Source organism: Streptomyces sp. NPDC048521 (genome assembly GCF_043199855.1).
Classification (GTDB): Bacteria; Actinomycetota; Actinomycetes; order Streptomycetales; family Streptomycetaceae; genus Streptomyces.
In genome coordinates, this window is the sequence record NZ_JBICWR010000004.1 from 53,234 (window position 1) to 107,040 (window position 53,807).

Sequence of the window (53,807 nt, forward strand, 5' to 3'; positions counted from 1 at the left end):
TCCCGGGACATCAACCTCGCCTTCCCGGTCTCGGTCGACGCCGGGAGCGACGACGACGCCGTCCACCAGCGCTGGCTGGCCATGCGCAACGCCCAGGGCCAGGTGCTCCAGTACAACCTCCAGGCGCTGCGCGGCACCCACGACATCGACGTCCACGTCACCTTCCGGGCCCTGCCGTTCACCCCGCCGGCCAAGTTGTACCTGCTCAACGGCAGGGAGGCGCTGTACGCGTACTACATGATCGCGCGCCGGGAGGAGCCCACCGAGAGCGGGACGCTGGAGATGTACGACACCCTCGGCTCCGAGTCGCTCCTCTTCTCCTTCGAGAAGCGGGCCGGGCAACGGGACGCGGCATTCGTGGAGCAATCGCAGAAGTGGTTCGACGCCCTCTGGGAAACCATCACCACGGACCTGACACTCTCCTAGTGACTTCTGATGCGACTTCTGATGCGACGCCTGGTGCGAATGAGATCGAGAAGCTTCGGGAACTGATCACACACGCTCGGGTCGTGCTGTGGGACTTCGACGGGCCGATCTGTCGCCTCTTCGCCGGGCACAAGGCGGAACGGGTGGCAGCGGAGCTGGTGGAGTGGCTGGAGCTGCAGGGGCTGCGAGGGCTGCTCACCGACCCGGAACGGGAGACGCTGGACCCGCAGGTCGTCCTGCGCGCCGTGGGCCGCCGCCATCCGGGCAGCGACCTCGTCGCCGAACTGGAGGAACGGCTCACCCAGGAGGAACTGCGGGCGGCCGCGTCCGCGCTGCCGACCGCCTACGCCGACCCGCTGATCCGCACCTGGACCGCCGTCGGCGCCCGGCTCGCCGTCACCACCAACAACTCGCCGCGGGTGGCCCGCACGTACCTCGAGACCCGCGGCCTCACCGGCTGCTTCGCTCCCCACCTGTACGGCCGTACGCAGCAGCTGCACCACCTCAAGCCGGATCCGCACTGCCTCAACCGCGCCCTGAGCGCGATGGGCGCGGCCCCGGCCGCCGCCCTGATGATCGGCGACTCGGCCTCCGACCTGGACGCAGCCCGCGAGGCCGGTGTCCCGTTCCTGGGCTACGCGCGTAACGCCTTCAAGGAGAAACGCCTGCGTGCGGCGGGCGCGCAGGACGTCGTACGGTCGCTGGAGCCGCTGTTGCGGCTGCTCCGGAGCGGGCGTTTCGTGCGCTAGCATCGCCAGTCCGAGTCACCGCTCGGATTCGTGCGTGAGGAATGGCAACGAGCCGGTCCTCGGCCGTCGGCCTGGCACAGATGAGTGGCAGACCACCCGTTGGGCTACTCGGCTGGGCCTGAAGGTCGTGTCGGTCACCCCCTGGGCATAGCGTTCTCCCCGAGGTGTCTTGACCTGTCTTCCGACGCTGTCCCGATGTCCCGACCCTTCCTTTTCGCGCGATCTACCCGGAGCGGCCAGTGGGCGCACCGTCTGTTCCCCGTGCCGCGGCTGGGGGACACGCCGGCAGAGTTCGGACGGATGCCGTCGTCCGGGAGTTCGTGGCCCGTGCCGTCGCGTCGGGACCCGAGCGTGGGGGTTTCCACCACCGCAATCACGTCGTACCGCTGACCGAACCCGTGGCCGGGCTGCTGGGCAGGGAGCCCGGCACCCCGGTGACCGTGCGGGTGCCGCGCGCGGACGCGGTGCCGGTGGTCGTCCGGACCTGGCGGAGCGAGCCGGAGATCCTGCGCGCCCTGCACGGTCTGCTGCCCGTGCCGGAGTGCCTGGCGGAGGGCGAGGGGTACGCCGTCCACAGCTTTGTGGACGGAGCCGTGCTGGCGGACGTCTGCGGCCCCGGCAAGCCGGTCGACGGACCGCTGCTGAAGGACCTCGCGGCGCTGCTCGCCTCGATCGTCCAGGTGCGCGGCCCCGCGCTGCCGCCCCTGCCGGCCGAGTGGCCCCGCAACCACACGGACTCCCAGGGCTTCCTGCGCACCCTGGCCCACCTCGCCGACCGCCAGATCCGCCGGCCCAACTGGTCCCGGTACGGCGGTCTGTTCGTCGCTCTCGGCGTGCCCGAGGACGCGCTGCTGCGGTTCGCCGACCGGGTCCCGGCGATGACCCGGCGGCCGTACGGTCTGCTCCACGGCGACCTGCACCGCGGCAACCTGGTCCTGCCGTCCGCCGGTGACGCGCCGCTGCACTGCCTGGACTGGGAACTGGCCGGCTACGGCGACCCGTTGCACGACCTCGCCGTCCATCTGGTGCGGATGCGCTACCCGGACCACCAGTGGCACACGGCGGTCGATGCCTGGGCCGAGGCCGTGCGCCGGGTGCGGCCCGCCGCCGTGGCCGGCCTGACCAAGGACCTGCCCCACTACGTGGCGTTCGAGCGTGCCCAGTCCCTCTACGCCGACGTCGTCCGGGCCGCGCGGGCGCTGGAGGACTCCTTCGACCGGCGGAGCCTGGAGCGGGCGACGGGCGTCGTGCGGGCCGCCCTGCGGTCCGCCGCCGAGCCGCTGCGGCTGGGCAGGGTGCCGGAGGAGGACGAGATCGAGCGGGTCCTGTTCCGTCGCGGGGCGTCCGCCTGGTCCGCCGGCGTTGCGGGGCGGCGGGGCCCGGCCGTTCGTGGCATCGGCTGGACACCGGACCGGCGGGTCCCCGAGCACCCCTCTTTCCCGCACTCCGCGGTCGCCGACGCGCTGTTCCTGGAGGGCGCCGCCCCGGCCGACCGGGTGTTCAAGGGCGCCGCGCACCTCAACACGGTGCTCCGGGTCCCCGGCACCCCCTTCCCCGTCGTCGTGCGCCGCGAGGCGACCGTCGTCCTGCGGCGCGAGCGCAGTTTCCTCAGCGAGCACGCCGTGCTCGGTGCGATCGAACGGTCCGGGGTGCCGGTGGCCGCACCCCGGGTCCTGGCGCTGGGGACGAGCCACGCCACGGACCCGGCCCACTGCTACGGCGGGGACCGCTTCGCCGTCCACACCTACGAGGGCGCCCGCGACCTCGGCCGAAGACCCGAGCACCCGGTGCACGGACTGCGGCCGCACGAGGCGGACTGCCTGGTCGACCAGCTGGCCGCGCTGACCGCGGTCGACTACGTCCCGATCGACCCGGTCGCGGGCCGGCCCGGCTTCTACGACTGGCTCAGCGACCAGCTGGTGGCGCTGGTCGCCGACCTGCCGAAGGCGTCCCAGCAGCTGGCCCGCCTCCTCGGGCTGCCCGACGCGCCCCGGCTGCGCGAGATCCTCGCCCGGCACCGCGTCACCGACCGCGACTGCGCCCTGCTGCACGGCGACCTCAACCCCTGGAACCTGGTGCGCCGCGAGGACGACCCCGCCCTCACCCTGATCGACTGGGAGATGGCCCTGGTCGGGGACCCGCTGTACGAACTGGTCCGGCACATGCACCTCACCCCGACCCGGCCGGAGATCCGCGACCGGATGTTCCGGCGCTGGGAGGACCGGCTGGCCGCGCGGTTCACCAAGGGCTGGCAGGAGGACTGGCGGGTGTACCGGTGGATCGAGATCGTCCGCTCGGCCTACGTCGACCTCGACCGCCTGGTCACCGGGACGAGCCTGGACGCCCCGAACGTCCGCCGCGCCCTGGACTCCTACGCCATGACCCTCGCCGCGGCCACCGCATCCCTGGGCCTGTCGTCCCGGCCGCGCACAAGCTCGCACGTGGTCCGTGGTCTGGCCTGGCCGACCGGTCCGGGCGGCGCTGCGTAGGCTCCCCCTCATGGAAGAGATGGGCCTGCGGGAGCGCAAGAGGCAACGGATGTACCAGGACGTGTCGGACATCGCCGTACGGCTTTTCCTGGAGCGGGGCTTCGACGCGGTGTCGGTCGCGGAGGTCGCCGCCGCGGCCGGGATCTCCAAGCCGACCCTCTTCCGGTACTTCCCGGCCAAGGAGGACCTCGTCCTGCACCGGATCGCCGACCACGAGACGGAGGCGGCACGGGTGGTCGCCGGGGCGGCCGATCCGGTGGACGCGCTGCGCCGGAACTTCCTCGCCGGTCTCGAGCGGCGCGATCCGGTCACCGGCCTGAACGACCATCCCGAGGTGCTCGCCTTCCACTCCCTGCTGTACGGCACCCCGGCGCTGGTGGCTCGGGCGTACGGCCATATGGAGCGGTCGGAGGCGGCGCTCGCCGAGGCCCTGGGCGGCGGTCTGGACGCCCGACTGGCGGCGGGGCAGATCGTCGCCGTCCAGCGGATCCTCGCGCAGGAGAACTGGCGGCGGATCGCGGCGGGGGAGAGTGTCGCGCGGGTCGCGCCGGACGCGGTGCGCGCGGCCGAACGGGCGTTCGAGCGGCTGGCGGCGGGGCTCCTCGTGGGGAAGGGCGACGAGTGAAACTCGGTTAAAAACTTAACTCGGTAACGCATGTCCCGTACGCTGGCGCCATGACGTCACTCCCCCCCGCCCTCGAGGACACCCTGCACGCCGAGCGCGCCTACCACGACACCTGCCGCGCCGCCCTCGCCGCCATGGTCGAGGGCGCCGCCGAACAGGTCGTCGTCGGCGAGGACGTCTCCGCCTCCGGCGCCGACGCCGAGGTCCTCGGCTACCGGCTGCGCAGCCAGGCCAAGGCCATGCGCGAACTGCCGCCCGGACCGCTGTTCTTCGGCCGCCTCGACTTCGGCGCACAGGATCCGGAACACGGCGGGCAGAGCTACCACGTCGGCCGGATCCGGATCACCGAGAACCCGGCCGACGCACCCCTCGTCGTCGACTGGCGGGCCCCCGTCTCCCGCGCCTTCTACCAGGCCAGCGCCCGCGAACCGCAAGGCGTCGACACCCGGCGCCGGTTCGGCTGGGCCCCCGGCAGCCGGGGCGACTCGGCCGACCTCACCGGCCTCGAGGACGAGCGCCTGGGCCGGGGCGAGTCGCGGGCCAGTGACATCGTCGCCCGCGAGATCGAACGGCCCCGCATCGGACCCATGCGGGACATCGCCGCCACCATCCAGCCCGAGCAGGACGACCTCGTGCGGGCGGATCTCGCCGACTCCCTGTGCGTGCAGGGCGCCCCCGGTACCGGCAAGACCGCCGTCGGCCTGCACCGCGCCGCCTACCTGCTCTACACCCACCCCAAGCGGCTCCAGCGCTCCGGCCTGCTCATCCTCGGACCCAACCGCACCTTCCTCGGCTACATCGCCGAGGTACTGCCCAACCTCGGCGAGTCCGCCCGTCGCGGAGCGACCGAGGGGGGCTACCGCCAGTCCACCCTCCTCGACGAGATCGCCCGCCACCCGGTCACCGGCACCGACCCCGTCCGCACGGCGACCGTCAAGCACGACGCCCGCATGGCGGAGGTGCTGCGCCGGGCGCTGTACGCGCGCGTGACCGTCGAGGGCGTGGCCGACCTCGCCGTACCGGAGGGCTCCTACCGCTGGCGGGTGCCCGCCGGCGAACTGGCCGCGATCGTCGAGCAGGTGCGGGCCGAGCAGCCGCCGTACGCCGTCGGCCGCGAGCGGGTGCGCACCCGGGTGGTACGGCGGCTGCGGGAGCAGGCCGAGCGGCGCTCCGGGGTCCGGCCCGCCTCCTGGGTCCGCCGCGTCGAGCACTCCCGCCCGCTCACCGCCCGTCTCGACGCCGTCTGGCCCAAGGTCCGCCCCGAGGAGGTCCTCGCCGAACTCCTCGCCGACCACGCGGTGCTGGCCGGCGCGGCCGACGGACTGCTCGACCCGGACGAGCAGTCCGCGCTGCTGTGGCCGCGCCCGCCGCGCTCGTACAAGTCGGCCCGCTGGTCGGCCGCCGACCTCGTCCTCCTCGACGAACTGTCCGGGCTGATCGAGCACCCCCAGGGCTACGGCCACCTGGTCGTGGACGAGGCGCAGGACCTCTCGCCCATGGAGTGCCGGGCCATCGCCCGCCGGGCCGCCTTCGGCTCGCTGACCGTCCTCGGCGACCTCGCCCAGGGCACCACCCCGTGGGCCGCCCGCGACTGGTCCGTGCAGCTGCGCCACCTCGGCAAGCCGGACGCGGCCGTGGTGCCGCTGACCACCGGGTTCCGGGTGCCCGCCGCGGTCGTCGAGCTGGCCAACCGGCTGCTCGACCGTCTCGACGTGGCCGTACCCGCCGCCCGGTCGCTGCGCACGGACGGCGAGTTGACCGTCCGCCCCACCGACGACGTGCTCGGCACGACCGTGACCGCCGTACGGGCCGCCCTCACCAGGGAGGGGTCGGTCGGGGTGGTCGCGGCGGACGCGGACGTGGACGGCGTGCGGGAGGCGCTCACCACGGCCGGTATCGCCACGGCGGGCCCGGACGCACTCGGCGCCCGCGTCACCGTCGTACCCGCGAGCCTGGTCAAAGGCCTGGAGTACGACCATGTGGTCGCCGTCGAACCGGCCGCCGTCGTCGAGGCGGAGGAGCGGGGCGCCCACCGGCTGTACGTGGTGCTGACGCGGGCGGTGTCCCGGCTGGACGTGGTGCACGCCAGACCCTTGCCGTTCTGAGCTCCTGCCGGCTCGCGACAACATGCCTGCCTCTCCGGGCGGGCGAGGCCCCCAGGGCTCATCCTGGACCGTGATGCTGCTCTTCCTCGACGTCGACGGCCCGCTCATCCCGTTCGGGGCGGCGGACCGCGCCTACCCGGTGTTCGCGGGCCCGCCGGGTGCCGCCGCCACGCACTCGCTGCTGGACCGCGTCGACCCCGCGCTCGGCCCACGGCTCACCGCGCTGGGCTGCGCCCTGGTGTGGGCCACGACCTGGATGGACGACGCCAACTCCTGCCTCGGGCCCTGGCTGGGCCTGCCCCCGCTGCCGGTCGTGCAGTGGCCGGACGAGGACGAGCCTTTCGGCCCGCTGCACTGGAAGACACGGCCGTTGGCCGCCTGGGCGGCGGGCCGCCCCTTCATCTGGGTGGACGACGAGATCACCGAGGCAGACCGCGCCTGGACCGCCGTCCACCACCCCGGTCCGGCCCTGCTGCACCGGGTCGACCACCGGTACGGGCTCACGGAGGCCGACTTCCAGGTGCTGGAGGAGTGGCGCGGAGCGGCCGGCTGCTGAGCCTCAGCTCCTCGCCACCGTCCGGCCGGACCACCACCCCGTGCCCCCGCACACACCGCCGCCGTCAGGAACGCCCACGGTGTCGTTCCTGACGGGGTGAAGCCGGGGCTCGGGTGGGAGAAGGAATCCGGAGGATCGACCGCGGCGGGCCCGTACCCGTCGCCGGCGGGGGAGGCTCCGGGCGTCGCCGTGTCGGATCAGGCGCCGACGTACTCCGCGAGGTGTTCGCCGGTGAGGGTGGAGCGGGCGGCGACGAGGTCGGCGGGGGTGCCCTCGAAGACGACGCGGCCGCCGTCGTGGCCGGCGCCCGGACCGAGGTCGATGATCCAGTCGGCGTGGGCCATGACCGCCTGGTGGTGCTCGATGACGATCACCGACTTGCCGGAGTCCACGAGCCGGTCGAGCAGGCCGAGCAACTGCTCGACGTCGGCGAGGTGGAGGCCGGTCGTCGGCTCGTCCAGGACGTAGACACCGCCCTTCTCGGACATGTGGGTGGCCAGCTTCAGCCGCTGCCGCTCACCGCCGGACAGCGTGGTGAGCGGCTGGCCGAGCGTGAGGTAGCCGAGGCCCACGTCGGCCATGTTCCGCAGGATCCTGTGGGCGGCGGGGGTGCGCGCCTCGCCGGTGCCGAAGAACTCCTCGGCCTCGGCCACCGGCATCGCCAGCACCTCGCTGATGTCCCGGCCGCCGAGGTGGTACTCCAGCACCGAGGCCTCGAACCGCTTGCCCTCGCACTCCTCGCAGGTGGTGACGACACCGGCCATCATCGCCAGGTCGGTGTAGACGACGCCGGCGCCGTTGCAGGTGGGGCAGGCGCCCTCGGAGTTGGCGCTGAACAGCGCCGGCTTCACGCCGTTGGCCTTGGCGAAGGCCTTGCGGATCGGCTCGAGCAGTCCGGTGTACGTCGCCGGGTTGCTCCGGCGCGAGCCGCGGATCGGCGTCTGGTCGATCGACACCACGCCCTCGCCGGCCGGGATCGACCCGTGCACGAGGGAACTCTTGCCGGAGCCGGCGACGCCGGTGACGACGACGAGCACGCCGAGCGGGATGTCGACGTCGACGCCCCGCAGGTTGTGCCTCGTCGCACCGCGGATCTCCAGCGCGCCGGCCGGCTTGCGCACCGTCTCCTTGAGGGCGGCCCGGTCGTCCAGGTGGCGGCCGGTGAGGGTGCCGCCGGCCCGCAGCCCCTCGACGCTGCCCTCGAAGCAGACGGTGCCGCCCGCCGTGCCGGCGCGGGGGCCGAGGTCGACGACGTGGTCGGCGATCGCGATGACCTCCGGCTTGTGCTCCACGACGAGCACCGTGTTGCCCTTGTCCCGCAGCCGCAGCAGCAGGTCGTTCATCCGCCGGATGTCGTGCGGGTGGAGGCCGATGGTGGGCTCGTCGAAGACGTAGGTGACGTCGGTGAGCGAGGAGCCGAGGTGGCGGATCATCTTGGTGCGCTGCGCCTCGCCGCCCGAGAGGGTGCCCGCCGGCCGGTCGAGCGAGAGGTAGCCGAGGCCGATCTCCACGAACGAGTCGAGGGTGTCGCCCAGCGAGGTGAGCAGCGGCGCCACGGACGGCTCGGCCAGGCCGCGCACCCATTCCGCCAGGTCGCTGATCTGCATGGCGCAGGCGTCGGCGATGCTGATCCCCTGGATCTTGGACGACCGGGCCGCCTCGGTGAGCCGGGTGCCCTCGCACTCGGGACAGGTGGTGAAGGTGACCGCGCGGTCCACGAACTCCCGGATGTGCGGCTGCATCGCCTCCCGGTCCTTGGCGAGCATCGACTTCTGGATGCGCGGGATGAGCCCCTCGTAGGTCATGTTGATGCCCGCGATCTTCATCCTGGTCGGCTCGCGGTGCAGGAAGTCGTGCCGTTGCCGCTCGGTGAACGCGCGGATCGGCTTGTCCGGGTCGAAGAGGCCGGACTCGGTGTAGAGGCGGTAGTTCCAGCCGCCCGCCTTGTAGCCGGGGATGGTGAGCGCGCCCTCGTTGAGCGACTTGGAGTCGTCGAAGAGCTGGGTGAGGTCGATGTCGGTGACCGAGCCCCGGCCCTCGCAGCGCGGGCACATGCCGCCGGTGATGCTGAACTCGCGCCGCTCCTTCACGGTCTGCCCGCCGCGCTCCAGGGTGACCGCACCCGCTCCGCTGATCGAGGCGACGTTGAAGGAGAACGCCTTGGGCGAGCCGATGTGCGGCTCGCCGAGGCGGCTGAAGAGGATGCGCAGCATCGCGTTGGCGTCGGTGACGGTGCCGACGGTGGAGCGCGGGTCGGCGCCCATCCGCTGCTGGTCGACGATGATCGCGGTGGTGAGCCCGTCGAGGACGTCGACGTCGGGCCGCGCCGGCGTCGGCATGAAGCCCTGCACGAAGGCGCTGTAGGTCTCGTTGATCAGCCGCTGCGACTCCGCGGCGATGGTGTCGAACACGAGGGAGCTCTTGCCCGAGCCGGAGACGCCGGTGAACACCGTCAGCCGGCGCTTGGGGATCTCGACGCTGACGTCCTTGAGGTTGTTCTCCCGCGCCCCGTGCACCCGGATCAGGTCGTGGCTGTCGGCACGGTGGGGCGCGGACGCCGTCGCTTCGGTCGTCGTGGTCGTGGTCATCGTGTCTCCGTCTCTGGGGGCCGCCGCCGACACGCTAGCCGCAGCGCCACGAGCGGTGCTTCTCGAATTCTGACCGGTTCTCCGCGCGTCCCCTTCCCCTTCGACACACTATTGCAAGCAGGTGCTTGCAATTGTTAGCGATGGTGGGGCAAGGTGGAGGCATGGCATCGCTGAACGTCGGCAATCTCGGTGAGTACCTGCGCGAACAGCGGCGGAACGCCCAGCTGTCGCTGCGGCAGCTCGCCGACGCCGCCGGGGTGTCCAATCCGTACCTGAGCCAGATCGAGCGTGGGCTGCGCAAGCCCAGCGCGGAGGTGCTCCAGCAGGTCGCCAAGGCCCTGCGCATCTCCGCCGAGACGCTCTACGTCCGCGCCGGGATCCTCGACGCCGATCGGGACGGGCAGGACCGCGTCCGGGAAGGTGGGACGCGCGCCGCCATCCTCGCCGATCCCTCGCTCAACGAGCGGCAGAAGCAGGTGCTGCTCCAGATCTACGAGTCCTTCCGCAAGGAGAACGGATTCGGGATCGGCGAGCCCGTCGCGGACGAGGACGACGAGGACGGCGCGGGGACCACGGACCAGGGCACCGGCGGCACCGCCGTGCGCGGCGCCCGCACGGCCGACGCAGAAGATGCCGGTCCGCGGCGGACGGCCGGGTAACCGGACCAGGGCGCCGGCCGCCCCACCGCGGACCACACCAACCTCAGCCGAACGCGAATCCGGGAGGACCATCACCATGGCCATCACCGACGACCTGCGCAAGACCCTCAGCGACCCGACCCCGCTCTACTTCGCCGCCGGCACCGCCGACCTCGCCCTCCAGCAGGCCAAGAAGGTGCCCGGCCTGGTCGAGCAGCTGCGCGCCGAGGCCCCGGCCCGCATCGAGGCCGTACGTAACACCGACCCGAAGGCCGTGCAGGAGAAGGCCTCGGCTCGGGCCAAGGAGGCGCAGGAGACCCTCCAGACCAAGGTCAACGAGTTCCTCGGCAACCTCGACGTCGACCTGAAGAAGCTCGGCGAGTCCGCCCAGGACTTCGCGCTGCGCGGTGTCGGTGTCGCCGCCGAGTACGCCGTCAAGGCCCGCGAGGCCTACGAGAAGGTCGCCGAGCACGGCGAGCAGGCCGTGCGGACCTGGCGCGGCGAGGCCGCCGAGGAGATCGAGGACCTGGCCATCGCCGTCGAGGGCAAGGCCGAGCCGGGCGAGGTCAAGACCGAGCCGAAGCCGGTCGAGGTCAAGGCCGAGCCGAAGCCGGCCGAGCCCGTCGCGGAGAAGAAGCCCGCGGCGAAGAAGGCGCCGGCCCCCCGCAAGATCACCACCCCCACCCCCACCACCACCGCGAAGAAGACGACCCCGCCGGCCAAGTGACCATGGCCGACGAGGCGTGTACGGGCCGGGCACCTTCGGGGTGCCCGGCCCGTTCTATGGGTACGGTGGCTGTACTGACGACTCGACCCAGGTGGTGGGCATTGTGCTGATGACGGCATTCGGCGGCGTGATGTGGCTGATCTTCACCGCCATGCTGGCCATGGCCGTGGTGGCGTTCGTGATGGCCGCGCTGTTCCGCGAGGACGCGTACCGCGCCGCCGACAAGCAGAACAAGGGCTTCTGGCTGATCATCCTGGGTGTCGCGGTCGCGGTGAACCTGTTCGTCCCGATGCTGTTCCTGCAGCTGGCGGGCCTGGTGGCCACGATCGTCTTCTTCGTGGACGTCCGCCCGGCGCTCCAGCAGGTCTCCGGCGGCCGTGGCCGCGGCTGGGGCCGCCGCCGCGGCGGAAGCAGCAGCGACGGCCCCTATGGGCCGTACAACGGGGGTCGTTAGGCACAGCCACGCGCCGCGTGCCGGGCGCGGGTGCGTGCGGGCCGTTCGCAGCCACGAGCCACCGCACCCGTCGTAGGGGAGGTTCCCCTACGACGCCCGGTCCAGCAGGACCACCGCGACGTCATCGGTCAGCTCGCCACCGTTGAGGTCGCGGACCTCGTTCACCGCGGCCCGCAGCAGGTCCTCACCCCGCAGCCCCTCGGAGAGCTGGCGGCGGATCATCTCCACCATGCCGTCCTGGCCGAGCCGCTCCCCGTCCGCACCGACCCGGCCCTCGATCAGGCCGTCGGTGTAGAGCATCAGGCTCCACTCGGCGCCCAGCTCGACCTGCATGCGCGGCCAGCGGGCGCCGGGCAGCAGGCCGAGGGCGGGGCCGTTGTTGTCGTACGGCAGCAGGCACGCGGGCCGACCGGGGCGGGCGATCAGCGGTGCCGGATGGCCGGCCAGGCACAGGCCCGCGCGGCGGCCGTCGGGGGCGATGTCCACCGTGCACAGCGTCGCGAAGATCTCCTCGTCGGCGCGCTCGTGCTCCAGCACCTCCTGCAGCGTGCCCAGCAGCTCGTCGCCGCACAGCCCGGCCAGGGTCAGCGCCCGCCAGGCGATGCGCAGCTCCACGCCGAGCGCGGCCTCGTCCGGGCCGTGGCCGCAGACGTCACCGATCATGGCGTGCACGGTGCCGTCAGGGGTGCGGACGGCGTCGTAGAAGTCGCCGCCGAGCAGGGCCCGGGAGCGGCCGGGGCGGTAGCGCGCGGCGAAGCGCAGCGCGGAACCCTCCAGCAGCGGGGTGGGCAGCAGACCGCGCTCCAGGCGGCGGTTCTCCTGCGCGCGCAGCTTGCCCTCGGCGAGCCGGCGCTCGGCGGTGTCGGACCGTTTCCGTTCCACCGCGTACCGGATGGCGCGGCTGAGCAGGCGGCCGTCCAGCTCGTCCCGGAAGAGGTAGTCCTGGGCGCCCACGCGCACGGCCTCGGCGCCGCGCTCGGCGTCGGCGGAGGCGGTCAGCGCGAGGACGGCGTGCCGGGGCGCGAGCTGCAGCACGTGCTTGAGCACGGCCAGCTCGTCGTCCGCGTCGCGGCCTGCCGGGGCCGGGAGCGCGAGGTCCAGCAGGATGCAGTGGACGTCGTCGGTGAGCAGCCGCTCGGCCTCGGTGAGGTTGCGGGCGGTGCGGACGCGGATCGGCTTGCCGGCCGGGTCCAGCAGGTCGGGCACGATCGGCGAGCCTGCCGGGTCGTCCTCGATCAGCAGCAGGGTGAGAGTGGCGCCGGTGCCGCTCATGGGCGTGGCGTCGCGGTGGGCCTCTTCCTTGAGGGGGCCGCCGACTGCGGAGGCGGCCTGCGCCTGACCACTCTCCACGGCCGGGATCGCTCTCTGCCGCGGTACGGGTACGGGCATCGTCTTGGGTTCCTTCCCTCCCCCCGAGGGCACGGCGGCGTCGAGGGGTCTCGACCCACCGACGGGTGACCATAGCGGCTGTGCCCGCCCCGATGGAATGGTGTGAGCCGCGTCGCTCCCGCGCAGGCCGTTGTCATATGCCGCGATCCGTACCGCAGTTGGACAGGACGCGGGCCCGAAGGGGATGACGAAGCTCACGTCCTGGCCCGGTTTGGGCGCTGATGGCCCGTGCAGTGGGTCACATGACGTACGTCACCGGGGACATGACCGGATGACGTGGCCCACCCGGGCCCGGAGCCGTGCCTCAGGCGTCCGGGCGTACGACACCGAGGATCGGCATCGAGCCGGCGCCGGCGACCGTCACCGTACGCCCCGGGCGCGGGGCGTGGATGATCGCGCCGTCCCCGAGGTACAGCGCGACATGGCTGGCGTCGTCGAAGTAGATGATGAGATCGCCGGGGCGCATGTCCTTGGTGTCGACGTGCTTCAGCTGCTTCCACTGCTCCTGCGAGGTGCGCGGGACGGGGTGGCCGGCCGCCGCCCAGGCCTGGGAGGTCAGGCCCGAGCAGTCGAAGGAGTCCGGCCCCTCGGCGCCCCACACGTACGGCTTGCCGAGCTGGGCGGTGGCGAACCGTACGGCCTTCTTGCCCCGCGCGGAGGCCTTGCCGTCGACGTCCTTGAGGACGCCGGTGTCCAGCCAGGCGGCCTGGGCCTTGCGGGCGGCCTCCTCCTCCAGCGCGGCGAGCCGCTCCTTCTCCTTCTTCTCCAGCCGGGACTCGAGCTTCTCGGCGGCGGCGATCTGCTGCTCGATCTTCTTCTTGGCCGCCGCCTTGGCCTTGCGGCCCGCCTCCAGCTTCTTCCACTGGGCGGAGGCGTCGTCGGCGTACTGCCGCAACTCCTCCTGGGTGCGGGTCATTTCGCCGAGCAGCTTCTTCGTCGCCCGCTGTCCCTGCATCACCAGTCCGGCGCCGTCCAGGAACTGGCCCGGGTCGTCGCTGAGCAGGAACTGGGCGGTGGGCGGCAGTCCACCCGTGCGGTACTGGGCCCGGGCGGAGGCGCCCGCCTGGTTCTTGAGCTTCTTCAGCTTCTGCTGTCCCTCGACGATCTTCTTCGCCAGCGCGACGATCTCGGCGGACTGCTTCTTCGCCTTCTCCTCGGCCGCGTTGTAGGCGTCGGTGGCGACGGCCGCCGCGTGGTAGAGCGTGTCGAGCTTCTCGCGGACCTGCTCAAGGTCCTTGCCCGGCGGGGGAGTCGGGGTGGCCGGGGAACCGCTCGGCGTCGGGGTGGGGGTGGGTGCCGCGAACGCCGTACCGGGCGCCGCGAGCACGGTCACCGCGCAGACCACGGTCAGGGCGGCCGTGAGCAGGCCGCGCTTGCCCGTACCCATACCTCGTCCCCCCAACTGATTTACTGTCAGTAACTTACGGCCGCCTGAGGGATCGTGCCACGGCGGCGCGCAAAGTGACAGAGGCCGACGGAAGTCGGACTTCCCCCGTTGACCGCCGTGTACGTCGATCTCCCCGCCGGTGTGACGAACGACGCACGAAGATCGTTCCGTTCCGGCGCCCCCGAACGGGTGATGTCAGACGCGGGGTGCCAACGCTCCCCACGCCACCGTCACTTCGCCCTGGCGCCAGCGCGCCGCGGAATCCGTCACCGGCCAGTCGGCGGTGAGGTCCCGGACCGCGCGGATCCAGCGCTGGCGGGCACCGTAGGAGGCGTAGGGCGCGGCGGCGGCCCAGGCGCGGTCGAAGTCGCGGAGGAAGGCGTGCACGGGCTCGCCGGGCACATTGCGGTGGATCAGCGCCTTCGGCAGGCGCTCGGCGAGGTCGGAGGGGCGGTCGAGGGAGCCCAGCCGGGTGGCGAAGGTGACCGTGCGCGGGCCCTCCGGGCCGAGCGCCACCCACACGTGCCGCCGCCCGATCTCGTCGCACGTCCCCTCGACCAGCAGCCCGCCGCGCGAGGCGCCGTCCGCGGGGGCGAGCCGTGCGCACAGCCGCTCCCAGACGGCGGCGACCTCGGTCTCGTCGTACTGCCGCAGCACGTTGGCGGCCCGGATGAGCAGCGGGCGGCCGGGGACCGGGACCTCGAAGCCGCCGTGCCGGAAGACCAGCCCGTCCCGCTCGTACGGCCTGGCCGCCGCCACCCGTTCCGGTTCGATCTCGACGCCGACCACGCGCGCGCGGGGCGCGGCCGAGCGGAGCCGGGTCAGCAGCTCCACGGCGGTCCAGGGCGCGGCGCCGTACCCCAGGTCGACGGCCACCGGATCGCCCGCGCGCCGCAACTCGGGGCCGTGCGTGGCCGCGATCCACCGGTCCATGCGACGCAGCCGGTTCGGGTTGGTCGTCCCGCGCGTCACCGTTCCCACGACGGAGGTCCTCCCGCTCGAGCGGAGCCGAGAGTGGGGGAGGGTCGCTGCGCGGGCTGTCATACGTACGAGGGTAAGTGGGCCCCGTGGCGGTGCGGTCGCCCCGTCGGCTCGCGCCCCGACCCCCCTGGTGTTCGAACGGTTGATCGAGAACGGGTAATGATTGGGTAAAGCCGGTTGTTCGGGAAATGGCGGGGCACCCGTCCGCTGTTGGACCTCCTTGGAGGGCGAGGTCGGTCCTCCGGCAGGCATGCCCGCAGAAGGAGGAACGCCAGGTGAGCCAGTACGGCAGCAGGCTCGGGCGACGCTCCCCGTCGGCCGCCCCCCGGCTCCGGCTGCACCGAAGGCCCCGCCGGATCGCCATGCTGTCCGTGCACACCTCCCCGCTCCACCAGCCCGGTACCGGCGACGCCGGCGGCATGAACGTCTACATCGTGGAGCTGGCCCAGCGACTCGCCGCGATCAACATCGAGGTCGAGATCTTCACCCGGGCCACGGCGGGCGGCCTCCCGCCCACGGTCGAGCTGGCCCCCGGCGTCCTCGTCCGGCACATCGACGCGGGCCCCTACGAGGGCCTCGCCAAGGAGGACCTCCCGGCCCAGCTGTGCGCCTTCACGCACGGCGTGATGCAGGCCTGGGCCGGTCACCGCCCCGGCTACTACGACCTCGTCCACTCCCACTACTGGCTCTCCGGTCACGTCGGCTGGCTCGCCGCCCAGCGCTGGGGCGTGCCCCTGGTGCACGCCATGCACACCATGGCCAAGGTCAAGAACGCCAACCTGGCCGACGGCGACACGCCCGAGCCCGCCGCCCGCGTCATCGGCGAGACCCAGATCGTCGCCGCCGCCGACCGGCTCATCGCCAACACCGCCGAGGAGGCCGACGAACTCGTCCGGCACTACGCGGCCGACCCCGCCAAGGTCGCCGTCGTCCACCCCGGGGTGAACCTGGACCGCTTCCGCCCCGCCGACGGCCGCGCCGCCGCCCGCGCCCGCCTCGGCCTTCCGCAGGACGCCCTGATCCCCCTGTTCGCGGGCCGCATACAGCCCCTGAAGGCCCCTGACATCCTGCTGCGCGCGGTGGCCGTGCTGCTCGACGAGCGTCCCGAGCTGCGCTCCCGCATCCTCGTCCCCGTCGTCGGCGGCCCCAGCGGCAGCGGGCTCGCCAAACCGGAGGGGCTGCAGAAGCTCGCCGCCCGGCTCGGCATCGCGGACGTCGTACGGTTCCGCCCGCCGGTCGGCCAGGAGCAGCTCGCGGACTGGTTCCGGGCCGCGTCCGTCCTCGTCATGCCGTCCTACAGCGAGTCCTTCGGCCTGGTCGCCATAGAGGCGCAGGCGGCCGGCACCCCGGTGCTCGCGGCCTCCGTCGGCGGCCTGCCGGTGGCCGTGCGCGACGGCGGAACCGGCTTCCTCGTGCGCGGCCACCATCCCGCCGACTACGCGCGCGTGCTGGGCCGTTTCGCCGACGAGCCGCCCCTCTCGGCGAGCATGGGGCAGGCCGCCGCCCGGCACGCCCAGTCCTTCGGCTGGGACACGGCGGCAGCCGCCACCGCCGACGTCTACACGGCCGCGGCCCAGTCCCACCGCCGTCGCGTACGCTCCCACCATGGGTGATGTCGAGAAGACCAGCCAGGTCCTGGAGGCCGTCCTCAAGGACGCCGAACTGGAGTGGGAGAGCCCCGAGCCCGGAAACTACGTGGTCAAGCTCCCGGGCACCCGCAAGCTGTCCACGACGGTCGCCTTCCTCGTGGGCCGCCACTCCCTCTCCCTCAACGCCTTCGTCATCCGCCACCCCGACGAGAACGAGGCCGGCGTCCACCGCTGGCTGCTGGAGCGCAACCTCAAGCTGTACGGCGTGAGTTACGCCGTGGACCGCCTCGGCGACATCTACGTCACCGCCCGCCTTCCGCTCGCCTCCGTCACCCCGGACGAGATCGACCGCCTGCTCGGCCAGGTCCTGGAAGCGGCCGACGGCGCCTTCAACACCCTCCTGGAACTGGGCTTCGCCTCCTCGATCCGCAAGGAGTACGCCTGGCGCGTCTCCCGCGGCGAGTCCACCCGGAACCTGGATGCGTTCAAGCACCTGATCGAGCGCCCGGCGGACTGACCCTCTTTTCTTTCGTACGACCCCTTTCCCGCCCGATGCTGGCAGTGGCATGCTCACCGCCAACGCACTCCTGAACAACATTCATATTCATGAATATGAAGGGGCGGGTGGACATGAGCAACGCGCACCTCACCAGACGGACCCTGCTCGCGGGCGCGACGGCGGTGGCCCTGGGCGCCGCGACCGGCACCGCCCGTGCGGCCGAAGTCCCCTCGCTCTGGGAGGAGTTCCGGCACACCCCGTTCACCCACCCGCAGATCCCCTACGTCGGCCGGTCCGGCTACCGCGGCGGAGCCCCCCGCTTCCCCCGCCGCCATGTCGTCGCCGACGTCACCGACTTCGGCGCCGTGGCCGACGGCAGCACCGACTGCGCCCCCGCGATCAACCGTGCCATCGCCGCCGCCGGAAGGGCCGGCGGTGGCACGGTCACCATCCCGCCCGGCACCTTCCGCATCGACGACGTCATCCGCATCGGCGACTCGAACGTCGTCCTGCGCGGCGCGGGCAGCGGCCGTACGACCCTGTACGCGACGAAGAACCTCACCGAGCTGATCGGCGTCTACGGCTCCCGCTACGGCGGCGACAAGTCCTCCTGGTCCTGGGCGGGCGGCCTCATCTGGCTCGCCCCGCACGCCCGTTGGGACTCCCTGGTCGCCGCCATCAGGTCCCACGCCTGGCCCTTCGAGGGCTGGACCGGCAACAGACGCGACGAGTGGACGACCCTCACCACCGTCGCACCGGCCCGCCAGGGCGACCGGACGATCACCGTCGCCGACCCCGCCCGCCTGCACCCCGGCCGGCTCGTCCTCCTCCGCCTCGCCGACGACCCCGCCCACACCCTCCTCCAGCACATGGCGGGCGGCGGCCCCGGCCCGGCCGCGTACTCCTGGGACGACAAGACGAAACTGACGTCCTACGTCCCCTACGAGTGGCCCGTCCGCATCACCCGCGTGCACGGCCGCCGCATCACCCTCGAACGCCCCCTCCCGCTCGACATCCGCCCGGAGTGGGACCCCCGGCTGACCACCCACGTCACCGAGCTGACCGGCTCCGGCGTCGAGGCCCTGACCCTGGAGGCCGTGCAGACCCCCCAGTCGCCCCACCTCCTCGACAAGGGCTACAACGGCGTCGTCCTCCAGTGCGCCTACGACTGCTGGGTGGACGACGTCACCGTCCGCCACGTCGACAACGGCTTCGGCCTGGTCGCCGCCTCCGCCTGCACCCTGCGGCGCACCCGGGTCGCGGGCCGCGGCTCGCACCACCCGTACTTCTGCCGCGAGGGCTCCCACGACAACCTGATCGAGGACTTCACGATCGAGGAGCGCACGGTCCCCGCCCCCTCCGGCACCCAGCTGCACGGCATCAACGTCGAGGGCCTGTCCTCCTACAACGTCTGGTCGCGCGGCGACATGCGGATGGGCACCTTCGACAGCCACCGCGGGCTGCCCTTCGCCAACGTCCGCACCGACATCACCGTGAACAACAACGGCCGCCACGGCGGCGACGCCAACGCCGGACCGCTCTTCGGCGCCCGCTTCACCCACTGGAACATCCGGGTCACCAACGGCCGCGCGGGCCTGATGAAGATCGACGCACTGGCGCCGTACTCGGCGACGGCCGGCCTCAACACGGTCACGGAGTTCGACCAGACCGACGTCCCCGACTTCACCGGTGACCTGCACTCCCGCCTGGAGCTGTACGGCACCACGGACGCCGTCCGCCCGCGCAACCTGTACGAGGCTCAGCGCGCACTGCGGTAACGCCCCGGCGTCACCCCGACCAGCTTCTTGAAGTGCCGGGTGAGATGGGCCTGGTCGTAGAACCCGGCCACCGAGGCCACCTCGCCCGGCGGCAGCCCGTCCAGCAGCAGCCGGCGGGCCCTGCCCACCCGGCGGGACATCAGGTACTGGTGCGGGGCGATGCCGTACGCGCCGCCGAACACGCGCACCAGATGGGCGGGATGGGCGTGCAGCAGCCGGGCGGCCTCCTCCAGTGACACCCCGTCGACCAGCCGGGCGTCCAGCAGCTCCCGCAACCGGCGGGCCAGCACCGGATCCCGGCGCGCTCCCGGCGGCCCCGTGCGGTGCCGCAGATGGTCGCGCAGCCGCTCCCCGACGAGGGTCAGCCTGCTCTCCGCCTCCAGCTCGTCACCGGGCCGGGCGAGCGCGGAGTGCAGCTGCCCGACCCGCAGCCGCAGCACCGGGTCCCGCAGATCCGGACCGTCGACGGCCGCCCCGATCAGCTCTTCTCCCAGGCGGCTGCTGTCGAGGTAGACGACCCGCTTGCGGAAGCCGTCCGGGGTGGCCGGGGAGCCGTTGTGCGGGACGTGCGGCGGCAGCAGCGAGACGGTGTCGTGCGGGGTGCCGTGCTCGTGCCGGTCGAGGTCGTACCGCACGGCCCCGTCGTCCACGATGAGCAGCGTCCAGGCGTCATGGACGTGCATCGGATAGGCGTACTCGGTGAAGTGGGCGTGGAAGACCTCGGTGACGCCCGGGACACGGGGACGCCACGCGGTGACTTCCTGCCGGGCGGCCATGCAAAGAACGTACAAGACGAGGACGTACGGCGATCGGCAGTCTCATTCCATGAGCGCTGAACCCATCCGTTTCGACACGAAGATCGCCGTACTGCTGCGCGGGGACCTGGAGCCCTGGCAGCGCCTGAACGTCACCGCGTTCCTGGTCAGCGGCCTGGGCGCGACGGTCCCCGAGGTGATCGGAGAGCCGTACGAGGACGCCGACGGCGTGGCCTACCTGCCGATGTTCCGGCAGCCGGTGCTGGTCTTCGAGGGCACCAAGGAGACCCTGAAGGCGGCCCACGGCAGGGCGCTGAGCCGTGCCCTGCCCCGGGCGGTGTTCACGGCGGACCTGTTCTCGACGGGCAACGACCGCGACAACCGCGCGGCGGTCCGTGCGGTCCCGACCGCCGAGCTGGACGTGGTCGGGCTGGCGGTGTACGGCCCGCGCAACGGGGTGGACAAGGTGCTGAAGGGGGCACGGATGCACCCGTGAACCCCCTCCGCGGCCGCTTATCCGAACATGCCGGGCACGTAGTCGCCGGCGGGCTGCTGGACGATGACGTTCGCGCGGTTGTAGGCGTTGATCAGGGCGATGAGCGCGACCAGGGCGGCGAGCTGCTCCTCGTCGTAGTGCTTGACGGCGTTCGCCCAGGCGGCGTCCGTGACCCCGCCGGCCGCGTCGGCGATCCGGGTGCCCTGCTCGGCCAGCTCCAGGGCGGCCCGTTCGGCCTCGGTGAACACCGTGGCCTCCCGCCAGGCCGCCACCAGGTGCAGGCGGGTGGCGCTCTCGCCGGCCGCGGTGGCGTCCTTGGTGTGCATGTCCGTGCAGAACGCGCACCCGTTGATCTGGCTGGCGCGGATCTTCACCAGCTCCTGTGTGGCGGCCGGCAGCGCGGAGTCCGCGATCACCTTGCCCGCCGCGTTGAAGTGCTTGAACAGCTTGCCGGTGAGGGGGTTGGTGAGAAGGTTCAGCCGAGCGTCCATGGCCTGCTCCCGTCTTCTTGCCGCTGCTTACACCTCTGTGACGGGAGCGGCCCGACGGGATGTGACATGCCTGAATGTGATGCCCGTCACAATGAGCTGCCGGGGGTGGCTTCTCACCTCCGGGTGGGGCGGGAGACGTCCGAGATGTCGGCTTGGGAAGCGTCCTCGAACAGGAAGGTCTCGTTCTCCCCGAAGTCAGGGGCCTGGAAGGGGCTCGTCGTCGGAGGCGGCGATGCCGCGGCGGCATAGCGGGGCGTCCGTTCCGGGGCGGAGAACAGCGAGGTCAGGTCGATGAGAGGTCTTCCAATCGGTACAGAGCCGTGAAGCAGGCCGGCGTGCCCGTGACCGGGCACAGCGGTCCTACAGCTTGCTCATCTTGGTGTACGGGCTCAGGATCCGCTCTTGCATCGAACCGAAATCGACGAGTGCCGCGATTCCGTCCTCGATGCCGATCACTCGGCCGAGGCCGTACATGTCGTGCGTGACCTGGTCGCCCACGGCGAAATGCTTGGGGGGCGGCGCGACCGGGGCCTTGAAGGGGCTGGTGGGCAAGTAGCGCTTCGGTGCAGCTGGCTTAGTCATTGTGACCAGTATGCGCCTGCCGGCCTCTGTTCGCGGCGGCCGTTCACGTCCGTTGTCCGGCACGGCCCCGACCCGACGACCGCCGCGCGGGCAGCCTTATGGGGCAGACGCGGCTCTGACCTGCGAAACGTCCACCTGGACGGTCCCGGGAGCCGACCACGCCCACTCTCGGACCGATCATCGACTCCGAGCCGGTGACGTTCGTCCCTCTCGATCTGGTGCGCGATTGCGCCGCAGGACCTCCGTGCCGCGACACCGCTCACACGGCCGCGTGCGCGTCCGTCAGGGAGTCGAGCTCGGGATGAGGCGGCCCACAGTGGAGGATCGCCTCCACCGCCGGCCACTGCTCGACGCAAGCCGTCCGGATGAAGCGGTGGCTGACGTGCGGCGTCCCGCTGACGCCCCACTCAAAGGGGAGCTATCCCGGCCACCCGACCTGCACACGGCCGGGTTCGCACAGGCTGTGAGGATGCCCCGGAGAGCGGTACCACGTTGCGAGCACCAGCCAGAGCAGCACCGCTGTGGCAAGGACCGTCCATGCCAGGGGCACCAGCAGACCCCGGCGCCCGGTCACCTTGCGCATCACGGCCCACAGCACGGTCGAGGCCGTCGCCGTACCGATCGCCGCCACGACCAACCACATGAACGGCTGGGCATGGCGACCGAGGTGGCAGCTCGCCCAGGAATGGAGCAGCAGCACCGAGGTCACCGACCCCGATCCCAGAAAGACCACCCAGCCGATCAACCAGGCGCCGGCGTTGTACTGCGGACTGCTGCCCGCGGGGGAAGGCCGGACTTCCTCGGTGCTCACGGAATCACCTTCCCGTAGTCGGTGCCGGGCTCACCGGGCAACGGTCGAGCCGCCCTGGCGACGCGCGATGCTACATCCCACGCCCCTTCGTGCTCATCGAGCCGAACGGCTCCGGTCGGTCGGCCTCCTCCCGCAGCCGCGCCGCCACCATCCGGGCCCGCGCCGACGGCTCCTCGGGCGCGCCCTCGGTCCCCGCCTGGGCCTCACGAAGGAAGCGCTCCCACTCTTCGTCCGGTATGGACTCCTCGCCCCTGCCCACGATGGGCCCCGCCCTTCTCGCATACCCGGCCCCTCCCCAGGGCCGGCCATCTCCCGTGCATCCTCACACAGTTCGGCTCGGCTCCGTGATCACCACCTAGGGTCCCCGCCCGGCTCAAGGGGCCCGCCTCGTCGGCGTCTCCTGCATCGCCAAGGGCGCCGACTCCCTGGCCGGATGGGGCGACTCGTAAGAGATGAGGCACGAACGAGCGGCGCCAACGCCCAGCGGCCGTGTTCAGCGGTGATCGGCCTGGGCACGGCCACTATGGCCGTCCGTCGGCCGCTGCCGATCGGCCCCGGACGGCCCAGTCGTGGCCCACATGATCGGCGTCAGCCAGCAGAAAGCGGCTCCCGTGCGGGTTCCTGTGAACGTCTCTCACGGGCCGTCGCTCAAGTCGGCGGGCTCAGGGGCGTGCACCTCGGTCCCGCCGCCCAGGTTCCACGCGACGACGTCCAAAACGCGCAGTACGCTCACGTCGTCCGGGGCGCATCCCTTCAGCGTCTTCCACGTATCCGGCTGCTCGTCCAGGTCGCGCGCCACGGCCTCGCCGAGAAGTCGGAGGAACTGCGCCCAGGTGCGCTGGGGCGACTTCTCGATCGGATACCGAGCACCGGGCCCGCAGTAGCAGGCGTAGACCTGGGTGTCGTAGAGCGGCAGGAACAGTGGACGCTTGCGGTGCATGATCTTCATCAGAATCGTTCCGCCCACCCCGCGGAGCGAGGCCGGACCGTCGAGCAGGCCGCCGATACGGCGCAATGGCTCCGCATGCACGCCGGAGGCGACCGCATCCTGCAGCGTGAGCCCTGGTGGGATCGCCGCGAGCACTGCCTCCAGGTCCGGGCGCACAGCTTGGAGGTTCAGGACGGCATGTAGCTTCGGTGTGACGTTCAGCAGCACCGGTGCCAGCAGGTCCCCGTCGTTGAGTTCGTTCGGCCCGCTTCCGGTGGCCATCCGGTCGTAGACCGGGAACGCATACGGTCTGCCCTTCACGGCGGCCGCAGCCGCCCGGTTCGCCTCGGCGTCGAAGTACTGCCATATCCACTGCGTCGCCTGGTCCAGGGCCACGCTTCGGCCGCCGACACGCACGGTCTCCCCGCTCATGTCCCCTCCCCGTGCCGCATATGCGGCAGGGCGGAAGTTATCAGGCAGCGACTCGCGCAAGGGAGCGGTCGCCTCGATCACCACGGCCCAGAGGCGACCCAATCACAACAACAGGCCCCCTGCTCGCGGAGAAACCGCAGGCAGGGGGCTTACTCGTAGGCGCTTACTTCTTCTTGCCCTGGTTCTTGACCGCCTCGATCGCCGCTGCGGCCGCCTCGGGGTCGAGGTACTTGCCGCCGGGGGTGACCGGCTTGAAGTCGGCGTCGAGTTCGTAGTACAGCGGGATGCCCGTCGGGATGTTCAGGCCCGCGATGTCGGCGTCGGAGATGCCGTCGAGGTGCTTGACGAGGGCGCGCAGGCTGTTGCCGTGGGCCGCGACCAGGACCGTGCGGCCGGTCAGGAGGTCGGGGACGATGGCGTCGTACCAGTAGGGGAGCATGCGGAAGACGACGTCCTTGAGGCACTCCGTGCGCGGGCGCAGCTCCGGCGGGATCGTCGCGTAGCGGGCGTCGTGCGCCTGGGAGAACTCGGAGTCGTCCGACAGCGGGGGCGGCGGGGTGTCGTAGGAGCGGCGCCAGAGCATGAACTGCTCCTCGCCGAACTCGGCCAGCGTCGCCGCCTTGTCCTTGCCCTGGAGGGCGCCGTAGTGGCGCTCGTTCAGGCGCCAGCTGCGGTGGACGGGGATCCAGTGGCGGTCCGCGGCCTCGAGGGCCAGCTGGGCCGTGCGGATCGCGCGCTTCTGGAGGGACGTGTGGACCACGTCGGGGAGGAGGTCGGCGTCCTTCAGGAGTTCGCCACCGCGGACTGCCTCCTTCTCGCCCTTCTCGTTCAGGTTGACGTCCACCCAGCCGGTGAACAGGTTCTTCGCGTTCCACTCGCTCTCGCCGTGGCGGAGGAGGATCAGCTTGTACGGTGCGTCGGCCATGGCCTCGAGCCTACCTAAGCGCCCTCGGGGCCGTGGCCCGCGCTCAGGCCGTGGACACGCGGTGCGTGCGTGCGCCACCACGTCGGGCGGTGTGCTTGCGTCCTGTCCGTTCCCGAGCCGCTTCGAACGGGCGGCCAGGGTCGCCCCGCCCCCGGTCACCTCACCCCCGGTCACCCCACTCCCAGCCGTGCCGCACCGGTCGTACCGCGCACGGTCACCGGCGCGCGGCAAGGCACCGGCGGCAGGCGGCGCTGGAGGACGCACGGCGTGACGATTGACGGTTCCCGCTAATTGAGTGGCGCTCCCGCGGCCCGCGTTTGTAAGTTGTGGCCGCCGCCTGAGCCGCTTACAAAACGCTTGCAACCGTGGGGGACCCTCGATGTCATCAGCCACTCTGAGACGCGCTGCCCGGGAAACCGTCTCCGGGCTTCCCCGCGAGTTCTGGTGGCTGTGGACCAGCACCCTCGTCAACCGGCTCGGCGCGTTCGTGGCCACGTTCATGGCCCTCTACCTCACCCTCGACCGCGGCTACTCGGCCTCGTACGCGGGTCTCGTCGCCTCCCTGCACGGCCTCGGCGGGGTCGTCTCCTCGCTGGGCGGCGGGGTGATGGCCGACCGGCTGGGGCGCCGGCCGACCCTGCTCATCGCCCAGACCGCCACCGCCGCCTCCGTCGCGCTGCTCGGCTTCATGACGGGACCGGTCGCCATCGCCGGGGTCGCCTTCCTCGTCGGCATGGCCTCCAACGCCTCCCGGCCGGCCGTGCAGGCGATGATGGCCGACATCGTCCGCCCCGAGGACCGCGTACGCGCCTTCTCCCTGAACTACTGGGCGATCAACCTGGGGTTCGCCGTCTCCTCCACGGCCGCCGGGTTCATCGCCGAGTTCAGTTACCTCGCCGGCTTCCTGATCGAGGCCGGGATGACCCTGGCCTGCGCGCTCGTCGTCTTCCTCAAGGTGCCCGAGTCCCGGCCGGCAGCCGTCGGCACCGAGGACGCGCAGGACGGCGTCAGTCTCGGAACCGTCCTGCGGGACGGCCGGTACATGGCGGTCGTCGGGTTGTCCTTCCTGGTCGCCCTGATCTTCCAGCAGGGATCCGTGGGCCTGCCGGTGGCGATGGGCCGCGCCGGTTTCTCCCCCGCGGACTACGGCTTGGCCGTCGCCGTCAACGGAGTCCTGATCGTCGCCCTGCAGATCCCGGTGACCCGGTTCATCGAGCACCGCGACCCGCGCACCCTGCTGGTCGCCTCCTCGGTCCTGGCCGGGTACGGCTTCGGGCTCACCGCGTTCGCCGGCTCGGTCGGCGTCTTCATGCTCACCGTGTGCGTGTGGACGCTGGCCGAGATCGTCAACGCACCGACCCAGACCGGCCTCGTCGTCCGGCTGTCGCCGGTCCACGGGCGCGGCCGCTACCAGGGCATGTACACGTTGTCGTGGTCCGTCGCCGCACTGATCGCACCCCTCATGTCGGGCGTGGTCATCGACCGCTTCGGCGCGGAGTGGCTGTGGGCGATGTGCGCGGCGGTGGGCACGGTGGCCGGGGCGGGGTACGGGGTGCTCATGCGGCGCCTGCCGGTGGAACACCCGACCCCGGCCACTCCGAAGACCGATGCACAGCCCGAGGTCAGCGCGGCCTGAGGGACTCGCCGGCCAGTGCGGCAAAGGGAGTGCCTCGACGCCGGCCGCGTCGAGGCACACTTTTCCACCAGCCCGGTGCCGTTTTCCGTGGTTGCGGCGCTACCTGCGGTGGCGGGGTGTGTCCTGTCGCGGCGGCAGGGTCAAGGTGATTTGTCGGACGAGTTGCTGGAAGCATGCCAGGGACGCGAAGGCGGGCAGTGAGGCTCCGGCGATACCGGTGAAGGTCCTTTCGGCCTGAGCCACGCACAGCATCATCGCGACGGAGGAAAACAGTACGACGATGAACCATGAGTGCAGCGCTCGGCGGCGGTGCAAGGCACTTCGCAGGACCGAGAGGGAGGCCACAAGCCAGGGGCCGTACACGAGAACGGGCCACCAGGGAATTATTCCGCTCTTCGTACCTGACGTGATGTTCTGGAGGGGCTCGTAGGCCACCATGCCGCCGAAGACACTGACCATCGCCGCGATGGCGGCCACGAATGCGACGATCACAAAGCTGCCCGTCTGCAACCACTTGAGCCGAAGTTTCCGGACGCGGCTCTTCCGATGCCCGACGGACGAGCGTCGGATGGGCGGCAGCTGAGCGGTGATCCGTGCCAGGTTGTCCATCGGGTCGGCGAAGTCGGCGCCGTGTGACGACTCACCGCGCGGTGGCGGGACCGTCGCGGTCTGCTCCACCGGAACGGCCTCCTGCAAGAGGTAGGCCAGTTCCTCACCCGGGTCCCAGCCCGCGTCGGGGGGGACGAGGGGAGCCTCTGAGTCCAGGGCGTCGACAGGGCCGCCGTGCCGGACCGTACCCGTCATGTAGGGGTACGGGTCCGAAGGCCATTCACGCCGCACATACGAGGGGCCCGTGTAGTCGTAATTCATGGAAATCCGCCCCCGTCAGGCGCGATCCGCGTGACATCCAGAGTTTTGCTGGCCGTTCCACCGCTGATTGAGTTCCTCCTGGGCCGCCTCCAGCAGCGTGAGGAACTCGCGGAGCAGTGACTCGGTGACCTGACGTTCGACTCGCGCGCCGTCCCCGTGCAAGGTGCCACGCACCTCGAGCGCCGACTGTGCCACACCAGGCGGGTAAATATATCTTCCCGCTGTCACATCACGGCTCGCGGACAGATTATCCTTCCTCGCGGCGCGGTGAGGCAAGCCATGGAACCTTGCTTTCGTCATAATCGGCTAACGCCGCCCCCGCTCCTCCAGATGCGCGGCAAATGAGTGAAAGTGGCGTGCGGGAAACGTTGCGGAGATCGCTTTTCATTTATGTCATTCGCATCTCACTTCACCATTTATGAGTCGAGTGGTTTGTCTTTTGAAATCTCCTTGCGTTCGTCACGTTTCCGGGGCGTCCTGCGACTCCTGCGGCCCGGACGGCAGGAACCACACACCTGCCCAGCAGCACGCTCGTACGACGAGGGCCCCGGCGAGCGCCCACCACAATCGGAGCGTGCACGTCGGTCCGGAGCCGGCCGGCATCGGCACGGTGCAGGTCCTCGATTCCGGGCCCGCGGCAGAAACACGCAGTTACTTCCCAGGGGCTGGGAACTCGGTACCCGCATCGGCCGGGACCAGGCGGTTCGGGTCCTACCGGTCGGCCGGTGACCGTGCGGCACGTTGAGGTGATGACCATGGCGCCCGGGGAGTCGGAGTCGCGGGCCGGTGGTCGTGTGCCGTCGGACGCGGAGGCGCGGATGCGGGTCAATGAGGCCCTGGACGCCGCCGCCCGGTGCGCCGACGGCCCCGAGCGGGTCCCGGGCGCGCTGTGCGAGGCGTGCGTACGGCTGCTGCCCGTCAGCGGGTCCTCGGTGTCGATCTCCGGCGGCAAGGGCGTCCGCATCACCTGGTGCGCCAGCGACCGGGTCGCCGCCCGGCTGGCCGAACTGCAGTACACCGTGGGCGACGGTCCCTGCCAGACGGCCCTCGACCACAGCGTCCCGGTCATCGCGGGCGACCTCACCCAGGGCTCCGACACCCGCCGCTGGCCGATCTTCGCGCACGAGGCCGTCGCGCTCGGCGCCCGCGCGGTGTTCTCCTTGCCGCTCGGCGTCAGCGGCGCCGCGATCGGCACCCTCGACCTGTACAGCGACCGCGTGGGCGGACTCGCGGAGCCGGATCTGCGGACCGCGCTGTGGGTGCGCGACGCGGTGACCTACGCCCTGATGGACCTCCAGGCCACCGCACCCGCCGGCGCCGAAGAGGGGACGGGGGACGAGGTGGCGTCGTGGGTGGCGGCCTCCGAGTCCGGTCACACCGAGGTCCACCAGGCGGTCGGCATGGTGATGGTGCAGCTCGACGTGGACCCCGAGCAGGCGCTGGACCGGTTGCGGGCCCGCGCGTTCGCCGAGGGCCGCACGGTCAGCCAGCTGGCCCGCGAAGTGCTCGCCCGCAAGCTCCGCTTCCACCATGAATCGGACGGTCACGGTGGCGCTGACCGGGGCGGTGGTGGCGCTTGTGGTTCGGGTGGGTGACACGCCGCCCGCGGGAGCACACGCCCCGACCGGCCGGCAGGGCCTCCCCAGCTAGTGCTGTGCCGGGACCGACTGTGCTCATACCGACAGCGGTACCGGGTGCACCTCGTCCGCGCGGTGCCCGGCGCGCTCGTGGATGCGCTGGACGGCCTCGGCCGAGGGGGCCTCGGAGAGGCAGTAGACGAGACCCGACTCCGGGTCCGCCCAGGCGCTCTCGAAGTGCACGCCCTCCTCCTGCTCGATGGCGAGGTCGGCCCGGTGCGCCTGCATCAGCTGGTCGGCCGTGATGCCCTTCATCCCGTGGTGGACGTCCATGAACCTGGCCATGGCCTCACACCTCCTTCTCACCGGCTCCCCTCCATGCTGCGCCCGGCACCGGTCAAGGGCATCCGGTACGACGAGGGGCCGGTGCGAGTCCGTTCCACACCGGCCCCTCGAAGTGCGGTCGTACGGTCAGGCGGCGAACGGTCGTACGGTCAGCCGCACTGGCACGGGTTGCCCGACTGGCATCCGCAGCCGCAACCCGAGCCGCAGCCGCACGCGCCGAACAGCGGAAGGCTCCTGATCTCGGCGGGCTGCTCGGTCTCGCGCTCCTGCGTGGGGTCGGGGGTGGTGCCGGGGGATTCGGCCATGGGTCCCTCCTAGACGCTGGGGCAGGGGTGCCCTCGCCCATTTCATGCCCGTTCCGCTGGGCGCATCAACGGCGCACGGAGGCGCCCACGCGCCCCGCCCAGCGACCTTCGAGCCCCGGCGCCCCCACCTCGAAGCCATGAAAGCCCCGGCGCCCCCAACTCCGGAGCCGTGAAAACCCCGGCCCCCCCGCAGCGGTGACAGCGCCGATGCCCCCGGCTCCGCAGCCGTCGAAGCCTCGGCGCCCCCAACTGCGGAGACGTGAAAACCCCGGCGCCGCCGTAGCCGTGACAGCGCCGATGCCCCCGGCTCCGCAGGCGTCGAGGCCCCGGGGCCCCTACCTCGAAGCCGTGATAACCCCGGCGCCCTCGTAGCCGTGACAGCGCCGATGCCCCCGGCTCCCCAGGCGTCGAAGCCCCGGCGCCCCCGACTCCGGAGCCATGAAAAACCCCGGAGCCGAAAGCCGCCGAACCCCCGGAGGGCTACGCGCCCTCGACCCCCGTCACCGGCTGGACGTCCTGCTGCAGCTCGTCCGCGTGCTCACCCGTGACGAGGTAGACGACGCGCTTGGCGACGGCCACGGCGTGGTCGGCGTACCGCTCGTAGTAGCGGCCGAGCAGGGTGACGTCGACGGCGGTCTCGATGCCGTGCTTCCAGCGCTCGTCGATCAGGTGCTGGAAGAGGGTGCGGTGCAGCAGGTCCATCTCGTCGTCGTCCTGCTCCAGCTGGAGCGCGAGGTCGACGTCCTTCGTGATGATCACCTCGGCCGCCTTGGCCATCAGGCGCTGGGCGAGCTGGCCCATCTCCAGGATGGTGGCGTGCAGGTCCTGCGGTACCGCCCGCGCCGGGAAGCGCAGCCGGGCCAGCTTCGCCACGTGCTGGGCGAGGTCACCGGAACGCTCCAGGTCGGCGGACATCCGGAGCGACGTGACGACGATGCGCAGGTCCGTCGCCACCGGCTGCTGGCGGGCGAGGAGGGCTATCGCCCGGGCCTCCAGGTCGTGCTGGAGTTCGTCGACCTTCTGGTCCGCCTCGATCACGCTCTCGGCCAGCTTCAGGTCGGCATCGAGGATGGCGGTCGTGGCGCGCCCGATCGCCGACCCGACCAGCCGGGCCATCTCCACCAGTCCGTCGCCGATCGAGTCCAGTTCCTCGTGGTACGCGTCCCGCATCAGGGTTCCCTCTCGTACGTGTGCTTCGGGGGTGCCGGGGCCGTGACACCTCGCGCGCGGCGCAGCCGGCGGTGCGAACCCCACGGTCCCCACGCTCCCACGTTCTGCCCTGTACGCGTCCGTTTCCGCCACCCCAAATGAACCACTACTGGCTCCAAGGTGAACTCTGGGCGACGAGTGTTCGAGGGCGCCCCTGGACGGCTGTGGCCTTGTCGTACCCCATGCCTAACCTGGAGGCATGGACGTGAACGCGGCGGTCGCCGCAGCGGCAGCGATCGCCGGGGTGCTCACCGGCGTCATCGCCATGCTGGCGTTCCGCTGGAGCGAACGCGACCAGAAGCGACCCACCAGGACTTCCTTGCACACCGATCCCGTACTCCCGCCCGGCGTGGACACCGTACTGTCCGTGCTCCGCTCCTCGGCCGTGGTCCTCGACGAGGCCGACGCCGTCGTCAAGGCCAGCTCCGCCGCCTACGCCCTCGGGCTGGTCCGCGGCGGCAAGCTCTCCGTCGAGCCGATGCTCCAGATGGCCCGGGACACCCGGCGGGACGGCGAGATACGCCAGGTCGAGCTGGACCTGCCACGACGCGGCACCGGGCGCGGCGAGGCCCTCGCCGTCTCCGCGCGCGTGGCCCCGCTCGGCTCCCGGCTGGTGCTGCTGCTGGTGGAGGACCTGACGGAGGCCCGCCGTATCGAGGCTGTACGACGGGACTTCGTGGCCAATGTGAGCCACGAGCTGAAGACGCCCGTCGGCGCCCTCTCCTTGCTCTCCGAGGCGGTCATGGACGCCTCGGACGATCCCGAGGCCGTGCAGCGCTTCGCCGGCCGCATGCAGATCGAGGCGACCCGCCTGACCAACCTGGTCCAGGAGCTGATCGACCTGTCCCGGGTGCAGAACGACGACCCCCTCGAGGACGCCGAGCCGGTCCGCGTGGACGAACTGGTCGCCGAGGCCATCGACCGCTGCCGCCACCAGGCGGGCACGAAGCAGATCACCATGGCCGCCGGCGGCACGGCCGACCTGCACGTGAGGGGGAACCGGGGCCAGCTGGCCGCCGCCCTCGGCAACCTGGTCGAGAACGCCGTGAACTACTCCCCGGCCCGCACCCGCGTCGGCATAGCCGCCCGCAGGGTCCCCGCGCCCGGCGGTGACATGATCGAACTCGCCGTCACGGACCAGGGCATCGGCATCTCCGACAAGGACAAGGAGCGCATCTTCGAGCGCTTCTACCGCGTGGACCCGGCCCGCTCCCGGGCCACCGGCGGCACCGGCCTGGGTCTCGCGATCGTCAAGCACGTGGCCGCCTCGCACGGCGGGGAGGTCACGGTCTGGAGCGCCGAAGGCCAGGGCTCCACTTTCACTCTCAGGCTGCCGGAGGCGGGCGCGGCCCGCGACCGCGCCCATCAGCACCCCGACCTCGACGACGAGGCCGGCACCACTGAGTCATCCCCGTACGAACCGCTTCCCGCCCCGGAGGTCCTTCCGTGACCCGAGTGCTCGTCGTCGAGGACGAGGAGTCCTTCTCCGACGCCCTGTCGTACATGCTCCGCAAGGAGGGCTTCGAGGTCGCCGTGGCGGCGACCGGCCCCGACGGACTCGACGAGTTCGAGCGCAACGGCGCCGACCTCGTCCTCCTCGACCTGATGCTGCCGGGCCTGCCCGGCACGGAGGTGTGCCGCCAGTTGCGCGGCCGCTCCAATGTCCCCGTGATCATGGTGACCGCGAAGGACAGCGAGATCGACAAGGTGGTCGGCCTCGAAATAGGGGCCGACGACTACGTCACCAAGCCCTTCTCCACCCGCGAGCTGGTCGCCCGCATCCGCGCGGTGCTGCGCCGCCGTGGCGAGCCGGAGGAGGTCACACCGGCCGCGCTGGAGGCCGGTCCGGTCCGCATGGACGTCGACCGCCACGTGGTGACGGTCGCCGGCTCGAAGGTCGACCTGCCCCTGAAGGAGTTCGACCTCCTGGAGATGCTCCTGCGCAACGCGGGCCGCGTCCTGACCCGCATGCAGCTCATCGACCGCGTCTGGGGCGCCGACTACGTGGGCGACACCAAGACCCTCGACGTCCACGTCAAGCGCCTGCGCGCCAAGATCGAGCCGGACCCCGGGGCGCCCCGCTACCTGGTGACGGTGCGGGGCCTGGGCTACAAGTTCGAGCCGTAAACCGCTCCCGCGAGCCACGCCCACGACGAAGGGCGGCACCCCGGCCGGGGTGCCGCCCTCGCGTGCTTACCGCTGCTCAGTGACCGGCGGCCGACTGCGAGGCCGAGTCGCTCGGGGTGACGGCCTCGCCCGACGCGCTGGACGACGGGGTGGTCTGGCCGTCCTTGTCCGGCTTGCCGCTGCTGGACGCGGTCGCGCCCGGGGCGCCGGTGGCGGACGCCGAGGCGGAGGCGGACGGGATGTCGCTCGGGCCCCACGTGTCGAAGTAGCTGGTGGCCGGGACCACGAAGGCGCGCAGGCTCACCTCGCCGGTCCTGCTGAAGGTGAAGGTGACCTTCTGGGCGTTGCCGTCCTGGACGGCCTCGCGGCCGCTGGGCAGCACCGCGGAGGCGTTGTCCTTGCCGCCGATGACCAGCGAGCCGCCGGCCGGGATGCTCAGGCTCTGGCCCTTGGCCGGCTTCAGCTCGGCGGACGTGTCGCCGCCCACGGTGATCGATTCGAGGGTCTGGGCCTGCGTGCCGGAGTTGAACACGGTCGCGGAGACCACGGCCGAACCCGTCGCCTTCAGCTCGGGCTGGGTGATGACCAGGGCGTTCTGGATCTTGATGTCGCCGACTCTGGTCGCCGCGTTGTCCGGCTTGATCTCCAGGGTCTGGGCGTTGTTGCCGGCGCCGCAGGCGGCGAGCGAGGCGATCGAGAAGACGATGGCGGAGGCGGCGAGGGCGCCGCGTCGAAGGCTGCTGCTCACGGCGGCGGCAACTCCTTGAACGCGCGGGCGGCTCTCTTATAAAGCCACCCTAAGTGTCTGTCAGCGGCCCTTAGGTTACCGAGCCGTTCCCGGGCGGCCGCACCCGACCCTCCCCCCAGCACCGGGCTCCCCTCCAGGTGGGGGTACCCCGGGCGGCCCCGGTGACTTGGCGGTCACATTGCGGGGCGCTGGTCCGTCATTCACATAAGGCGACGGCAACGCGCTCCCAAGACGTCCCGCAAGACGTTCGCAACACCGCTCGCAGATTTTTCGTGAAGGAATGCGCGGCCGCCTCGGAAATTGATCACGGGCCACCCCTCCGGCCGCCGGTGATCAATTCCGGATTCGTCTCACATCCGACTCCGGTCACCGAACGGAGTAGCGGAAGTCGTACGCTTGGAACCCGACAAATCGGGACGTTCAGCCACTTGGAGGGGGCTCGTGGCGTGTGTGACGTAGGTGTTTCGTCCTGCCCGGAGAGCCCCTCCGACCTGCGAATACCCGCTTGCGCGGGCCCCTCGCAGCACGTTCCGGTTGCTGTTGTCAAGCCCCGAGATATGCCCTGACCTGCGAAAACGCCATTCAGAAGACGCCGTATCCGTGTTACCCTGGATAGCCACGGAAGGGGTACCTGTCACATGACGTTCAAGGTTGGCGACACCGTGGTCTATCCCCATCACGGGGCCGCGCTGATCGAGGCCATCGAAACTCGCCAGATCAAAGGCGTGGACAAGACCTACTTGGTGCTGAAGGTCGCCCAGGGTGACCTGACGGTACGTGTGCCAGCGGACAATGCGGAGTTCGTCGGCGTGCGTGATGTGGTCGGTCAGGACGGGCTGGACCGGGTCTTCGAGGTGCTGCGCGCGCCGTATGCCGAGGAGCCCACGAACTGGTCCCGTCGTTACAAGGCAAACCTGGAGAAGCTCGCCTCCGGCGATGTCATCAAGGTCGCGGAAGTCGTGCGTGACCTGTGGCGTCGCGAGCGGGAGCGTGGACTCTCCGCCGGTGAGAAGCGCATGCTCGCCAAGGCCCGCCAGATCCTGGTGAGCGAGCTGGCTCTCGCGGAGAACACGAACGAGGACAAGGCCGAGGCCCTGCTCGACGAGGTGCTCGCCTCCTGACGCCGGCGGCAGCGATCCCTCGCTGCAGCACGCTCAGCACAGTGAAATGCCGCGGTGCCCGATGACACTGATCCTGTCGCCGGGCGCTGCGGCATGTTCGTCCCCGGGACAGCCGGGTCCGGTGAAGCACGCCGTACACCCCCGGACCGAGCCGCCGCACGTCCCGCGGCCCGCCGTACACCGCGGGGGGCGCCCCGACACCTGGGAATCCCCCGATACTTGACCGTGCCGGGCCCGGGCGGATGGCTCGACCAGGGTCACGGAAAGGGTCCGGTCAAGGCGTCGCGCCCGGCACTCCTCCAGGCCATACCCACGTAGGTCGAGCACACAAACCTGACAGGAACCGATGTCTGACGAATCGCGCCCCTCGCCCGCGCAGACCCCCGTCGCCGCCGTGATTCCCGCCGCCGGCCGGGGTGTACGCCTCGGTCCGGGCGCCCCCAAGGCGCTGCGCGCGCTGAGCGGCACGCCCATGCTCATCCACGCGGTCCACGCCCTCGCCGCGTCCCGCCATGTCTCCCTCGTGATCGTCGTGGCCCCGCCGGACGGCGCCGCCGAGGTCAAGTCCCTGCTCGACGCGCACGCGCTGCCCGAGCGCACCGACTTCCTGGTCGTGCCCGGCGGGGAGTCCCGCCAGGAGTCGGTCCGGCTCGGCCTGGCCGCCCTGCCCCCCGAGTACGGCGTGGTCCTCGTCCACGACGCGGCTCGCCCGCTCGTCCCCGTCGACACGGTCGACGCGGTCATCGAGGCCGTACGCGACGGCGCGCCCGCCGTGGTCCCCGCGCTGCCGCTCGCGGACACCGTCAAGGAGGTCGAGCCCGCGACCGCGCCCGGCGACCCCGAGCCGGTGGTCGCCACGCCCGAGCGGGCCCGGCTGCGCGCGGTGCAGACGCCGCAGGGCTTCGACCGCGCGACCCTGATCCGCGCGCACGAGACCGTCACCGAGAACGTCACCGACGACGCGAGCATGGTGGAGCAACTGGGGCTGACGGTCGTCGCCGTCCCCGGGCACGAGGAGGCCTTCAAGGTCACCCGCCCCCTGGACCTGGTGCTCGCCGAGGCGGTCCTGGCCCGCAGGAGGCTCAACGATGGCTTCTGACCAGCCGCCGGCGCTTCCCCGGGTCGGCATCGGCACCGACATCCACGCCTTCGAGGAAGGCCGCGAACTGTGGTGCGCCGGTCTGAAGTGGGAGGGCGAGGGGCCGGGCCTGGCCGGCCACTCCGACGCGGACGTCGTCGCGCACGCCGCCTGCAACGCGCTCTTCTCCGCCGCCGGGCTCGGCGACCTCGGGCAGCACTTCGGCACCGGCCGTCCCGAGTGGTCCGGCGCCTCCGGGATCACCCTGCTGACCGAGGCCGCGCGGATCGTCCGCGAGGCGGGCTTCACCATCGGCAACGTCGCCGTCCAGGTGGTCGGCCCCCGGCCGAAGATCGGCAAACGCCGGGACGAGGCCCAGAAGCTCCTCTCCGAGGCGGCCGGTGCCCCGGTGTCGGTCTCGGGCGCGACCACGGACGGCCTCGGCTTCCCGGGCCGCGACGAGGGCCTGATGGCGGTGGCGACGGCACTGGTGGTCCGCACGGGCTGACGGCCGCCGACCGGGGCACCGGCGGCGCCGGGCGGGAGCGCCTTGTGGTGCGGGTGAGCCGAGGGCGTGCGAGGGTACCCGGAGAGTCACCGCTGACCGAGGCTTTCCGGAGGTACCCATGTCCGTCGCCCTGCCCGACCGGATCAAGTCCCTGCTCGACGACAAGGTGTTCATCGTCGTCGGCACCGTCCAGCCGGACGGCAGTCCGCAGATGTCCCCGGTCTGGGTGAAGCGCGACGGCGACACCCTCCTGTTCTCCACGACGGTCGACCGCCGCAAGAAGAAGAACCTGGACCGCGACCCGCGGGTGACGGTCGTCGTCATGAACCCCGAGCAGCCCTACGAGTACGCCGAGATTCGCGGCACCGCCGAGATGACGACCGAGGGCGGCCCGGAACTCATCGACGAACTCAGCCAGAAGTACACGGGCAAGAAGTACGCCGACTTCAATCCGGCCTCGGCCGACGACGCCGAGCGGGTGGTCGTGCGGATCACGCCGCGGAAGATCGTCGGAATGCGGTGAGGTACGGCATTCCTCGGCGGTGGGCGCATGGCACTGCCCGGCGCCCACTACTCTGGAGTGGTGACTATTCGCCTGTACGACACCAGCGCCCGGCAGATCCGTGATTTCACCCCGCTCACGCCGGGTTGTGTCTCGATCTACCTCTGTGGCGCCACCGTGCAGGCGGCACCCCACATCGGGCACATCCGTTCGGGCCTCAACTTCGACATCATGCGCCGCTGGTTCGAACACCGCGGCTATGACGTGACGTTCATCAGGAACGTCACGGACATCGACGACAAGATCATCGTCAAGGCCCACGAGCAGAACCGGCCCTGGTGGTCGATCGGCTACGAGAACGAGCGCGCCTTCAACGACGGCTACACCGCCCTCGGCTGCCTCCCGCCCACGTACGAGCCCCGCGCCACCGGCCACATCACCGAGATGGTCGAGATGATGCAGGGCCTCATCGAGCGCGGCCACGCGTACGCGGCCGACGGCAACGTCTACTTCGACGTGCGCTCCTTCCCGCGCTACCTGGAGCTGTCCCGGCAGGAGCTGGACAACCTGCTCCAGCCGTCCGGCGAGGGTGAGACCGGCAAGCGGGACCCGCGCGACTTCGCCCTGTGGAAGGCGGCGAAGCCGGGTGAGCCGACGTGGCCGGCGCCGTGGGGACCGGGCCGCCCGGGCTGGCACCTGGAGTGCTCGGCGATGGCGCACAAGTACCTGGGCACCGCCTTCGACATCCACGGCGGCGGCCTGGACCTGATCTTCCCGCACCACGAGAACGAGATCGCCCAGGCCAAGGCCTACGGCGACGAGTTCGCCCAGTACTGGGTGCACAACGCCTGGGTGACCATGGCCGGCGACAAGATGTCCAAGTCGCTCGGCAACAGCGTGCTGGTCGGCGAGATGGTCAAGCAGTGGCGCCCGATCGTGCTGCGCTACTACCTGGGCACCCCGCACTACCGCTCGATGATCGAGTACAGCGAGGAGGCCCTGCGCGAGGCCGAGTCCGCGTTCGCGCGGATCGAGGGCTTCGTGCAGCGGGTCACCGAGCTGGCCGGGAAGACCGTCGAGCCCGCCGCCGAGGTACCGCCCGCCTTCGCCGAGGCCATGGACGACGACCTGGGCGTTCCGCAGGCCCTCGCCGTCGTGCACACCACGGTCCGGCAGGGCAACAGCGCACTGGCCGCCGACGACAAGGAGGCCGCCGTGGCCCGGCTCGCCGAGGTGCGGGCCATGCTCGGCGTCCTCGGCCTGGACCCGCTCGACCCGCACTGGGCGGGCGGGGCCGACCGCGGTGAGGACCTGCACGGCGTGGTCGACAGCCTCGTACGGCTCGTCCTCGACCAGCGCGAGTCCGCCCGCGCCCGTAAGGACTGGGCCACCGCCGACGCCATCCGCGACCAGCTCGGCCAGTCGGGCCTTTCCATCGAGGACAGCCCGCAGGGCCCGCGCTGGAGCCTCGGGCCGCGCTGAGTGCCGGCCCTTGATCGATTGTGCCGCCCGGCCGTCCGGGCGGCACACTGCATAGACGTACGCAACACTCCCGTAGAGAACAGGTAGGTCATGGCCGCGAACAACCGCCGCATGTCCGGCAAGAAGGGCGCGCAGGTCGGCAGCGGCGGCAAGCGGCGCCGGGGCCTGGAGGGCAAGGGTCCGACCCCGCCCGCCGAGATGCGCAAGGGGCACGCCAAGCAGCGCGCCGCCGCGGCCAAGGCCCGCCGCGCCCAGGGTCGCCCGCCGCAGCGCCGGGGCGGCGGCAGGTCCGCCTCCGAGCTGGTCGTCGGCCGCAACCCGGTGTTCGAGGCGCTGCGCGAGGGCGTGCCCGCGTCGACGCTGTACGTCCAGCAGTTCATCGACAACGACGAGCGTGTCCGCGAGGCCCTCCAGCTCGCCGCCGAGCGCGGCGACATCCACCTCATGGAGGCCCCGCGCCCCGAGCTGGACCGCATGACGAACGGCCTCAACCACCAGGGCCTCGTCCTCCAGGTCCCGCCGTACGAGTACGCGCACCCCGAGGACCTCACCGAGGCCGCGTACGACGAGGGCGAGGACCCGCTGATCGTCGCGCTCGACGGGGTGACCGACCCGCGCAACCTCGGCGCCGTCGTCCGCTCGGTCTCCGCCTTCGGCGGTCACGGGGTGGTCGTCCCCGAGCGCCGCTCGGCCGGTATGACCGCCGGCGCCTGGAAGACCTCCGCCGGTACGGCCGCCCGTACGCCGGTCGCCCGCGCCACCAACCTCACCCGCGCCCTGGAGGCCTACAAGAAGGCCGGCATCACGGTCGTGGGTCTGGCGGCGGACGGCGAGGCCGAGATCGGTGAGCTGGACGCCCTTCAGGGCCCGGTCGTCATCGTCGTCGGCAGCGAGGGCAAGGGCCTGTCCCGCCTGGTCGGCGAGACCTGCGACTTCCGCGTCCGCATCCCGATGCCGGGCGGCGCCGAGTCCCTCAACGCCGGTGTGGCGGCGGGGATCGTGCTGTACGAGGCGGCGCGCCGACGCGCCTGAACGTGCGTCCGACGCCTCACCCGTGCGGGGTGATTCCGCCGCCCCCGTGGCGTCAGGGGCGGCTTTGACGCGGTCCGGACACATCCGGGCGGTCAAAGCAGTGTCCTAACTCCACGTCACTCGGTTAGATGAGTGTGGACACCAGAACACCCCGCACACCCACGGGGGACCGCTCGTCGGGATTCGACGACGCTCCCGCGCTGAGCATGGTGAAGGTGCCGAGCGATCCGGCGCAGGTCATCGTCAATCACGCCAGCTTCCGCGTGCAGCTGGGCGCGTCGGCGAAGCGCAGCCAATCCCCGCGGATCGCCCGGCACCTGAGCGCCACCCAGGACGCCACCCGCACGCCGGTCATGGGCACGGCGGGCCGGTCCGGCGCCGCGGCCGGCCGCCGCCGCCCCGTCGTGTGGAGCGGCAAGTCCGCCCCCGACGACACCGGCGCCCACCGCCTCCTCCAGGCCGTGCGCGGCAGCAGCGTCCGCCACACAGACGAGCCCGGGGCCGGCGCCACCCAGGTCATCCCGCGCGTCGAGACCGGCTACCCGGGCTCCTACGACGCACTGGACCAGACCGTCGAGACGCCTCTCGTCGGCCACCAGCGCACCTCCCCCGACGCCTCCGGCACCCGCCTCCTGCCGCACATGCGCACGGTGAGCGGCGCCTACGACGAACCCCCTTACGCGGACGACGACCTCGAGCCGTACGACGCCTACGCGGACCCGGCCGACGCCGACGACACCGGCGCCCCCCGCTCCGGCCAGCGCCACGCCGACGACCCGTCCCGGCACGCCTACTACCCGGGCCGCCGGATGAACCTCGGCGTCGTGCTGCTCCCGCTGCGCATCTTCCTCGGCTTCATCTCCATCTACGCCGGCATGGGCAAGCTGTGCGACCCCGTCTACTTCGACGGCGGCAAGCGCGGCTCCATGGTCAAGTGGCTCAACACCCTGCACCCGTGGGACGTGGCCGAGCCGCTGCGCCAGTTCGCCCTGCACCACCCGGTCGGCTCCGGCCTGGTCATCGCCTTTCTCCAGGTCGTCGTCGGCGTCCTGACCATCTTCGGCTGCTGGCAGCGCGTGGCCGCGGTGGTCGGCGCCCTGCTCTCCGGCGCCCTGATCGTCACCGTCAGCTGGAAGACGGTCCCGGCCTACGACGCCCCCGACATCATCTACCTCGCCGCCTGGTCCCCGCTGATCATCGCAGGCGCCCCCGTCTACTCCGTGGACGGCCGCCTCGCGGGCAGCGCCTGGCGGCGCCTCGGGCCCCGCTCCGACATCTGGGAACTGCGCCGCTACGTCCTGCGCCGCGGCGCGCTGATCACGGCCGTCACCGTCGGCCTGACCCTGCTCACCGGCTCCCTGCTGGGCGGCGCGGTCCGCGACTCGAGCCGGGTCGTGGTCCCCGGCCCCGGCGAAGCCCCGCGCAACAACGTCCCCGGCTCCCCGCTCCCGCAGGAGCCCGGCGAGCGGCACAAGACCCCGGCGGCCTCCAGCTCGCCCACGGGCGGCGCCACGGCCGGCGCGAGCCCCTCCGGCGCGGCGACGACCCCGAGCGCGACCCGGACCGCCGGCGGTACGACCACCACCCCGAGCCAGACCCAGGGCACCACGGGCCAGACCCCGCCCCGCCCGTCCTCCCCGACCGGCGGCGCGCCGAGCACCACGGCCGGCCCGACCAGCACGGGCGGCACCAGCACCGGCGGCTCGACGACAGGCGGCGGCAGCACGTCCTCGGGCGGCACCAGCAGCTCCTCCACGGGCCAGCCGGGCCTGGTGGGCGGCCTGCTGGGCTGACGGAACAGGACGAGAGAGGGCCCCGTACCGAGACCGGTACGGGGCCCTTTCGGGTAAGGGACCGCAGCGCCGCCAGGGGGCGGGGAACCGCGCTCGACCCTCACGCACCCGCGGACGGCACACGACCGTTCCGCGGACCTGTCAGCGACCGAGCGCCGCCAACTCCCTGGCCGCCTCCGTCAGATCCTTCGCGGTGTCGATGGCCCGCCAGTACGCCCCCTGCGGCAGGGGGAACCCCGCCAGTTTCTTCTCCCGGGCCAGCCGGGGAAACGTGGTCCGCTCGTGGTCGCCCCGCTCGGGCAGCAGGGAGGCGAACTCCGGCGAGAACACGTACACACCCGCGTTGATCTCGAACGTGGACGGCGGAGCCTCGATGAAGTCGGTGATGTGCCCGAACCCGTCGGTCTTCACGGCCCCCCACGGGATCCGCGGTCGCGCGAGCGCCAGCGTGGCGACGGCGTCCCGCTCGGTGTGGAAGTCGGCCATGTCCCGCAGGGAGAAGCGGGTCCAGATGTCGCCGTTGGTGGCGTACCAGGGCCGGTCGGGATGGGGGAGACGCGCGGCGGCGTACTTGAGGCCGCCGCCGCGGCCCAGGGGCTCGGTCTCCACGACGGTGGTGACGGAGACGGGGAGGTCGGCCGAGTCCAGCCACTTCTGCAGGACCTCGGCGAGGTGGCCGCAGGAGACCACCACGTCCGTCACGCCCTCCTCGGCGAGCCAGGTCAGCTGGTGACCGATGATCGGGGTGCCCGTGCCGGGGATCTCGACCATCGGCTTGGGCCGGTCATCGGTGTACGGACGCAGCCGGGAGCCCTGGCCACCGGCGAGGACCACGGCTTGAGTGGGGCGCGACGCGGCGTTCGGATGGGTCATGACCGCACTGTACGTGGCGCCCCACCACTGGTCGTCGGCAGCGATGCGCTCCTCGGTGGCCGTCGGCGCTTCTCGGCCGGCGCTCGCCCGGGGACGGGCGGGTGACGGCCGAGCCGGGGCTCAGCTGTGCGCGGCCAGCACGCCCGAGGCGAAGGCCGTGTCGCACACCGGGCGGGCGTACGACTGGGCGCGCGAGGCGCCGTAGATGCGCACCGCGGCCTTGCCGAGGGTGCGCGCGATGGAGGAGCAGTGCCTGGCCAGCGAGGGGTGCCCGTTGACGGCCTGCTGGAGGTGGGTGAGGACCACCCCCGGGTTCCTGTCCTGCAGTTCGGACATCAGCTGGTCGCGGAGCACGTCCTGCGGGGCGCGGGAGATCGCCTTGGAGGAAACCTCCGCCGCGGAGACGTCCGAGGCGGCCAGTACCGAGTTGGAGGGGCTCCCCGTCCAGTTGACCCGGGTGACCGCGAGGGTCCCGGAGAGCACCAGGACGACGGGCAGGACGAGGGCGAGAGTGCGGCCGATCCGGCGGGCAGGGCCGCCCCGGTGGCCGCGTCGCGTCTGAGGGGTGGTGGAGTGCTTCACGCGTGTGAGGGTAGCGCGGGGTAATGATTTGGCGACATTTAGTCACCCTTTCGGGGGATGAACTGCCGCCTCTTTCTGGGTAAAGGGTTGACGCGCCCCGCCCGGAATGATCGCTGTGCCGGGGTATGTCCGCATGCGGAAGGGGCCCCGCGGTCGTCCGCGGGGCCCCTTCCGTCGACTTCGGCGCGACCGCGAAGCTCAGAGGTCAGTCGGAGAGCCGCTCGCCCGTGGACGTCGAGAACACGTGGATCTCGCCCGGCCGCGGCACGACGTGCACCGTGGAGCCCTTCTCCGGCACGGCGCGGCTGCTGACGCGGACCACCAGGTCCTTCTTCTCGCCGCCGACCTCGACGGTGCCGTAGACATAGCCGTCGGCGCCGGTCTCCTCGACCACGTTCACCGAGACGGCGAGGCCGGCCGGGGCGTCCGCGGAGTCCTTCGTCAGGGACGCGGCGGTGCTCCCGTTGTGCTCGACCACGTCGAAGTGCTCGGGGCGGACGCCGACGGTCACGGTGCGGTCGCCCTTGTCGGCGGCGGCCTTCAGCGCGTCCCGGTTCACCGGCACCACGCTGTTGCCGAACTTCACACCGCCGTCGGTGATCGGGACCTCGATCAGGTTCATGGCCGGGGAGCCGATGAAGCCGGCGACGAAGAGGTTCGCGGGCTTGTCGTACATGTTCCGCGGCGAGTCGACCTGCTGGAGGAGACCGTCCTTGAGGACCGCCACGCGGTCGCCCATCGTCATGGCCTCGACCTGGTCGTGGGTGACGTAGACGGTGGTGATGCCGAGGCGGCGCTGCAGGGACGCGATCTGGGTACGCGTCGACACACGGAGCTTGGCGTCCAGGTTGGACAGCGGCTCGTCCATGAGGAAGACCTGCGGCTCACGCACGATGGCGCGGCCCATCGCGACACGCTGGCGCTGACCACCGGAGAGCGCCTTCGGCTTGCGGTCCAGGTACTCGGTGAGGTCGAGGATCTTCGCGGCCTCCTCGACCTTCTGCCGGATCTCCGCCTTGTTGACGCCGGCGATCTTGAGCGCGAAGCCCATGTTGTCGGCGACCGTCATGTGCGGGTAGAGGGCGTAGTTCTGGAACACCATGGCGATGTCCCGGTCCTTGGGCGGCAGGTGCGTGACGTCGCGGTCACCGATGCGGATGGCTCCGCCGTTGACGTCCTCCAGGCCCGCGAGCATCCGCAGGGAGGTGGACTTTCCGCAACCGGACGGGCCGACCAGGACGAGGAACTCGCCGTCCTCGATCGCGATGTCGAGCGAGTCGACGGCGGGCTTGGTGGAACCCGGGTAGATCCGGGTCGCCTTGTCGAACGTGACAGTGGCCATGGTGAATGGGCCCCCTTCTACCGGCAGGAACGTGCCGGACGATCCGTTGTAGGAAGGTGGTTGGTGTAGTCCACCGGGGTGAACTGGGTCAGGACGGTACCTGGCGTTCACTCGATCTGTCAGTACCTGGGCCACTGTGAACTTCGCGGAAATTTTCGACGGAGCGCCCTTGGGACGTGGGTACACTGCACGAGCACCCAGGTGCACGCCTCCTTAGCTCAGCTGGTCAGAGCGCCGCTCTTGTAAAGCGAAGGTCGTCGGTTCGAATCCGACAGGGGGCTCTTTCGCTGAACAGCACAAACGCCCCGGACGATGATCCGTCCGGGGCGTTTCGACATCCACGGGTGACATCAACCGGGGCGATCACTCACGGTCGGGGCGCCGCCTGAGCAGGCGATCCATGTGGCTGATGGCCTCCCGCTGTGTGTCCGAGGTCACGTGCGTGTAGACGTCCATGGTGATGCTGATCTGGCTGTGTCCGAGGATCTCCATGACTACGCGAGGCGCGACACCGGCGGCGGTGAGGAGCGTGGCGCAGCCGTGCCGGGCGTCGTGCAGACGGATGCGCCGAAGGCTGGCGGCGTCGGTGATGCGGAAGAACGACCGGTTGACGTTCTGCGGGTCGATCGGGCGGCCGTTGCGGGTGGTGAAGACGTACGAGGACGGGGAGAGCTCGACCCCCTTGCGTCGCGCCGCCTCGGTCTGCCGCATCCGGTGCCAGCGGAGCGCACCCAGGCAGATCAGCGGGAGCGGCAGGGGACGCGCCCGGCCGCTCTTGGTGGTGTCCTCGTAGAGCTCCCCGCCGACGCGCTGCACCTGCTTGCTGACTCGCAACACCCGATGGTCGAGGTCCACGTCCGACCAGCGGAGCCCGAGGATCTCGCCACGCCTCAGACCCATGGCCACCGCCAGGACGAAGGCGGCGTACAGCGGATCACGGCGCGCGTGCTCCAGGAACGTCAGCGTCTCGTCCAGCGTCCACGGGGTCAGCTCGCGGCGGGGCACTTTCGGGGCCTCGACGAGCGACGCGGCGTTCCGCGTCACCAGCTCCTCACGGCAGGCCGCGGTTAGGGCGGTCCGCAGCACGCGGTGGGCCTCTTTGGCCGTGGCGGGGGAGGACCGGCGCGACACGTCGGCGACGAACGTCCGCACGTGGCGGGGACCCAGTGCCTCCAGGCTCTTGGAGCCGAGCAGCGGCACGAGGTACAGGCGCACGTGCATCGCGTACTTGCTGTACGTCGTCCGCTTGCGGTTGGGCTTGATGAAGTGCTCCAGCCAGTACGGCAGCCACTCGGCGAGCTTGGCCGACCGGGTGGGCACGGGCACGCCCTGGTCGACCTTGGCGAGCAGCTCGCGGCGCTTGGTGTCGCACTCGGCCCAGGTCTTGCCGTACGCGAACTTGCGGGCACGGGTGCCGTCCGGCTGGAGCACGTACACCGCGCACTGGTAGCGGCCGTCCTTGCGCTTGGTGATGGTGCCGGCGCCGTTGGGATTGCGCTTGCGCTCGCTGGCCATCAGGCAGCCTCCTCGATCTGGCCGAGGATGAAGTCCTGGACGGCGTCGGCGGGGATGCGGCGAGCGCCATCGATCTTGATCGAGGTCAGGCGGCGAGAACGGATCAGGTCGTAGACCTTCGAGCGGCCGACCTTGAGCCGGGCCATGACTTCCGGCACGGTCAGCAACTGGGCGGTTGCGGTCGTCATGCGGCGGCTCCTTCCAGGGCCAGTTGGTCGCGTAGGGCTTCGCGGGCGGTCTCGCGGTTGAGCTGGAGGTCGCGGGCGATGGTGGCGGCGAGGGCGGACTCGCCGGGGGTGTGGCCGTGGCCGGCGTACTGCCAGTCGGCCAGGACGAGGACGGTGTCCGGCTCGGTGTCGTCCAGGCCCAGGGCCTCGCGTTCCTGGGCGGCTCGGTAGTCGGCGCGGGCCTGGCGGAGGGCGCCGAGGGTGGTCGAGTAGCAGCGCGACTTGGAGCTGAAGTGGCCGCGGAAGCCGAGCATGTGCGCCCAGGCCCAGAGGCGGCGGTCGGGGTAGAGCGGGTCGAGTTGCTTGCAGGCCGTGATGAGGCGGCGGGTGTGGTCGGGGACCTGGTGTCGGTCGAGTTCGGAGAGTTCGCCGATGCGGCGGTCGAGGGTGCCGGTGTTCTCTGCGGCTTTGGTGGCGTACTTGGCGACGTACGAGGCCACCGCTTGTTCGGTGATGTCGGAGCCGTCCCCGAAGGCCTTCACTGGCCGGACGTCGAGCTGGGTGCCCCAGCGGAAGGTCCGGGCGGGCTGGTCCTCGGCGGCCGGGACGGAGACCGAGGTGTAGGAGTGCGCGGCGGCGGCACGGATCGCGTCGGTGAGGAGGCCGACTGTTGCCCAGGCCGGGGGAGGGGTGTCCGGCCCGTCGGGACCGTCGAGGCGGATGACGGCGTGGAAGTGCACGGCGCCGCGTTTCTGGAACTCGGCGACCTTGCCGTAAGAGAGCCGGGCGCACTCCTTCAGCTCCCGCTGGGTGATGCCCGCACGGGCGGCGATCTCGCGGCGGAGCCGGTTGGTGAAGCGCTGCCAGAGCTGTCCGGCGTGGTTGTTGAACAGGACGGCGCCCGCGTAGTCGTAGGTCGCCGGGTCGAGGGCGGTGCCAAGGGCGGGATCGTCGGCGCCGTGGCGGGTGCCGCAACGGCAGACGCCCCGGTCTGGACGGTTGTGGACCGGGCCGAAGGACGGGGCGGTGAGGGTGGCGAAGACGCGCGGGTGGTCGCGGACGGTGGCGGGGATGTCGCGGCGGTCGTCTCCGGCCAGGCCCGCACGGATCAGGTGATAGGTGTCGCCCGCGTAGGTCCAGGCGCAGGCGGGGCAGCGGGAGGCGCGGCGGTTTCCGCAGGCGAGGCGGAGGCGTCCGCCCGGCTCGGTCTCGGTGGAGTAGTGGTGCAGGGGCTCGCCGGTGGTCTTGTCCTTGTGCAGGACCCAGCCGGTCAGGTGGATGGGGTCGGCGCAGCCGCCGGTGCGGCGGATCTGGTCTTCCCAGCGGGTGTACTCGGGGGCCGAAGCCACCCTCAGCAGGTCGCCGAGGGTGGTCGGGTCGAGCAGGGCTTTCGGGGTCAACGGCGCCAACCTCGCTTCTGCGGGGTGTTGGCGTCTTCGCTCGCGGCGGCGTTGGAAGAGCGGCCGTGGCGGTCGGGCTTGGTGGCCCGGTCGGTGTCGTGCAGCTGGTGGGCTTTGGCGGTCTTCTTCAGGCGGTCGTAGTCGCCGTCCAGTCCGTCGGACAGGATGCGGTCGACTCCGAGGCTCCAGCGGCGGGGCATCAGGCGTTCACCCCCTGCCGGTGGGCGGGGCGGGCGGTGCCGGTGCCGTGGCAGGCCGGGCAGTGGGCGGTGACGGTGCGCAGGTGGCCACGGTGGTCGCGGCCGCCGAGGGTGACGGCGACGGAGGCGAAGCCGTCGCAGGCCGGGCAGATCCTCGCCCGCGGCGGGGTGTGGTGGGCCATGATGGTGGTTCCTTTCGATTGCGGTTGGAAGGAACGGCCCCGGGTGGCGGCGTGCTTGGCGGCTTGTGCGCCACCCGGTGGCCTTTCAGCGAGTGGTGCGGGAGCCCCGGCGGGTGCGGCCCTTGGTCGCGTACATGGCCGCGTCGGCGGCGGCGAGCGCGTCCGTGAGGAGCGGCACGGCCAGCTCGGCGACGGGGCAGACGCCGACCGAGGCGGCCAGCGGGAGGAGCGTCCCGGCGTAGGGCAGCGGCCGGTGAAGTGCGCTGGTCAGCGCGTCGAGGTCGGCGGCGGCCAGGTCCCGGATCACGGCGACGAACTCGTCCCCGCCCAGACGGCCGGCGGTGCCGTTGCGTCCGCACCAGGCGCGCAGCCGGGCGGCGATCTCCACCAGGGCGGCGTCCCCGGCGGCGTGGCCGTGGGTGTCGTTGAGGGTCTTGAAGTGGTCGAGGTCGACCAGGAGGACGGCGGCACTCGGGTGCCGGCGGATGCAGTGTTCGGCGCGGGCGGTCCATCCGGCGCGGGTGAGGAGGCCGGTGAGCGGGTCGCGGCGGGCGGAGACGAGGCGGCGGGTGAGGATGCCGCCGTGCACGGCCCAGCCGAGTAACGGCACGATGCTCGCGGCTGTCTGCAGGTCCATGTCTGTGTCCCTTGGCGATGGCGGTTGGCTTGGCGGAACCCGGTCCCAGGAGCGGCGGCGTGCTTGGCGGCTTGTGCGTCGCCCCCGGGACCGTTCAGCGGCGGTGCTGCGAGGTGATGAGTGAGCGGATGACCAGGGCGCAGACCGCGACGGACGCACCGGTGACGGCGACCGCCAGGAGCATCGAGACCAGGACGGCGCCGACGACCAGGACCACGGCCGTACCGCCGCCGACGAGGGCGAGGACGGCTCCCGGGGTGAGCTGGACCGTCGGGCCGGTCGACACGGCCGAGGCGGGGGCGGGCGTCGGGTGGTGCTGGACCACGGTGGTCGGCTCGATGACGGCGGGCGCGGAGACGAGTCCAGTCGGGGTGGGCATGGTCGGGACCTTCGGGCGGAGCATGGCGGTTCTCCCTTCGCTACTTGGTGAGGGCGGTGTCGATCGCGGGGGCGAGGACGCTGTCGGCGAGGAGGTAGCCGCCCAGGAGGAGGACGGCAACGAGCCACCAGGGCGGGCGGAGGAACTTGACGCCCAGGTAGCCGACGACGGCCAGAGCGAACCAGAGCGGGACCTGCATGACGGTGTCTCCTAGCGGACGCGGCAGCGGTGGGTGCGGGCGGCGAGCTGGGCGGCGGACTGACTGGAGTAGTCGGCGGACCAACCGCAGCGGTCGGCGGTGCACACGGCGGCGTACTTGGTCCGGCCGTTGCGGTCGCGGTGGGTGCCGATCTGCACGGGGCCGATCCGCATTACGGAGTGGAAGTTGTCGCGGGCGGGCATGGTGGCTGGTTCTCCTTCCGGCTCAGGCGAGCTGGGCGGCGATGGCGTCGGCGAGGTGGGGCGGGACGCCGAGGCGGGCGCGCAGGGTGTCGGTGTCGATCGGGGCGCCGGTGCGGTCGCGGTAGTCGGCGGCGACCTTGCGGGCGTGGTCGATGAGAACGGCGGGAACCGCGGGCGCCGGGTCGGCGGGCGGAAGCGCCGCCGGTTCCTCCACCGAGGCCGGGGCGGGCTCCGGGTCCGGGGGGGATCCGGGAGCCGGTTCGTGGTCGTCCGCGATGTCGGGTTCCGGGGCCGGGGCGGGTGCCGGCGGTTCGGTCGTCGGTTGCTTGGCGGAGTGGGCGAGGAGGGTGCCGCCGAGGAAGGCCAGGGCCGGCCATCCGGCGATGCCGAGGCGGAGCAGCGCGGGCGGGTCGGTCAGGTCGAGGAATCCGGCGGTGGCGACGTTGGCGCCCAGAGAGGCGAAGAGGGCGATGAGGAACCAGCACCAAGCCAGGCGGGACGGGCCCTCGCTGCGGAGCCGTCGCCAGGCGGCGACCAGGAGCAGGTCGACGGAGACGGGGTAGGCCCAGGCCTTCCAGCCGTCCTGTCCGGCAGCGGCGGCCAGGTCGTGCAGGTGGGCGAAGGACAGCGCTCCGGCGATGACGGCCTGGACCAGGACGGCATCCACGCGCAGGGCGTGACGGGTGGCCATCAGGACTCCCCACCGGTCGGCGGCTGCGGGAGCGAGGCGGCCAGGGACGGACTGACGGCGTCCACGAAGTCCAGGTCGGCGCCGATGGTGTCGGCGTAGAGGGCGAGTTGGCCCAGGAGCAGGACGGTCCGGGCGAAGTCCTCGCAGTCGGGGCACATGACGGGGGTTCTCCCTTCAACAGGCATGGCAGGGATAGGACCTGGCACGAAGGCGGTCGCGCCGACCGGGGAGCGAAGTGGTTACGCCGTGGCAGGAGCCGTCTTGGACAGCGGCACTGCGGTTGCAGCGGTGGCGGTCGACTCGGGCCGGAAAGGGGCCAGCTCGGGCAAGTCCGGAGTGCGGTCGGCATGCCGGTTGCAGGTGTTGACGGCCCGGCGGAGGGAGGTATGCGGGGCGCGGATGCGGTGCCAGCCGCCGGTGGAGTCCCCGGCGATGGCAAGGCCGCGCAGTTCTGCGGGAATCTGGATGGCGGCGAGGACGGCGTCCGGGGAGATGTCGCCGAAGGCCATGTTGGCGCTGGTCTCGTCGTTGACGCGGTGGGCTGTGCGGCCGGTGAGCTGGGCGCGGAGCATGGTGATGCCCTTGCCGAGTTCGGAGCCGAAGCGCTGCCCGCAGATTTCGAGGTAGATGCCGGCCGCGCGGCCGAGCTGGGCGAGGCGGACCAGTGCGGTGATGATGCGGTCGCGCCGCTTCTCCTCCTCCTTGCTGGCGAATAGGGCCAGTTCGGCGACCTCATCGACCAGGACCACGACCGGCACCGGTCGCAGATGCTCAAGCAGGTCCCAGATGTCGGCGGCTATCTCAGCGTCCGGAACAGCGGCGGTGATGCGCTGTTCGGCGCGGATGAGCTGGTAGATCCCTTCCATGCGGGACACGAGCGCGTCCAGCAGCTCGGCGGCGGTGTCGGGGTTGTCGGCGAGTGCGGAGAACCGGCGGGCCAGCGGGAACAGTTCAACACCCTGCTTGCAGTCGATGCCGACCAGGGCGACGTCCATCGGAGCAAGCCCGGCAACCAGGTTGCGCTGATAGACGGACTTACCCGACTCGGTAGCGCCGAGGGTGAGGGCGTGCGGGACGGCGCGGTAGTCGCGGTAGTGCACCGAGCCGTCCTCGCGCAGGGCGACCGGGACCCGCATCGGCCGGGTGTCGACCTTGGCAGGCATCTGCACCCGCTTGAGGACGTCGTAGCCGGTCATCCGTACCTCCACGACACCCGAGCGCACCTCACGCGAGGTGACGCCGTACATGGAGAACGAGTGGCGCAGCCGGTCCGAGGCGGCGGCGACGTCGAAGGCGTCCTGCCCGGGCCGCAGTCCCAGCCGCAGGACCAGACCCGTCCTAGTCGGCCGGAGGCGCAGAATGCGCGGCGGGCGCGAGTCCGGCACGGGCCGGTTGGTGACCCGGGCCAGGGACAGTCGCCAGCGTGAGGGCGGGACCGTCAGCCCGCACGCGTCCATGACGGAGGCATAGCGGATCAGGACCCGCAGGCTCGCCAGGGTGACGCCGAAGGTCATCCAGTACCAGGCGGGGCGCCGCCACCGCAGGAGACCCGCAGCGGCGACGACCAGCACCAGAGCGACCGTGAACGCGGCCATGATCAGGCCGCCTTGGAGTTCGCGGCAGCAGCAACCAGGGACGTGACCGCGACGGCGCGGAAGGCGATCCCGTGCCGCTTCTGGCCGTTGAAGTCGTTCTCCCACGGCCGGGCGATCAGACCCGTGAGCGCGACCGGGGTGCCCATGGTCAGCTCACCGGAGATGCCCGGCTCGGGGACGGTGATGGAAAGGATCTCCACCTCGTCGTTGGCCGCGAACATCACGTCGACGGTCATCAGCTTCGCGCCGGTCTCGACATCGGTGGCGATCTCGCCGGTACGGCGGTCCTTCACCTTGGGCTGCGGGGGCTTGGCAACCATCACGGTCGCAGCGGAGGTGTCGACGGGGATCTGACGCATGAGAGCGCTCCTCAGGGGTTGAACTTGACGTACTTAGTACGTCGACCTGTCATGAGAGTGCACCTAACACACTTAGTACGTCAAGTGCTTCTCGACGGGTCTCGGTTAGATGTGCTGCACTTAGTGCGACAAGCACTGAGAGGGGCTATGGCCGAGTTCACCGGGCGGGCGAAGTACCTGGAGATCGCCGACGACTTCAAGAGGCGCATCCGGCAGGGGAAGCTGAAACCGGGCGCCAAGCTGCCGTCCGAGACCCAGCTGATGAACGACCACGACGTCTCGCGGACCGTGGCCCGCCAGGCGATCTCACGGCTCCGTGAAGACGGCTACGCGATCTCCCACCAGGGCAAGGGCAGCTTCGTCACCCTTCCCGAGGAGCCCCGCCAGACGAAGCACAGCCCGGAGTTCGAGGAGATCGCCGGCTATCTGTCCGACGTACGGCGCGAGGTGCGTCGACTCGCGGAGCGGATGGATCAGCTTGAGCAACTGGTGCGTAAGCAGCCGCAAGACGGCTGACCAGCTCGTCGGCACGGCGTGCGATGACGTTCACCTCCTCGGCCAGCTCCTTCACTTCTTGGGTCAGCTCCACCACTTCGGCCGGCGTCAGCGGCATCGTGGCTCCTTCGTCGCGTGTTCGGCCTAGCGACCTCTCGGGGTAGCTACGACGCTAGGGGCGAGGCGGCGCACTACCCCGGAAAATTCCTCCGGGGTCCCATAGGGAGATGGGAAGACGCTCTAGCCATGCGAGGAATGACGACGAACCTGACGATCGGTGAACGAGTCGCTTGGTACCGCCGCAGGCGGGGGATCTCCCAAGAGGTCCTGGCCGGACTGGTGGGCCGCACGGTCGACTGGCTGAGCAAGGCGGAGAACAACCGGATCGAGCTGGACCGGCTCTCGGTCATCAAGTCGCTGGCCGACGCCCTGGACGTGACGCTCGGCGACCTGCTGGCCGAACCCACTCTCCTGGAATGGACGCCCGACAGTGGCACCCGCACGGTGCCGGCACTCCGCTCGGCCCTCATGAACTACCGCCAGCTGACGCCGCTGCTGGGCGTCGCCACCGAAGGCGAGCCGACGTCGCTCGACGAGCTGAGCCGCAACGTCGCAGAGGTGTGGGACGCCTACCAGGAATCGCGCTACGGCTTCGCGACCCGGCGCCTGCCCTTGCTCCTGGCCGACGCACTCATCGCCGCCCAGTCCTACCAGGGCCGGGAGCGAGAGCGGGCACACGAACTGATGGCCATGACCTACCAGGGCGCGGCCATGGTGCTCACCAAGCTCGGTGAGACCGACCTGGCATGGATCGCAGCCGACCGCGGCTTGGCGGCAGCACAGCAGTCCGGCAACCCGGTCGTCACCGGTTCTCTCTTCCGGTCCGTCGCACACTGTCTGCTGTCCAACGGCCGGTTCGACGCGGCCGTACAGCTGGTCGGGGACGCGGGCGAGTACCTCCGGCCGGGTCTCCAGGAGTCGACGCCCGAGTTCCTGTCCATCTACGGAACCCTGTTCCTGGCCGGGTCCATGGCCTCAGCCCGTGCGGACGACCGGGCCACGACGCGGACCTTTCTGGACGAGGCCAAACGGGCAGCCGACCGACTCGGCACCGACGCCAACCACGTCTGGACCGCCTTCGGGCCGACGAACGTCGCCATTCACCGAGTGGCCACGGCGGCCGAGCTGGGCGACATGCAGGTCGCGGTCGACCTCGGCCCCCAGATCGACACGACAGGACTGCCGACGGAACGCCGTACACGGCACAACCTCGAAGTAGCCCGGGCCCTCAGCGCCCACAACCGGATGGACGACGCGCTCGCCAAGGTCCTCGAAGCAGAGAGCTGGGCGCCGGAGCAGGTGCGGAGCCACTACCTGGCGCGGGAGCTGGTGCTCACCTGGGTGCGAGGGCAACGCGGCCGGCCGAGCCGGAGTCTGGCGGACCTGGCCGACAGGCTGCGCGTGGTCTGAGCTGGGTACCCTCGGCTGCATGGCGCCGAATGCACACGAAGCGAAGATGGCGCACCCGCGCATGGCAGCGGGTGCGCTCTTCTTTGATGCCGCCGGGCGGGTCCTCATGGTGGAGCCCTCCTACAAGGACTACTGGGAGATCCCCGGCGGGTACGTCGAGACCGGCGAGTCCCCGCTGCACGCCGCCATCCGTGAGGTCCAAGAGGAGCTGGGGATCACCCCACCCATCGGGCGTCTGCTCGCAGTCGACTGGGCTCCCAGCGAGGCCGAAGGCGACAAGGTGCTGTACCTGTTCGACGGCGGCGAACTCAGCCACGACCGGTTGGCGAGCATCGAACTCCAGCGGGACGAGCTGAAGAGCTTTGCCTTCGTCTCTGCGGACCAGCTGGCCGAGCGGACGATCCCACGACTGGCCCGACGTATCAGGGCGGCTGTCGAGGCCAGGGCCAGCTCTGCTCCGGTGTACCTGGAGCACGGCGAGGAGCCGAAGAGCCGGGCTGCGTGATCGATTCCTCGATGCCAGGTCACTAGCGCGGTAAGACTTTCTCTACATCATCAAGGCCCGCGCACGGCGCGGGCGCGCGCCGCCTCTGCGGCGCGGCCTGCCTCCTGTCTCCGCCCCGGCTGGCCGCGCCCGGCGGCGCGCTGCGTGCATGCGGGCAGAGGCAGAAAAACCCGCTGTGGCTGAGGCCGGTCGGCTCCACGGCTTTAGGCAGCCAATTTGGCGCGAGCCTCGAAGATCATGGCCCAAAATCGGGCACTAACGGGCAGGCTCATAAACCTGC

Annotated in this window: 59 protein-coding genes and 1 tRNA gene (1 of these 60 cut by a window edge); 28 read left to right on the forward strand and 32 right to left on the reverse strand. The window is 71.4% G+C overall.

What is annotated here, in order from left to right:
- The 6 genes from ACGFRF_RS11125 to ACGFRF_RS11150 form a co-directional block, all read left to right on the forward strand.
- A protein-coding gene (locus ACGFRF_RS11125; RefSeq protein WP_393738461.1) for a winged helix-turn-helix domain-containing protein crosses the window boundary here: on the forward strand, positions 1 to 426 show its end. Its footprint begins 453 nt before the window's first position; only the last 426 of its 879 coding nucleotides appear in the window; its start codon lies off the left edge, out of view; the stop codon is at positions 424 to 426.
- 83 nt (positions 427 to 509) lie between these two features.
- Entirely contained in the window at positions 510 to 1,175 is a 666-nt protein-coding gene (locus ACGFRF_RS11130) for an HAD family hydrolase (RefSeq protein WP_393738463.1), read from the forward strand.
- A gap of 239 nt (positions 1,176 to 1,414) precedes the next feature.
- Entirely contained in the window at positions 1,415 to 3,664 is a 2,250-nt protein-coding gene (locus ACGFRF_RS11135) for a phosphotransferase (RefSeq protein WP_393738465.1), read from the forward strand.
- 10 nt (positions 3,665 to 3,674) lie between these two features.
- Positions 3,675 to 4,289, forward strand: coding sequence for a TetR family transcriptional regulator (locus tag ACGFRF_RS11140; RefSeq protein ID WP_393738467.1), 615 nt, complete (start codon positions 3,675 to 3,677; stop codon positions 4,287 to 4,289).
- A 50-nt stretch (positions 4,290 to 4,339) separates the two neighbouring features.
- Entirely contained in the window at positions 4,340 to 6,394 is a 2,055-nt protein-coding gene (locus ACGFRF_RS11145) for a HelD family protein (RefSeq protein ID WP_393738469.1), read from the forward strand.
- 73 nt (positions 6,395 to 6,467) lie between these two features.
- Positions 6,468 to 6,950 carry an HAD domain-containing protein gene (locus tag ACGFRF_RS11150; RefSeq protein WP_393738471.1) on the forward strand — a complete coding sequence of 161 codons (483 nt, stop codon included), beginning with the start codon at positions 6,468 to 6,470 and terminating at the stop codon, positions 6,948 to 6,950.
- A gap of 197 nt (positions 6,951 to 7,147) precedes the next feature.
- Here ACGFRF_RS11150 and ACGFRF_RS11155 read toward each other — a convergent pair whose 3' ends face one another.
- Complete coding sequence (locus ACGFRF_RS11155) at positions 7,148 to 9,538, reverse strand: ATP-binding cassette domain-containing protein (protein ID WP_393738473.1); 2,391 nt, start codon at positions 9,536 to 9,538, stop codon at positions 7,148 to 7,150.
- A 161-nt stretch (positions 9,539 to 9,699) separates the two neighbouring features.
- On the opposite strand from ACGFRF_RS11155, the gene ACGFRF_RS11160 reads away from it, so the two are divergent.
- The 3 genes from ACGFRF_RS11160 (at position 9,700) to ACGFRF_RS11170 (ending at position 11,357) form a co-directional block, all read left to right on the forward strand.
- Positions 9,700 to 10,197, forward strand: coding sequence for a helix-turn-helix domain-containing protein (locus ACGFRF_RS11160; protein WP_393738475.1), 498 nt, complete (start codon positions 9,700 to 9,702; stop codon positions 10,195 to 10,197).
- 76 nt (positions 10,198 to 10,273) lie between these two features.
- Positions 10,274 to 10,903: a hypothetical protein gene (locus tag ACGFRF_RS11165; RefSeq protein WP_393738477.1), complete on the forward strand. Its 630-nt coding sequence runs from the start codon at positions 10,274 to 10,276 to the stop codon at positions 10,901 to 10,903.
- A 109-nt stretch (positions 10,904 to 11,012) separates the two neighbouring features.
- On the forward strand, positions 11,013 to 11,357 hold the full coding sequence (locus tag ACGFRF_RS11170; RefSeq protein WP_393738479.1) for a DUF2516 family protein: 345 nt from the start codon (positions 11,013 to 11,015) through the stop codon (positions 11,355 to 11,357).
- Between the two features lie 87 nt (positions 11,358 to 11,444).
- Here ACGFRF_RS11170 and ACGFRF_RS11175 read toward each other — a convergent pair whose 3' ends face one another.
- From ACGFRF_RS11175 to ACGFRF_RS11185, 3 genes are all read right to left on the reverse strand, one after another.
- The gene (locus ACGFRF_RS11175; protein WP_393738481.1) at positions 11,445 to 12,746 is read right to left on the reverse strand and encodes a PP2C family protein-serine/threonine phosphatase; all 1,302 of its coding nucleotides are present in this window, start codon (positions 12,744 to 12,746) and stop codon (positions 11,445 to 11,447) included.
- Positions 12,747 to 13,050: 304 nt separating this feature from the next.
- Complete coding sequence (locus ACGFRF_RS11180; RefSeq protein ID WP_393738483.1) at positions 13,051 to 14,133, reverse strand: NlpC/P60 family protein; 1,083 nt, start codon at positions 14,131 to 14,133, stop codon at positions 13,051 to 13,053.
- A gap of 195 nt (positions 14,134 to 14,328) precedes the next feature.
- On the reverse strand, positions 14,329 to 15,114 hold the full coding sequence (locus tag ACGFRF_RS11185) for a class I SAM-dependent methyltransferase (RefSeq protein WP_393738485.1): 786 nt from the start codon (positions 15,112 to 15,114) through the stop codon (positions 14,329 to 14,331).
- Positions 15,115 to 15,389: 275 nt separating this feature from the next.
- Between ACGFRF_RS11185 and mshA the strand changes: the two genes are divergently transcribed.
- From mshA to ACGFRF_RS11200, 3 genes are all read left to right on the forward strand, one after another.
- Positions 15,390 to 16,727 (forward strand): D-inositol-3-phosphate glycosyltransferase, encoded by a 1,338-nt coding sequence (gene mshA / locus ACGFRF_RS11190; RefSeq protein WP_393738487.1) that lies wholly within the window; start codon positions 15,390 to 15,392, stop codon positions 16,725 to 16,727.
- The gene (locus ACGFRF_RS11195; protein WP_393738489.1) at positions 16,720 to 17,220 is read left to right on the forward strand and encodes a YbjN domain-containing protein; all 501 of its coding nucleotides are present in this window, start codon (positions 16,720 to 16,722) and stop codon (positions 17,218 to 17,220) included. Before mshA ends, ACGFRF_RS11195 begins: the two co-directional genes overlap by 8 nt.
- A 113-nt stretch (positions 17,221 to 17,333) precedes the next feature.
- Positions 17,334 to 18,980: a glycosyl hydrolase family 28-related protein gene (locus tag ACGFRF_RS11200; protein ID WP_393738491.1), complete on the forward strand. Its 1,647-nt coding sequence runs from the start codon at positions 17,334 to 17,336 to the stop codon at positions 18,978 to 18,980.
- Here the strand turns inward: ACGFRF_RS11200 and ACGFRF_RS11205 are convergent.
- Positions 18,962 to 19,756 carry an AraC family transcriptional regulator gene (locus ACGFRF_RS11205; protein WP_393738493.1) on the reverse strand — a complete coding sequence of 265 codons (795 nt, stop codon included), beginning with the start codon at positions 19,754 to 19,756 and terminating at the stop codon, positions 18,962 to 18,964. The two genes, ACGFRF_RS11200 and ACGFRF_RS11205, sit on opposite strands and share 19 nt — an antisense overlap.
- On the opposite strand from ACGFRF_RS11205, the gene ACGFRF_RS11210 reads away from it, so the two are divergent.
- Positions 19,755 to 20,231: a DUF2000 family protein gene (locus ACGFRF_RS11210; protein WP_393738495.1), complete on the forward strand. Its 477-nt coding sequence runs from the start codon at positions 19,755 to 19,757 to the stop codon at positions 20,229 to 20,231. The two genes, ACGFRF_RS11205 and ACGFRF_RS11210, sit on opposite strands and share 2 nt — an antisense overlap.
- Positions 20,232 to 20,248: 17 nt before the next feature.
- On the opposite strand, the gene ACGFRF_RS11215 is transcribed toward ACGFRF_RS11210, so the two are convergent.
- From ACGFRF_RS11215 to ACGFRF_RS11240, 6 genes are all read right to left on the reverse strand, one after another.
- A complete protein-coding gene (locus ACGFRF_RS11215) occupies positions 20,249 to 20,722 on the reverse strand; it encodes a carboxymuconolactone decarboxylase family protein (RefSeq protein WP_393738497.1) in 474 nt (157 codons plus the stop codon).
- A gap of 360 nt (positions 20,723 to 21,082) precedes the next feature.
- Positions 21,083 to 21,304 (reverse strand): hypothetical protein, encoded by a 222-nt coding sequence (locus tag ACGFRF_RS11220; protein WP_393738499.1) that lies wholly within the window; start codon positions 21,302 to 21,304, stop codon positions 21,083 to 21,085.
- A gap of 418 nt (positions 21,305 to 21,722) precedes the next feature.
- Positions 21,723 to 22,115 (reverse strand): hypothetical protein, encoded by a 393-nt coding sequence (locus tag ACGFRF_RS11225; RefSeq protein ID WP_393738501.1) that lies wholly within the window; start codon positions 22,113 to 22,115, stop codon positions 21,723 to 21,725.
- 70 nt (positions 22,116 to 22,185) lie between these two features.
- Complete coding sequence (locus ACGFRF_RS11230; RefSeq protein ID WP_393739383.1) at positions 22,186 to 22,374, reverse strand: hypothetical protein; 189 nt, start codon at positions 22,372 to 22,374, stop codon at positions 22,186 to 22,188.
- 375 nt (positions 22,375 to 22,749) lie between these two features.
- Complete coding sequence (locus ACGFRF_RS11235; protein WP_393738503.1) at positions 22,750 to 23,559, reverse strand: DUF6308 family protein; 810 nt, start codon at positions 23,557 to 23,559, stop codon at positions 22,750 to 22,752.
- A gap of 79 nt (positions 23,560 to 23,638) precedes the next feature.
- Positions 23,639 to 24,400 carry a phosphoglyceromutase gene (locus ACGFRF_RS11240; RefSeq protein ID WP_225808998.1) on the reverse strand — a complete coding sequence of 254 codons (762 nt, stop codon included), beginning with the start codon at positions 24,398 to 24,400 and terminating at the stop codon, positions 23,639 to 23,641.
- Positions 24,401 to 24,779: 379 nt separating this feature from the next.
- On the opposite strand from ACGFRF_RS11240, the gene ACGFRF_RS11245 reads away from it, so the two are divergent.
- Positions 24,780 to 26,036, forward strand: a complete 1,257-nt coding sequence (locus ACGFRF_RS11245) for an MDR family MFS transporter (RefSeq protein ID WP_393738505.1) — start codon at positions 24,780 to 24,782, stop codon at positions 26,034 to 26,036.
- Between the two features lie 99 nt (positions 26,037 to 26,135).
- Here the strand turns inward: ACGFRF_RS11245 and ACGFRF_RS11250 are convergent, their stop codons facing one another.
- Positions 26,136 to 26,714 (reverse strand): hypothetical protein, encoded by a 579-nt coding sequence (locus ACGFRF_RS11250; RefSeq protein ID WP_393738507.1) that lies wholly within the window; start codon positions 26,712 to 26,714, stop codon positions 26,136 to 26,138.
- Positions 26,715 to 27,655: 941 nt separating this feature from the next.
- Between ACGFRF_RS11250 and ACGFRF_RS11255 the strand changes: the two genes are divergently transcribed.
- Positions 27,656 to 28,501, forward strand: a complete 846-nt coding sequence (locus tag ACGFRF_RS11255) for a GAF and ANTAR domain-containing protein (RefSeq protein ID WP_393738509.1) — start codon at positions 27,656 to 27,658, stop codon at positions 28,499 to 28,501.
- 78 nt (positions 28,502 to 28,579) lie between these two features.
- Here ACGFRF_RS11255 and ACGFRF_RS11260 read toward each other — a convergent pair whose 3' ends face one another.
- The 3 genes from ACGFRF_RS11260 to phoU all read right to left on the reverse strand — a co-directional run bounded on the left by ACGFRF_RS11260 (position 28,580) and on the right by phoU (position 30,303).
- Positions 28,580 to 28,828 (reverse strand): SCO4226 family nickel-binding protein, encoded by a 249-nt coding sequence (locus ACGFRF_RS11260; protein WP_393738511.1) that lies wholly within the window; start codon positions 28,826 to 28,828, stop codon positions 28,580 to 28,582.
- A gap of 149 nt (positions 28,829 to 28,977) precedes the next feature.
- Positions 28,978 to 29,133: a hypothetical protein gene (locus tag ACGFRF_RS11265; protein ID WP_202515382.1), complete on the reverse strand. Its 156-nt coding sequence runs from the start codon at positions 29,131 to 29,133 to the stop codon at positions 28,978 to 28,980.
- A 480-nt stretch (positions 29,134 to 29,613) separates the two neighbouring features.
- Positions 29,614 to 30,303: a phosphate signaling complex protein PhoU gene (gene phoU, locus ACGFRF_RS11270; protein ID WP_393738513.1), complete on the reverse strand. Its 690-nt coding sequence runs from the start codon at positions 30,301 to 30,303 to the stop codon at positions 29,614 to 29,616.
- A gap of 238 nt (positions 30,304 to 30,541) precedes the next feature.
- Between phoU and ACGFRF_RS11275 the strand changes: the two genes are divergently transcribed.
- Together ACGFRF_RS11275 and ACGFRF_RS11280 are read left to right on the forward strand one after the other, a co-directional pair.
- The gene (locus ACGFRF_RS11275; protein ID WP_393738515.1) at positions 30,542 to 31,792 is read left to right on the forward strand and encodes a sensor histidine kinase; all 1,251 of its coding nucleotides are present in this window, start codon (positions 30,542 to 30,544) and stop codon (positions 31,790 to 31,792) included.
- The gene (locus tag ACGFRF_RS11280; RefSeq protein ID WP_393738517.1) at positions 31,789 to 32,469 is read left to right on the forward strand and encodes a response regulator; all 681 of its coding nucleotides are present in this window, start codon (positions 31,789 to 31,791) and stop codon (positions 32,467 to 32,469) included. Before ACGFRF_RS11275 ends, ACGFRF_RS11280 begins: the two co-directional genes overlap by 4 nt.
- Before the next feature lie 76 nt (positions 32,470 to 32,545).
- Here the strand turns inward: ACGFRF_RS11280 and ACGFRF_RS11285 are convergent, their stop codons facing one another.
- Positions 32,546 to 33,217 (reverse strand): DUF461 domain-containing protein, encoded by a 672-nt coding sequence (locus ACGFRF_RS11285; RefSeq protein ID WP_393738519.1) that lies wholly within the window; start codon positions 33,215 to 33,217, stop codon positions 32,546 to 32,548.
- 638 nt (positions 33,218 to 33,855) lie between these two features.
- Between ACGFRF_RS11285 and ACGFRF_RS11290 the strand changes: the two genes are divergently transcribed.
- From ACGFRF_RS11290 to ACGFRF_RS11320, 7 genes are all read left to right on the forward strand, one after another.
- Positions 33,856 to 34,338, forward strand: a complete 483-nt coding sequence (locus ACGFRF_RS11290; RefSeq protein ID WP_003953493.1) for a CarD family transcriptional regulator — start codon at positions 33,856 to 33,858, stop codon at positions 34,336 to 34,338.
- A 346-nt stretch (positions 34,339 to 34,684) separates the two neighbouring features.
- The gene (ispD, locus tag ACGFRF_RS11295) at positions 34,685 to 35,437 is read left to right on the forward strand and encodes a 2-C-methyl-D-erythritol 4-phosphate cytidylyltransferase (RefSeq protein ID WP_393738521.1); all 753 of its coding nucleotides are present in this window, start codon (positions 34,685 to 34,687) and stop codon (positions 35,435 to 35,437) included.
- Positions 35,427 to 35,924: a 2-C-methyl-D-erythritol 2,4-cyclodiphosphate synthase gene (gene ispF / locus ACGFRF_RS11300; protein WP_393738523.1), complete on the forward strand. Its 498-nt coding sequence runs from the start codon at positions 35,427 to 35,429 to the stop codon at positions 35,922 to 35,924. Before ispD ends, ispF begins: the two co-directional genes overlap by 11 nt.
- A 118-nt stretch (positions 35,925 to 36,042) precedes the next feature.
- The gene (locus ACGFRF_RS11305; protein WP_393738525.1) at positions 36,043 to 36,447 is read left to right on the forward strand and encodes a PPOX class F420-dependent oxidoreductase; all 405 of its coding nucleotides are present in this window, start codon (positions 36,043 to 36,045) and stop codon (positions 36,445 to 36,447) included.
- Between the two features lie 60 nt (positions 36,448 to 36,507).
- Complete coding sequence (cysS, locus tag ACGFRF_RS11310) at positions 36,508 to 37,908, forward strand: cysteine--tRNA ligase (protein ID WP_393738527.1); 1,401 nt, start codon at positions 36,508 to 36,510, stop codon at positions 37,906 to 37,908.
- Positions 37,909 to 37,998: 90 nt separating this feature from the next.
- Complete coding sequence (gene rlmB / locus ACGFRF_RS11315) at positions 37,999 to 38,940, forward strand: 23S rRNA (guanosine(2251)-2'-O)-methyltransferase RlmB (protein ID WP_393738528.1); 942 nt, start codon at positions 37,999 to 38,001, stop codon at positions 38,938 to 38,940.
- A gap of 128 nt (positions 38,941 to 39,068) precedes the next feature.
- Positions 39,069 to 40,733: a DoxX family membrane protein gene (locus ACGFRF_RS11320; RefSeq protein WP_393738529.1), complete on the forward strand. Its 1,665-nt coding sequence runs from the start codon at positions 39,069 to 39,071 to the stop codon at positions 40,731 to 40,733.
- 141 nt (positions 40,734 to 40,874) lie between these two features.
- Here ACGFRF_RS11320 and ACGFRF_RS11325 read toward each other — a convergent pair whose 3' ends face one another.
- The 3 genes from ACGFRF_RS11325 to msiK form a co-directional block, all read right to left on the reverse strand.
- Positions 40,875 to 41,606, reverse strand: coding sequence for an NDP-sugar synthase (locus ACGFRF_RS11325; RefSeq protein WP_393738530.1), 732 nt, complete (start codon positions 41,604 to 41,606; stop codon positions 40,875 to 40,877).
- A 120-nt stretch (positions 41,607 to 41,726) separates the two neighbouring features.
- Positions 41,727 to 42,188: a hypothetical protein gene (locus ACGFRF_RS11330; protein ID WP_393738532.1), complete on the reverse strand. Its 462-nt coding sequence runs from the start codon at positions 42,186 to 42,188 to the stop codon at positions 41,727 to 41,729.
- Positions 42,189 to 42,393: 205 nt separating this feature from the next.
- A complete protein-coding gene (gene msiK / locus ACGFRF_RS11335) occupies positions 42,394 to 43,530 on the reverse strand; it encodes a diacetylchitobiose ABC transporter ATP-binding protein MsiK (RefSeq protein ID WP_393738533.1) in 1,137 nt (378 codons plus the stop codon).
- Between the two features lie 207 nt (positions 43,531 to 43,737).
- On the opposite strand from msiK, the gene ACGFRF_RS11340 reads away from it, so the two are divergent.
- Positions 43,738 to 43,811 (forward strand) — tRNA-Thr (locus tag ACGFRF_RS11340).
- Between the two features lie 82 nt (positions 43,812 to 43,893).
- Here ACGFRF_RS11340 and ACGFRF_RS11345 read toward each other — a convergent pair.
- The 13 genes from ACGFRF_RS11345 to ACGFRF_RS11405 all read right to left on the reverse strand — a co-directional run bounded on the left by ACGFRF_RS11345 (position 43,894) and on the right by ACGFRF_RS11405 (position 51,057).
- Positions 43,894 to 45,045: a tyrosine-type recombinase/integrase gene (locus ACGFRF_RS11345; protein ID WP_393738535.1), complete on the reverse strand. Its 1,152-nt coding sequence runs from the start codon at positions 45,043 to 45,045 to the stop codon at positions 43,894 to 43,896.
- Positions 45,045 to 45,233 (reverse strand): helix-turn-helix domain-containing protein, encoded by a 189-nt coding sequence (locus ACGFRF_RS11350; RefSeq protein WP_053708342.1) that lies wholly within the window; start codon positions 45,231 to 45,233, stop codon positions 45,045 to 45,047. Before ACGFRF_RS11350 ends, ACGFRF_RS11345 begins: the two co-directional genes overlap by 1 nt.
- Positions 45,230 to 46,612 carry a replication initiator protein RepSA gene (gene repSA / locus ACGFRF_RS11355; RefSeq protein WP_393738537.1) on the reverse strand — a complete coding sequence of 461 codons (1,383 nt, stop codon included), beginning with the start codon at positions 46,610 to 46,612 and terminating at the stop codon, positions 45,230 to 45,232. Before repSA ends, ACGFRF_RS11350 begins: the two co-directional genes overlap by 4 nt.
- Positions 46,609 to 46,812, reverse strand: coding sequence for a hypothetical protein (locus tag ACGFRF_RS11360; protein ID WP_031169608.1), 204 nt, complete (start codon positions 46,810 to 46,812; stop codon positions 46,609 to 46,611). The genes repSA and ACGFRF_RS11360 overlap by 4 nt, the downstream gene beginning before the upstream one ends.
- Positions 46,812 to 46,994, reverse strand: coding sequence for a hypothetical protein (locus ACGFRF_RS11365; RefSeq protein ID WP_208879662.1), 183 nt, complete (start codon positions 46,992 to 46,994; stop codon positions 46,812 to 46,814). Before ACGFRF_RS11365 ends, ACGFRF_RS11360 begins: the two co-directional genes overlap by 1 nt.
- An 85-nt stretch (positions 46,995 to 47,079) precedes the next feature.
- Positions 47,080 to 47,631, reverse strand: coding sequence for a GGDEF domain-containing protein (locus tag ACGFRF_RS11370; RefSeq protein ID WP_393738540.1), 552 nt, complete (start codon positions 47,629 to 47,631; stop codon positions 47,080 to 47,082).
- A 94-nt stretch (positions 47,632 to 47,725) separates the two neighbouring features.
- Entirely contained in the window at positions 47,726 to 48,034 is a 309-nt protein-coding gene (locus ACGFRF_RS11375) for a SpdD-like protein (RefSeq protein WP_393738542.1), read from the reverse strand.
- A 16-nt stretch (positions 48,035 to 48,050) separates the two neighbouring features.
- Positions 48,051 to 48,209 (reverse strand): hypothetical protein, encoded by a 159-nt coding sequence (locus ACGFRF_RS11380; RefSeq protein ID WP_107066016.1) that lies wholly within the window; start codon positions 48,207 to 48,209, stop codon positions 48,051 to 48,053.
- 11 nt (positions 48,210 to 48,220) lie between these two features.
- Positions 48,221 to 48,412: a mobile element transfer protein gene (locus ACGFRF_RS11385; RefSeq protein ID WP_393738544.1), complete on the reverse strand. Its 192-nt coding sequence runs from the start codon at positions 48,410 to 48,412 to the stop codon at positions 48,221 to 48,223.
- A 22-nt stretch (positions 48,413 to 48,434) separates the two neighbouring features.
- Positions 48,435 to 49,103 carry a DUF2637 domain-containing protein gene (locus tag ACGFRF_RS11390; RefSeq protein WP_393738546.1) on the reverse strand — a complete coding sequence of 223 codons (669 nt, stop codon included), beginning with the start codon at positions 49,101 to 49,103 and terminating at the stop codon, positions 48,435 to 48,437.
- Positions 49,103 to 49,261 carry a hypothetical protein gene (locus ACGFRF_RS11395; protein ID WP_167347899.1) on the reverse strand — a complete coding sequence of 53 codons (159 nt, stop codon included), beginning with the start codon at positions 49,259 to 49,261 and terminating at the stop codon, positions 49,103 to 49,105. Before ACGFRF_RS11395 ends, ACGFRF_RS11390 begins: the two co-directional genes overlap by 1 nt.
- Before the next feature lie 81 nt (positions 49,262 to 49,342).
- A complete protein-coding gene (locus ACGFRF_RS11400; RefSeq protein WP_393738548.1) occupies positions 49,343 to 50,698 on the reverse strand; it encodes an FtsK/SpoIIIE domain-containing protein in 1,356 nt (451 codons plus the stop codon).
- A 2-nt stretch (positions 50,699 to 50,700) separates the two neighbouring features.
- Positions 50,701 to 51,057, reverse strand: coding sequence for a hypothetical protein (locus tag ACGFRF_RS11405; RefSeq protein WP_356861109.1), 357 nt, complete (start codon positions 51,055 to 51,057; stop codon positions 50,701 to 50,703).
- A gap of 147 nt (positions 51,058 to 51,204) precedes the next feature.
- Between ACGFRF_RS11405 and ACGFRF_RS11410 the strand changes: the two genes are divergently transcribed.
- The 3 genes from ACGFRF_RS11410 to ACGFRF_RS11420 all read left to right on the forward strand — a co-directional run bounded on the left by ACGFRF_RS11410 (position 51,205) and on the right by ACGFRF_RS11420 (position 53,527).
- A complete protein-coding gene (locus ACGFRF_RS11410; protein ID WP_393738550.1) occupies positions 51,205 to 51,573 on the forward strand; it encodes a GntR family transcriptional regulator in 369 nt (122 codons plus the stop codon).
- Between the two features lie 234 nt (positions 51,574 to 51,807).
- Entirely contained in the window at positions 51,808 to 53,022 is a 1,215-nt protein-coding gene (locus ACGFRF_RS11415; RefSeq protein ID WP_393738552.1) for a helix-turn-helix domain-containing protein, read from the forward strand.
- Positions 53,023 to 53,041: 19 nt separating this feature from the next.
- Positions 53,042 to 53,527 (forward strand): NUDIX domain-containing protein, encoded by a 486-nt coding sequence (locus ACGFRF_RS11420; protein ID WP_393738554.1) that lies wholly within the window; start codon positions 53,042 to 53,044, stop codon positions 53,525 to 53,527.
- The last annotated feature ends 280 nt before the right edge of the window (positions 53,528 to 53,807 follow it).

Bases quoted from the DNA above. Each gene is read 5' to 3' on its own strand.
- ACGFRF_RS11140 (WP_393738467.1), top strand. From the start codon at position 3,675: ATGGAAGAGATGGGCCTGCGGGAGCGCAAGAGGCAACGGATGTACCAG.
- ACGFRF_RS11145 (WP_393738469.1), top strand. From the start codon at position 4,340: ATGACGTCACTCCCCCCCGCCCTCGAGGACACCCTGCACGCCGAGCGC.
- ACGFRF_RS11150 (WP_393738471.1), top strand. From the start codon at position 6,468: ATGCTGCTCTTCCTCGACGTCGACGGCCCGCTCATCCCGTTCGGGGCG.
- ACGFRF_RS11155 (WP_393738473.1), bottom strand. From the start codon at position 9,538: ATGACCACGACCACGACGACCGAAGCGACGGCGTCCGCGCCCCACCGT.
- ACGFRF_RS11160 (WP_393738475.1), top strand. From the start codon at position 9,700: ATGGCATCGCTGAACGTCGGCAATCTCGGTGAGTACCTGCGCGAACAG.
- ACGFRF_RS11165 (WP_393738477.1), top strand. From the start codon at position 10,274: ATGGCCATCACCGACGACCTGCGCAAGACCCTCAGCGACCCGACCCCG.
- ACGFRF_RS11170 (WP_393738479.1), top strand. From the start codon at position 11,013: ATGACGGCATTCGGCGGCGTGATGTGGCTGATCTTCACCGCCATGCTG.
- ACGFRF_RS11175 (WP_393738481.1), bottom strand. From the start codon at position 12,746: ATGCCCGTACCCGTACCGCGGCAGAGAGCGATCCCGGCCGTGGAGAGT.
- ACGFRF_RS11180 (WP_393738483.1), bottom strand. From the start codon at position 14,133: ATGGGTACGGGCAAGCGCGGCCTGCTCACGGCCGCCCTGACCGTGGTC.
- ACGFRF_RS11195 (WP_393738489.1), top strand. From the start codon at position 16,720: ATGGGTGATGTCGAGAAGACCAGCCAGGTCCTGGAGGCCGTCCTCAAG.
- ACGFRF_RS11200 (WP_393738491.1), top strand. From the start codon at position 17,334: ATGAGCAACGCGCACCTCACCAGACGGACCCTGCTCGCGGGCGCGACG.
- ACGFRF_RS11210 (WP_393738495.1), top strand. From the start codon at position 19,755: ATGCAAAGAACGTACAAGACGAGGACGTACGGCGATCGGCAGTCTCAT.
- ACGFRF_RS11205 (WP_393738493.1), bottom strand. From the start codon at position 19,756: ATGGCCGCCCGGCAGGAAGTCACCGCGTGGCGTCCCCGTGTCCCGGGC.
- ACGFRF_RS11215 (WP_393738497.1), bottom strand. From the start codon at position 20,722: ATGGACGCTCGGCTGAACCTTCTCACCAACCCCCTCACCGGCAAGCTG.
- ACGFRF_RS11220 (WP_393738499.1), bottom strand. From the start codon at position 21,304: ATGACTAAGCCAGCTGCACCGAAGCGCTACTTGCCCACCAGCCCCTTC.
- ACGFRF_RS11240 (WP_225808998.1), bottom strand. From the start codon at position 24,400: ATGGCCGACGCACCGTACAAGCTGATCCTCCTCCGCCACGGCGAGAGC.
- ACGFRF_RS11245 (WP_393738505.1), top strand. From the start codon at position 24,780: ATGTCATCAGCCACTCTGAGACGCGCTGCCCGGGAAACCGTCTCCGGG.
- ACGFRF_RS11255 (WP_393738509.1), top strand. From the start codon at position 27,656: ATGACCATGGCGCCCGGGGAGTCGGAGTCGCGGGCCGGTGGTCGTGTG.
- ACGFRF_RS11260 (WP_393738511.1), bottom strand. From the start codon at position 28,828: ATGGCCAGGTTCATGGACGTCCACCACGGGATGAAGGGCATCACGGCC.
- ACGFRF_RS11265 (WP_202515382.1), bottom strand. From the start codon at position 29,133: ATGGCCGAATCCCCCGGCACCACCCCCGACCCCACGCAGGAGCGCGAG.
- phoU (WP_393738513.1), bottom strand. From the start codon at position 30,303: ATGCGGGACGCGTACCACGAGGAACTGGACTCGATCGGCGACGGACTG.
- ACGFRF_RS11275 (WP_393738515.1), top strand. From the start codon at position 30,542: ATGGACGTGAACGCGGCGGTCGCCGCAGCGGCAGCGATCGCCGGGGTG.
- ACGFRF_RS11290 (WP_003953493.1), top strand. From the start codon at position 33,856: ATGACGTTCAAGGTTGGCGACACCGTGGTCTATCCCCATCACGGGGCC.
- ispD (WP_393738521.1), top strand. From the start codon at position 34,685: ATGTCTGACGAATCGCGCCCCTCGCCCGCGCAGACCCCCGTCGCCGCC.
- ispF (WP_393738523.1), top strand. From the start codon at position 35,427: ATGGCTTCTGACCAGCCGCCGGCGCTTCCCCGGGTCGGCATCGGCACC.
- ACGFRF_RS11305 (WP_393738525.1), top strand. From the start codon at position 36,043: ATGTCCGTCGCCCTGCCCGACCGGATCAAGTCCCTGCTCGACGACAAG.
- rlmB (WP_393738528.1), top strand. From the start codon at position 37,999: ATGGCCGCGAACAACCGCCGCATGTCCGGCAAGAAGGGCGCGCAGGTC.
- ACGFRF_RS11320 (WP_393738529.1), top strand. From the start codon at position 39,069: ATGAGTGTGGACACCAGAACACCCCGCACACCCACGGGGGACCGCTCG.
- ACGFRF_RS11325 (WP_393738530.1), bottom strand. From the start codon at position 41,606: ATGACCCATCCGAACGCCGCGTCGCGCCCCACTCAAGCCGTGGTCCTC.
- msiK (WP_393738533.1), bottom strand. From the start codon at position 43,530: ATGGCCACTGTCACGTTCGACAAGGCGACCCGGATCTACCCGGGTTCC.
- ACGFRF_RS11345 (WP_393738535.1), bottom strand. From the start codon at position 45,045: ATGGCCAGCGAGCGCAAGCGCAATCCCAACGGCGCCGGCACCATCACC.
- ACGFRF_RS11350 (WP_053708342.1), bottom strand. From the start codon at position 45,233: ATGACGACCGCAACCGCCCAGTTGCTGACCGTGCCGGAAGTCATGGCC.
- ACGFRF_RS11360 (WP_031169608.1), bottom strand. From the start codon at position 46,812: ATGCCCCGCCGCTGGAGCCTCGGAGTCGACCGCATCCTGTCCGACGGA.
- ACGFRF_RS11365 (WP_208879662.1), bottom strand. From the start codon at position 46,994: ATGGCCCACCACACCCCGCCGCGGGCGAGGATCTGCCCGGCCTGCGAC.
- ACGFRF_RS11370 (WP_393738540.1), bottom strand. From the start codon at position 47,631: ATGGACCTGCAGACAGCCGCGAGCATCGTGCCGTTACTCGGCTGGGCC.
- ACGFRF_RS11375 (WP_393738542.1), bottom strand. From the start codon at position 48,034: ATGCTCCGCCCGAAGGTCCCGACCATGCCCACCCCGACTGGACTCGTC.
- ACGFRF_RS11380 (WP_107066016.1), bottom strand. From the start codon at position 48,209: ATGCAGGTCCCGCTCTGGTTCGCTCTGGCCGTCGTCGGCTACCTGGGC.
- ACGFRF_RS11385 (WP_393738544.1), bottom strand. From the start codon at position 48,412: ATGCCCGCCCGCGACAACTTCCACTCCGTAATGCGGATCGGCCCCGTG.
- ACGFRF_RS11390 (WP_393738546.1), bottom strand. From the start codon at position 49,103: ATGGCCACCCGTCACGCCCTGCGCGTGGATGCCGTCCTGGTCCAGGCC.
- ACGFRF_RS11395 (WP_167347899.1), bottom strand. From the start codon at position 49,261: ATGTGCCCCGACTGCGAGGACTTCGCCCGGACCGTCCTGCTCCTGGGC.
- ACGFRF_RS11400 (WP_393738548.1), bottom strand. From the start codon at position 50,698: ATGGCCGCGTTCACGGTCGCTCTGGTGCTGGTCGTCGCCGCTGCGGGT.
- ACGFRF_RS11405 (WP_356861109.1), bottom strand. From the start codon at position 51,057: ATGCGTCAGATCCCCGTCGACACCTCCGCTGCGACCGTGATGGTTGCC.
- ACGFRF_RS11410 (WP_393738550.1), top strand. From the start codon at position 51,205: ATGGCCGAGTTCACCGGGCGGGCGAAGTACCTGGAGATCGCCGACGAC.
- ACGFRF_RS11415 (WP_393738552.1), top strand. From the start codon at position 51,808: ATGACGACGAACCTGACGATCGGTGAACGAGTCGCTTGGTACCGCCGC.
- ACGFRF_RS11420 (WP_393738554.1), top strand. From the start codon at position 53,042: ATGGCGCCGAATGCACACGAAGCGAAGATGGCGCACCCGCGCATGGCA.